The sequence below is a fragment of the Microbacterium sp. EF45047 genome (genome assembly GCF_028472845.1).
In the GTDB taxonomy this organism is placed as follows: domain Bacteria; phylum Actinomycetota; class Actinomycetes; order Actinomycetales; family Microbacteriaceae; genus Microbacterium; species Microbacterium neungamense.
In genome coordinates, this window is record NZ_CP069429.1 from 282,681 (window position 1) to 339,166 (window position 56,486).

General features: G+C 72.0%; 53 protein-coding genes, 3 tRNA genes and 1 pseudogene (2 of these 57 cut by a window edge). 39 read left to right on the top strand and 18 right to left on the bottom strand.

All coding sequences use genetic code 11. The features are described from left to right. The 9 genes in view from ftsH to JRG78_RS01410 are tightly spaced (at most 22 nt apart) and all read left to right on the top strand, a layout consistent with a single transcriptional unit that may run on beyond the window. A protein-coding gene (gene ftsH, locus JRG78_RS01370) for an ATP-dependent zinc metalloprotease FtsH (RefSeq protein WP_272653519.1) crosses the window boundary here: on the top strand, positions 1-1,525 show its 3' portion. It extends 491 nt beyond the left edge of the window; the window shows 1,525 of its 2,016 coding nt (coding positions 492-2,016); its start codon lies beyond the left edge, outside the window; the stop codon is at positions 1,523-1,525. Between the two features lies 1 nt (position 1,526). Further along, positions 1,527-2,168: a GTP cyclohydrolase I gene (gene folE / locus JRG78_RS01375; protein ID WP_259607237.1), complete on the top strand. Its 642-nt coding sequence runs from the start codon at positions 1,527-1,529 to the stop codon at positions 2,166-2,168. After that, positions 2,165-3,013 (top strand): dihydropteroate synthase, encoded by an 849-nt coding sequence (folP, locus tag JRG78_RS01380; protein WP_259607238.1) that lies wholly within the window; start codon positions 2,165-2,167, stop codon positions 3,011-3,013. Before folE ends, folP begins: the two co-directional genes overlap by 4 nt. After that, positions 3,013-3,381, top strand: a complete 369-nt coding sequence (gene folB, locus JRG78_RS01385; RefSeq protein WP_272653520.1) for a dihydroneopterin aldolase — start codon at positions 3,013-3,015, stop codon at positions 3,379-3,381. The genes folP and folB overlap by 1 nt, the downstream gene beginning before the upstream one ends. Beyond that, positions 3,381-3,959: a 2-amino-4-hydroxy-6-hydroxymethyldihydropteridine diphosphokinase gene (gene folK, locus JRG78_RS01390; protein ID WP_272653521.1), complete on the top strand. Its 579-nt coding sequence runs from the start codon at positions 3,381-3,383 to the stop codon at positions 3,957-3,959. The genes folB and folK overlap by 1 nt, the downstream gene beginning before the upstream one ends. Beyond that, positions 3,956-4,420, top strand: a complete 465-nt coding sequence (locus JRG78_RS01395; RefSeq protein WP_272653522.1) for a DUF3180 domain-containing protein — start codon at positions 3,956-3,958, stop codon at positions 4,418-4,420. The genes folK and JRG78_RS01395 overlap by 4 nt, the downstream gene beginning before the upstream one ends. Positions 4,421-4,442: 22 nt before the next feature. Next, positions 4,443-5,054 (top strand): PH domain-containing protein, encoded by a 612-nt coding sequence (locus JRG78_RS01400; RefSeq protein ID WP_442927381.1) that lies wholly within the window; start codon positions 4,443-4,445, stop codon positions 5,052-5,054. Next, positions 5,051-6,820, top strand: coding sequence for a PH domain-containing protein (locus JRG78_RS01405; protein WP_259607242.1), 1,770 nt, complete (start codon positions 5,051-5,053; stop codon positions 6,818-6,820). Before JRG78_RS01400 ends, JRG78_RS01405 begins: the two co-directional genes overlap by 4 nt. Before the next feature lies 1 nt (position 6,821). Beyond that, positions 6,822-7,523 carry a DUF2520 domain-containing protein gene (locus JRG78_RS01410; RefSeq protein ID WP_272653523.1) on the top strand — a complete coding sequence of 234 codons (702 nt, stop codon included), beginning with the start codon at positions 6,822-6,824 and terminating at the stop codon, positions 7,521-7,523. Positions 7,524-7,584: 61 nt separating this feature from the next. On the opposite strand, the gene JRG78_RS12650 is transcribed toward JRG78_RS01410, so the two are convergent. Beyond that, positions 7,585-7,698, bottom strand: coding sequence for a hypothetical protein (locus JRG78_RS12650; RefSeq protein ID WP_432806426.1), 114 nt, complete (start codon positions 7,696-7,698; stop codon positions 7,585-7,587). 210 nt (positions 7,699-7,908) lie between these two features. Here JRG78_RS12650 and lysS point away from each other — a divergent pair, with 210 nt between their 5' ends. Then, on the top strand, positions 7,909-9,453 hold the full coding sequence (lysS, locus tag JRG78_RS01420) for a lysine--tRNA ligase (protein WP_272653524.1): 1,545 nt from the start codon (positions 7,909-7,911) through the stop codon (positions 9,451-9,453). An 89-nt stretch (positions 9,454-9,542) separates the two neighbouring features. Here the strand turns inward: lysS and JRG78_RS01425 are convergent, their stop codons facing one another. Next, on the bottom strand, positions 9,543-10,658 hold the full coding sequence (locus JRG78_RS01425; RefSeq protein ID WP_272653525.1) for a DUF4192 family protein: 1,116 nt from the start codon (positions 10,656-10,658) through the stop codon (positions 9,543-9,545). Between the two features lie 141 nt (positions 10,659-10,799). On the opposite strand from JRG78_RS01425, the gene JRG78_RS01430 reads away from it, so the two are divergent. From JRG78_RS01430 to JRG78_RS01440, 3 genes are all read left to right on the top strand, one after another. After that, complete coding sequence (locus JRG78_RS01430) at positions 10,800-10,976, top strand: hypothetical protein (protein WP_259607246.1); 177 nt, start codon at positions 10,800-10,802, stop codon at positions 10,974-10,976. Between the two features lie 99 nt (positions 10,977-11,075). Then, positions 11,076-12,530, top strand: a complete 1,455-nt coding sequence (cls, locus tag JRG78_RS01435) for a cardiolipin synthase (RefSeq protein WP_272653816.1) — start codon at positions 11,076-11,078, stop codon at positions 12,528-12,530. A 119-nt stretch (positions 12,531-12,649) separates the two neighbouring features. Beyond that, complete coding sequence (locus JRG78_RS01440; protein WP_272653526.1) at positions 12,650-13,384, top strand: hypothetical protein; 735 nt, start codon at positions 12,650-12,652, stop codon at positions 13,382-13,384. Positions 13,385-13,596: 212 nt separating this feature from the next. On the opposite strand, the gene JRG78_RS01445 is transcribed toward JRG78_RS01440, so the two are convergent. Beyond that, entirely contained in the window at positions 13,597-14,595 is a 999-nt protein-coding gene (locus JRG78_RS01445; protein ID WP_272653527.1) for a diacylglycerol/lipid kinase family protein, read from the bottom strand. 64 nt (positions 14,596-14,659) lie between these two features. Between JRG78_RS01445 and serS the strand changes: the two genes are divergently transcribed. The 4 genes from serS (at position 14,660) to JRG78_RS01465 (ending at position 18,275) form a co-directional block, all read left to right on the top strand. Next, positions 14,660-15,967 (top strand): serine--tRNA ligase, encoded by a 1,308-nt coding sequence (gene serS, locus JRG78_RS01450; RefSeq protein WP_272653528.1) that lies wholly within the window; start codon positions 14,660-14,662, stop codon positions 15,965-15,967. Then, on the top strand, positions 15,964-16,770 hold the full coding sequence (locus tag JRG78_RS01455; RefSeq protein ID WP_272653529.1) for an HAD family hydrolase: 807 nt from the start codon (positions 15,964-15,966) through the stop codon (positions 16,768-16,770). Before serS ends, JRG78_RS01455 begins: the two co-directional genes overlap by 4 nt. Positions 16,771-16,893: 123 nt before the next feature. Beyond that, positions 16,894-16,978 (top strand) — tRNA-Ser (locus JRG78_RS01460). A gap of 19 nt (positions 16,979-16,997) precedes the next feature. After that, positions 16,998-18,275, top strand: a complete 1,278-nt coding sequence (locus JRG78_RS01465; protein WP_272653530.1) for an LCP family protein — start codon at positions 16,998-17,000, stop codon at positions 18,273-18,275. 101 nt (positions 18,276-18,376) lie between these two features. On the opposite strand, the gene JRG78_RS01470 is transcribed toward JRG78_RS01465, so the two are convergent. From JRG78_RS01470 to JRG78_RS01500, 7 genes are all read right to left on the bottom strand, one after another. Next, a complete protein-coding gene (locus tag JRG78_RS01470; protein WP_272653531.1) occupies positions 18,377-19,858 on the bottom strand; it encodes a mannitol dehydrogenase family protein in 1,482 nt (493 codons plus the stop codon). Beyond that, a complete protein-coding gene (locus JRG78_RS01475; protein WP_272653532.1) occupies positions 19,855-20,832 on the bottom strand; it encodes a 1-phosphofructokinase family hexose kinase in 978 nt (325 codons plus the stop codon). Before JRG78_RS01475 ends, JRG78_RS01470 begins: the two co-directional genes overlap by 4 nt. Next, the gene (locus JRG78_RS01480; RefSeq protein WP_272653533.1) at positions 20,829-21,614 is read right to left on the bottom strand and encodes a DeoR/GlpR family DNA-binding transcription regulator; all 786 of its coding nucleotides are present in this window, start codon (positions 21,612-21,614) and stop codon (positions 20,829-20,831) included. Before JRG78_RS01480 ends, JRG78_RS01475 begins: the two co-directional genes overlap by 4 nt. After that, positions 21,604-23,100 (bottom strand): FGGY-family carbohydrate kinase, encoded by a 1,497-nt coding sequence (locus JRG78_RS01485; RefSeq protein WP_272653534.1) that lies wholly within the window; start codon positions 23,098-23,100, stop codon positions 21,604-21,606. Before JRG78_RS01485 ends, JRG78_RS01480 begins: the two co-directional genes overlap by 11 nt. Beyond that, positions 23,100-23,948: a carbohydrate ABC transporter permease gene (locus tag JRG78_RS01490; protein ID WP_272653535.1), complete on the bottom strand. Its 849-nt coding sequence runs from the start codon at positions 23,946-23,948 to the stop codon at positions 23,100-23,102. The genes JRG78_RS01485 and JRG78_RS01490 overlap by 1 nt, the downstream gene beginning before the upstream one ends. Beyond that, a complete protein-coding gene (locus JRG78_RS01495) occupies positions 23,948-24,892 on the bottom strand; it encodes a carbohydrate ABC transporter permease (protein ID WP_272653536.1) in 945 nt (314 codons plus the stop codon). The genes JRG78_RS01490 and JRG78_RS01495 overlap by 1 nt, the downstream gene beginning before the upstream one ends. 61 nt (positions 24,893-24,953) lie before the next feature. Beyond that, positions 24,954-26,315 (bottom strand): ABC transporter substrate-binding protein, encoded by a 1,362-nt coding sequence (locus JRG78_RS01500; protein WP_272653537.1) that lies wholly within the window; start codon positions 26,313-26,315, stop codon positions 24,954-24,956. 221 nt (positions 26,316-26,536) lie between these two features. Here JRG78_RS01500 and JRG78_RS01505 point away from each other — a divergent pair, with 221 nt between their 5' ends. From JRG78_RS01505 to JRG78_RS01515, 3 genes are read left to right on the top strand one after another with little or no spacing between them, the layout of a single operon-like run. After that, complete coding sequence (locus JRG78_RS01505; protein WP_272653538.1) at positions 26,537-27,337, top strand: DeoR/GlpR family DNA-binding transcription regulator; 801 nt, start codon at positions 26,537-26,539, stop codon at positions 27,335-27,337. A gap of 16 nt (positions 27,338-27,353) precedes the next feature. Beyond that, positions 27,354-28,196 carry a class II fructose-bisphosphate aldolase gene (locus JRG78_RS01510; protein WP_272653539.1) on the top strand — a complete coding sequence of 281 codons (843 nt, stop codon included), beginning with the start codon at positions 27,354-27,356 and terminating at the stop codon, positions 28,194-28,196. A 37-nt stretch (positions 28,197-28,233) separates the two neighbouring features. Then, complete coding sequence (locus JRG78_RS01515; protein ID WP_272653540.1) at positions 28,234-29,259, top strand: zinc-dependent alcohol dehydrogenase; 1,026 nt, start codon at positions 28,234-28,236, stop codon at positions 29,257-29,259. 18 nt (positions 29,260-29,277) lie between these two features. Here JRG78_RS01515 and JRG78_RS01520 read toward each other — a convergent pair whose 3' ends face one another. Then, positions 29,278-30,024, bottom strand: coding sequence for an SDR family oxidoreductase (locus JRG78_RS01520; protein WP_272653541.1), 747 nt, complete (start codon positions 30,022-30,024; stop codon positions 29,278-29,280). Between the two features lie 129 nt (positions 30,025-30,153). Here JRG78_RS01520 and JRG78_RS01525 point away from each other — a divergent pair, with 129 nt between their 5' ends. The 11 genes from JRG78_RS01525 to JRG78_RS01575 all read left to right on the top strand — a co-directional run bounded on the left by JRG78_RS01525 (position 30,154) and on the right by JRG78_RS01575 (position 44,158). Next, the gene (locus JRG78_RS01525) at positions 30,154-30,927 is read left to right on the top strand and encodes an SDR family NAD(P)-dependent oxidoreductase (RefSeq protein ID WP_272653542.1); all 774 of its coding nucleotides are present in this window, start codon (positions 30,154-30,156) and stop codon (positions 30,925-30,927) included. 31 nt (positions 30,928-30,958) lie between these two features. Then, complete coding sequence (locus JRG78_RS01530; protein WP_272653543.1) at positions 30,959-32,371, top strand: FGGY family carbohydrate kinase; 1,413 nt, start codon at positions 30,959-30,961, stop codon at positions 32,369-32,371. A 78-nt stretch (positions 32,372-32,449) separates the two neighbouring features. After that, positions 32,450-32,539: transfer RNA gene (locus JRG78_RS01535), tRNA-Ser, on the top strand. 153 nt (positions 32,540-32,692) lie between these two features. Continuing rightward, positions 32,693-33,613: an alpha/beta hydrolase gene (locus JRG78_RS01540; protein WP_259607254.1), complete on the top strand. Its 921-nt coding sequence runs from the start codon at positions 32,693-32,695 to the stop codon at positions 33,611-33,613. Between the two features lie 217 nt (positions 33,614-33,830). Beyond that, complete coding sequence (locus JRG78_RS01545; protein ID WP_272653544.1) at positions 33,831-39,014, top strand: hypothetical protein; 5,184 nt, start codon at positions 33,831-33,833, stop codon at positions 39,012-39,014. Next, entirely contained in the window at positions 39,011-42,007 is a 2,997-nt protein-coding gene (locus JRG78_RS01550; protein ID WP_272653545.1) for a hypothetical protein, read from the top strand. Before JRG78_RS01545 ends, JRG78_RS01550 begins: the two co-directional genes overlap by 4 nt. A gap of 47 nt (positions 42,008-42,054) precedes the next feature. After that, positions 42,055-42,501, top strand: coding sequence for a hypothetical protein (locus JRG78_RS01555; RefSeq protein ID WP_272653546.1), 447 nt, complete (start codon positions 42,055-42,057; stop codon positions 42,499-42,501). Between the two features lie 135 nt (positions 42,502-42,636). Continuing rightward, on the top strand, positions 42,637-42,765 hold the full coding sequence (locus JRG78_RS01560; protein WP_272653825.1) for a hypothetical protein: 129 nt from the start codon (positions 42,637-42,639) through the stop codon (positions 42,763-42,765). Positions 42,766-42,776: 11 nt separating this feature from the next. Beyond that, complete coding sequence (locus JRG78_RS01565; protein ID WP_272653817.1) at positions 42,777-43,343, top strand: GntR family transcriptional regulator; 567 nt, start codon at positions 42,777-42,779, stop codon at positions 43,341-43,343. A gap of 71 nt (positions 43,344-43,414) precedes the next feature. Then, the gene (locus JRG78_RS01570) at positions 43,415-44,008 is read left to right on the top strand and encodes an asparagine synthase (protein WP_259607259.1); all 594 of its coding nucleotides are present in this window, start codon (positions 43,415-43,417) and stop codon (positions 44,006-44,008) included. A 77-nt stretch (positions 44,009-44,085) separates the two neighbouring features. After that, positions 44,086-44,158 (top strand) — tRNA-Arg (locus JRG78_RS01575). A gap of 172 nt (positions 44,159-44,330) precedes the next feature. Here the strand turns inward: JRG78_RS01575 and JRG78_RS01580 are convergent. Continuing rightward, positions 44,331-44,600 carry a RidA family protein gene (locus tag JRG78_RS01580; protein WP_259607260.1) on the bottom strand — a complete coding sequence of 90 codons (270 nt, stop codon included), beginning with the start codon at positions 44,598-44,600 and terminating at the stop codon, positions 44,331-44,333. On the opposite strand from JRG78_RS01580, the gene JRG78_RS01585 reads away from it, so the two are divergent. From JRG78_RS01585 to JRG78_RS01610, 6 genes and pseudogenes are all read left to right on the top strand, one after another. Next, complete coding sequence (locus JRG78_RS01585; RefSeq protein WP_259607261.1) at positions 44,594-44,971, top strand: bifunctional 4-hydroxy-2-oxoglutarate aldolase/2-dehydro-3-deoxy-phosphogluconate aldolase; 378 nt, start codon at positions 44,594-44,596, stop codon at positions 44,969-44,971. The genes JRG78_RS01580 and JRG78_RS01585 overlap by 7 nt on opposite strands. Beyond that, positions 44,968-45,375: a rhodanese-like domain-containing protein gene (locus JRG78_RS01590; RefSeq protein ID WP_259607262.1), complete on the top strand. Its 408-nt coding sequence runs from the start codon at positions 44,968-44,970 to the stop codon at positions 45,373-45,375. The genes JRG78_RS01585 and JRG78_RS01590 overlap by 4 nt, the downstream gene beginning before the upstream one ends. Before the next feature lie 52 nt (positions 45,376-45,427). Beyond that, positions 45,428-46,921 carry an L-serine ammonia-lyase, iron-sulfur-dependent, subunit alpha gene (locus JRG78_RS01595; RefSeq protein WP_259607263.1) on the top strand — a complete coding sequence of 498 codons (1,494 nt, stop codon included), beginning with the start codon at positions 45,428-45,430 and terminating at the stop codon, positions 46,919-46,921. A gap of 33 nt (positions 46,922-46,954) precedes the next feature. Next, positions 46,955-47,095, top strand: a pseudogene (locus JRG78_RS01600) (TetR family transcriptional regulator); the annotation flags it as partial. Positions 47,096-47,126: 31 nt separating this feature from the next. Beyond that, the gene (locus tag JRG78_RS01605) at positions 47,127-47,372 is read left to right on the top strand and encodes a hypothetical protein (protein WP_336297721.1); all 246 of its coding nucleotides are present in this window, start codon (positions 47,127-47,129) and stop codon (positions 47,370-47,372) included. Further along, positions 47,369-48,103 carry an ABC transporter permease gene (locus tag JRG78_RS01610; RefSeq protein ID WP_259607264.1) on the top strand — a complete coding sequence of 245 codons (735 nt, stop codon included), beginning with the start codon at positions 47,369-47,371 and terminating at the stop codon, positions 48,101-48,103. Before JRG78_RS01605 ends, JRG78_RS01610 begins: the two co-directional genes overlap by 4 nt. A 208-nt stretch (positions 48,104-48,311) precedes the next feature. Here the strand turns inward: JRG78_RS01610 and JRG78_RS01615 are convergent, their stop codons facing one another. Together JRG78_RS01615 and JRG78_RS01620 are read right to left on the bottom strand one after the other, a co-directional pair. Further along, entirely contained in the window at positions 48,312-48,746 is a 435-nt protein-coding gene (locus JRG78_RS01615; protein WP_259607265.1) for a MarR family winged helix-turn-helix transcriptional regulator, read from the bottom strand. Between the two features lie 357 nt (positions 48,747-49,103). After that, positions 49,104-50,500 (bottom strand): IS3 family transposase gene (locus tag JRG78_RS01620; RefSeq protein WP_370428832.1). Its coding sequence is split into 2 segments (ribosomal slippage): positions 49,104-50,164 and positions 50,164-50,500, totalling 1,398 coding nucleotides; the frame shifts between segments, so codons are not numbered across the junction. Between the two features lie 340 nt (positions 50,501-50,840). Between JRG78_RS01620 and JRG78_RS01625 the strand changes: the two genes are divergently transcribed. Beyond that, positions 50,841-51,908, top strand: coding sequence for an IS110 family transposase (locus JRG78_RS01625; RefSeq protein ID WP_061873125.1), 1,068 nt, complete (start codon positions 50,841-50,843; stop codon positions 51,906-51,908). Positions 51,909-52,368: 460 nt separating this feature from the next. Here the strand turns inward: JRG78_RS01625 and JRG78_RS01630 are convergent, their stop codons facing one another. The 3 genes from JRG78_RS01630 to JRG78_RS01640 form a co-directional block, all read right to left on the bottom strand. Next, entirely contained in the window at positions 52,369-52,992 is a 624-nt protein-coding gene (locus JRG78_RS01630) for a CueP family metal-binding protein (protein WP_259607266.1), read from the bottom strand. Positions 52,993-53,065: 73 nt separating this feature from the next. Next, positions 53,066-53,659, bottom strand: coding sequence for a DUF305 domain-containing protein (locus tag JRG78_RS01635; RefSeq protein ID WP_259607267.1), 594 nt, complete (start codon positions 53,657-53,659; stop codon positions 53,066-53,068). A gap of 112 nt (positions 53,660-53,771) precedes the next feature. Further along, on the bottom strand, positions 53,772-54,230 hold the full coding sequence (locus JRG78_RS01640) for a DUF6153 family protein (protein WP_259607268.1): 459 nt from the start codon (positions 54,228-54,230) through the stop codon (positions 53,772-53,774). Positions 54,231-54,415: 185 nt separating this feature from the next. Between JRG78_RS01640 and JRG78_RS01645 the strand changes: the two genes are divergently transcribed. Continuing rightward, positions 54,416-55,738 (top strand): MFS transporter, encoded by a 1,323-nt coding sequence (locus JRG78_RS01645; RefSeq protein WP_259607269.1) that lies wholly within the window; start codon positions 54,416-54,418, stop codon positions 55,736-55,738. An 85-nt stretch (positions 55,739-55,823) separates the two neighbouring features. Here the strand turns inward: JRG78_RS01645 and JRG78_RS01650 are convergent, their stop codons facing one another. Next, positions 55,824-56,486, bottom strand: the 3' portion of a protein-coding gene (locus JRG78_RS01650) for a hypothetical protein (protein WP_259607270.1). 102 nt of this gene lie beyond the right edge of the window; 663 of the gene's 765 nt are visible here — the last part of the coding sequence; its start codon lies off the right edge, out of view; it ends in the stop codon at positions 55,824-55,826.

Sequence of the window (56,486 nt, forward strand, 5' to 3'; positions counted from 1 at the left end):
CGACGTCGCCGGCGCGGACGAGGCGATCGAGGAGCTGCAGGAGATCAAGGAGTTCCTGCAGGATCCGGCGAAGTTCCAGGCCATCGGCGCCCGCATCCCCAAGGGTGTGCTGCTCTACGGCCCTCCCGGAACCGGCAAGACGCTGCTCGCCCGCGCCGTGGCCGGCGAGGCGGGCGCCCCGTTCTACTCGATCTCCGGATCCGACTTCGTCGAGATGTTCGTCGGCGTCGGCGCCTCCCGCGTGCGCGACCTGTTCACCCAGGCCAAGGAGCACGCCCCGGCGATCATCTTCATCGACGAGATCGACGCCGTCGGACGTCACCGCGGCGCCGGCCTCGGCGGCGGCAACGACGAGCGCGAGCAGACCCTGAACCAGATGCTCGTCGAGATGGACGGCTTCGACCCGAACGCGAACGTCATCGTGATCGCGGCGACCAACCGTCCCGACATCCTCGACCCCGCCCTGCTGCGCCCGGGCCGCTTCGACCGCCAGATCGGCGTCGACGCCCCCGACCTGAAGGGCCGCCAGCGCATCCTCGAGGTGCACGCCCGCGGCAAGCCGCTGTCGCAGTCGGTCGACCTCGAGGTCGTCGCCCGGAAGACGCCGGGCTTCACCGGCGCCGACCTGGCGAACGTGCTGAACGAGGCCGCGCTGCTCACCGCGCGCAGCAACGCCCAGCTGATCGACAACCGCGCCCTCGACGAGGCCATCGACCGGGTCATCGCCGGTCCGCAGCGCCGGACCCGCGTGATGAAGGACAAGGAGAAGCTGATCACCGCGTACCACGAGGGCGGTCACGCTCTCGCCGCCGCGGCGATGAACCACAGCGATCCGGTCACCAAGATCACGATCCTCCCCCGCGGCAAGGCCCTCGGCTACACCATGGTGCTGCCGCTGGAGGACAAGTACTCCGTCACTCGCAACGAGCTGCAGGATCAGCTCACCTACGCGATGGGCGGGCGCGTGGCCGAGGAGATCGTGTTCCACGACCCCACGACCGGCGCCTCGAACGACATCGAGAAGGCCACGAGCATCGCCCGGAAGATGGTCACCGAGTACGGCATGACCACCGAGGTCGGCCCGGTCAAGCTCGGCTCCGAGAGCGGGGAGATGTTCGTGCCCCGCGACATGCACCGAGGCCGCGACTACTCCGACAAGGTCGCCGAGACCGTCGACGAGCAGGTGCGCGCCCTCATCGAGCAGGCCCACAACGAGGCCTACCAGGTGCTCACCGAGAACCGGGACATCCTCGACCGCCTCGCCCTCGCCCTGCTCGAGCACGAGACCCTCGATCACCACCAGATCGCCGAGATCTTCACGGATGTCCGCAAGCTGCCCGAGCGGCCGCAGTGGCTCTCCAGCGAGGACCGTCCGGTCTCGCTGCGTCCTCCGGTGGAGATCCCGAAGCGGACGGATGCCGGCGTCGCCGCGCAGACCGCTGCGGATGCCACGACCAGCACCGGCACCGGCTCCCGGCCGACCGCGCAGCCCAGCGGCGGACGGGCCCGGCCGGCGACGGCCTGACGTGGCTGTCGACAGGGCGCGCGTCGAGCGGCTCACCCGTGAGCTCCTCGAGGCGATCGGCGAGGACCCGGAGCGTCCGGGCCTGAAGCAGACCCCGGCGCGGATGGCGGAGCTGTACGCGGAGTACTTCGCCGGCGTGCACGAGGACCCCGCCGCGCCGCTGGCGCGCACCATCAGCGTCGCCCGCGGCCCGGCGCCGGAGACGCTGCCGTCGGGGGCGGTGCTGATGCGCGACATCCGGTTCCGCTCGGTGTGCGAGCACCACCTGCTGCCGTTCGCCGGCCACGCGCACCTCGCCTACCTGCCCGGCGAGCAGGTCGTCGGCCTGGGCGCCCTGGTCAAGGTGGTCGAGATCCTGGCCGCGCGACCGCAGGTGCAGGAGCGCCTCGGCGAGCAGATCGCCGACACCATCGCCGAGAACCTCGACACCCGCGGCGTCCTCGTCGTGCTCGACGCCACGCACGGCTGCGTCACCATGCGCGGCGGTCGCCAGCCCGAGGCGTCCACGCTCACCATCGCCGCCCGCGGCGCGTTCGCCGAGCCGGCCGCCCGCGCCGAGCTCATCGCGCTCATCGGCGGGTCGCGGCCCGGCGGCGCCGGGCAAGGCGATGCCGCAGCGGGCCCCTCCGGAGGCGCGTGGTGACCGGCATCTGGGGCATCCTGAACATCACCCCCGACTCGTTCAGCGACGGCGGCCGCTACCTCGATCCCGGGATCGCGGTCGCGCACGCCCGGATGCTGCGCGCCCAGGGCGCGGCGGTCGTCGACGTCGGCGGCGAGTCCACGCGCCCCGGCGCGGAGCGGGTGCCGGAGGCGGAGGAGCAGCGTCGGGTGCTGCCGGTGATCGAGGCGCTGACGGATGCCGGCATCCCGGTCTCGATCGACACCCTGAACGCGTCCACGGCCGTCGCCGCCGTGCGCGCCGGGGCGCGGTACGTGAACGACGTGTCCGGCGGGCTCGCGGACGAGCGGATGCTGGCCGCCGTCGCGGACACCGATGCCGACGTGGTGCTCGGCCACTGGCGCGGACCGTCCAGCGACATGTACGCGCGGGCCCAGTACACCCGCGCCGCGCGGGAGGTCGCCGCGGAGCTGCACGACCGGATCGCGGCGGCCGCAGCTGCGGGCATCGCCCCGGCCCGCGTCATCCTGGATCCGGGGATCGGCTTCGCGAAGTCCGGGACGCAGAACTGGGAGGTGCTGCGCGGGCTGGACGAGATCGTCGGGCTCGGGCACCGAGTGCTCGTCGGAACGTCGCGCAAGCGGTTCCTCGGCGAGATCCTCGCCGCCGCCCCGTCGTCGAACGACGGCGCGGACGCTTCGACAGGCTCAGCGTCCGAGGCCGGCATCCCCCTCGCCCGCCGTGATCTCGCCACCGCCGTGACCAGCGTCCTGGCCGCGCGCGCCGGCGCGTGGGCGGTCCGGGTCCACGACGTCGCCTCCACCCGCGACGCCCTCGCGGTGCAGAGAGCCTGGGACGGAGCCTGATGGACTTCCTCGACGAGATCACCCTCACCGGACTGACCGTCCGCGGGCACCACGGCGTCTACGAGCACGAGCGCCGCGACGGCCAGGAGTTCCGCATCGACCTGACGCTCCGGCTGTCGCTCCGCGCCGCTGCGGCATCCGATGACGTCGCCGACACCGTGCACTACGGCGAACTGGCCGAGCGCGTCGCCGCGGTCGTCGCGGGGGAGCCGGTGAACCTCATCGAGACCCTCGCCGAGCGCATCGCCGACGTCGTGCTGCAGGACTCCCGGGTCGAGGGCGTGACGGTCACCGTGCACAAGCCGCACGCGCCGATCCCGCTGACCTTCTCGGACGTGTCGGTCACGATCCACCGGGGACGGTCGTGATGGACCGCCGGCTCACCCACCCACCGGCCTTCCCCGACCCGCGGCCGGGCCGAGACCCGGAGGTGGCGGTGATCGCCCTGGGCTCGAACGAGGGCGACCGCGGGGAGATGCTGCGCGCCGCCGCCGAGCGTCTGCGCCGGCTGCCCCTCGTGGACGAGCTGCGCATGTCCGAGCCCGTCGAGACGATCGCGGTGCGCGTGGACGGTCCCGATCCGGATGCCCCGCGCTATCTCAACGCCGTCGCGCTGATGACGACGCGGCTGGCACCCTCGGTGCTGCTCGGCATGCTGCACGCCGTCGAGGAGGAGCAGGGCCGGGTGCGCCGCGAGCGGTGGGGCGACCGGACCCTCGACCTCGACCTCATCGCCTACGGCGACTTCCGCAGCGATGCGGAGCATCTGCAGGTGCCGCATCCTCGAGCGGCCGAACGGCTGTTCGTGCTCGAGCCGTGGCTGAGCCTCGACCCCCACGCGGTGCTCCCGGGACACGGGCGGGTCGCCGACCTCGTGCGGTCGCTGCGGACGGGTTCGCCCGATGCGGATGCCGGGTCGGATGCCGACGGGGAGCGGCGCCGATGAAACGCACCGGCCCCGGCGTCCTGCTCGTGCTCGCGCTGCTGGGCGCCGTCGCGGGCTTCGGCTTCGACCACCTGCTCACCATCACCGGTCGGGCGACGTTCACGCCCTCGGTGTTCCTGCCGGTGCTGCTCCTGCTGCTCGCCGGAGTCGTGGTCGGCCTGGCCTGGCCGGTGCGGCGCAGCGTGCGCGACGGCATCCGCATCGACCCGTTCCGCGCCCTCCGGGCGGCCACCCTGGCGCGGGCGTCCAGCCTGCTCGGCGCGATCCTCGCCGGGTTCGCCGGCGGCCTGCTGGGCTTCCTCGTGACCCGGCCCGTCCCACCGCCGGTAGGGTCGACGGTGGCGATGCTCGCCCTCATCGTCAGCGCGCTGGTGCTGATCGGGGCCGCGCTCGTCGCCGAACAGTTCTGCACGCTGCCGAAGGATTCCGATGACCGAGAGCCCGACGACCCCTCCGAGTGATCCGAACGGCTTCGGCACCCCGGTGCCGCCTCCGCCGCCCGTCCGGGCCACATCCGTCCCCGAGGCGCCCGCCCCCGGAGCATCCGTCCCCGCCGCACCCGCGCCCGCAGGACTCGACGAGGGCACCTACACGCAGCTGCGCACGCCGCGCAGCCCCGGCGCCATCGCGCTGGACGGCACCTGGCACCAGATCTCCCCGCGCTACGTGGTGTCGCAGGTCGTGCAGAACATCCTGTTCCTCGTCGCGGTCGTGGCCGCCGCGGCGGTGCTGCACGTCTTCTTCGCGCAGACCTGGGCGTGGCTGCCCGGCGCCGCGCTGGTCGTGATCACGCTGGTCACCCTGGCGATCCTGCCGCGGCAGGCGAAGGCCATCGGGTACATGCTCCGCGAGGACGACATCGTCTTCCGCAAGGGCATCCTGTGGCAGCGGATGGTCGCGGTGCCGTACGGGCGGATGCAGCTGGTCGACATCACCCAGGGGCCGCTCGACCGCGCCTTCGGGATCTCGCAGCTGAAGATGGTGACCGCGGCCGCGACCACGGGCGTGCAGATCCCCGGGCTCACCCAGACCGCCGCGGAGGCGCTGCGCGACACCCTGATCGAGGTCGCCGAGACCCGCCGGACCGGACTGTGAGCGACCAGCGGCAGCCCGGAACCCTCGCGGCGCCGGCCGGCCTGCCCGAGGGCGGTTCGTCGTCGCTGGCGGACGGCGAATGGCACCGGATGCATCCGCTCACCCCGCTGTTCAAGGGCGGTCTGGTGCTCCTCATCGTCGGCGGCATCGCGATCGCGAACATGCGCGACCGCCTGATCGCCTGGTTCGTCAACCTCTTCGCGCCGGAGGAGGCGCAGTACGAGTACGGCGGCGACCCGTTCGACTGGGTCCTCGCGAACGACCTCATCCTGCTCGCCCTCGGCATCCTGCTCGCCGTCGTCGTCGTGCTGGTGATCGCGTTCTGGCTGGTCTGGCGCTTCCACCAGTTCCGCATCACCGGCGACCACGTCGAGGTGCGCAAGGGCATCGTGTTCCGCGCCCACCGGCGCGCACCGCTCGACCGGGTGCAGGGGGTGAACTTGACCAGGCCTTTCCCGGCCCGGCTGATCGGGCTGGGCAAGCTCGAGGTCGTCGGCGCCGGCACCGACGCCAACGTCGCCCTCGAGTACCTGTCCACCGGGACGGCCGAATCCGTGCGGGCCGACATCCTCCGTCTCGCCTCCGGAGCCCGGGCCGCGCGCAGCGAGGCTCAGGCGCGGGCCGAGGGGATGCGGCCGGGGGCGCCCGCCGGCACGACGCCGCTGCTGGAGACGGTGAACGCCGGGGTCGCCGGTCTGATCGAGGGCGTCGACCTCGCCGACGTCGCCCCGGAGAGCGTGGTCAAGATCCCGACCGGGCGCCTGATCGGCTCGCAGCTGATCGTCGGCGCGCTGTGGCTGCTGTTCTTCGCGGTGATCTTCGCGCTGGCGCTGGGCGGCATCGTGATCGGCGCCGTCAGTGACGGGGAGACCGCCATCGGGCTCATCGTGCTCACCGCCGGGCTCGGCATGGGCATCCCGCTGCTGCTGGCGAGCATCGCCATCGCCTGGGCGCAGATCTCGAAGTCGCTGCGGTACGCGATCGCGCCGACCCCCGACGGGGTGCGCATCACCTACGGCCTGCTCACCACCGTGACCGAGACGCTGCCGCCGGGCCGGATCTTCGCGGTCGAGGTGTCGCAGTCGCTGCTGTGGCGGCCGTTCGGCTGGTGGACGATCCGGATCAACCGGATGAGCGGCAAGAGCGCCGCGCAGCAGCAGTCCAGCAGCGCCCAGCAGTTCAACGTCGTGCTGCCGGTGGGCAACCGTGCGGACGTGGAGCGGGTGCTCGGGCTGATCCTGCCGGACGTGCCGGCCGCCGACATCCCGCTGATCTGGGAGCACGGGATCCTCGGCCCGGTGCCGGGCGACCCGTATCGGACCATCCCGCCGCGGGCCTGGTGGCGCCGGCCGGTGTCGTGGAAGCGGCACGGCTACGCGCTCACTCAGTACGGCCTGCTGCTGCGGCGCGGCACGGTGTGGCGCAAGCTCGCGATCTTCCCGCTCGCGCGCCTGCAGGGCGTCTCGATCTCGCAGGGACCGATCGACCGCGCGCAGCGAGTCGCCGAGGGGCAGGCGCACACCGTGCCAGGACCGGTGTCGGGCGTCGTCTCCGGGCTGGAGCGCGAGGACGCGATCGCGCTGCTGGACGGCGTGAGCCGGGCCGCCGTCGCCGCGGCATCCCGCGATCAGACCCACCGCTGGCGCGCGAACGGGGACGCGGTTGCCGCGTTCGGGTCGCAGAATGTGCCGGTATCCGGCGGGGAAAGCGGCACTTTTCGCGACCTGAGCGGGGAGTCGCCGGCCTCGAGTCCCGAGGGGTCCTGACGTGGCGGCGGGTGCGCGCCTCGGCGTCGGCATCATCGGCGCGGGTCGGGTGGGGCCGGTGATCGGTGCCGCGCTCGCCGGTGCCGGGCACGCGATCACCGGCATCACGAGCGGCTCCGACGACGAGCGCGCCTCCGCGATCCTGCCCGAGGTGCCCGTGCTCGACGCGCTCGAGGTGGTCCGCCGCAGCGAGCTCGTCGTGATCGCGGTGCCGCACGACGAGCTGCCGGGGCTGGTCAGGGGGATCGCGGATGCCGGAGGCTGGCAGATCGGGCAGCTCGTGCTGCACACCGACCCGGCGTTCGGCACGGACGTGCTCCGGGCGGCCGCGGAGAAAGGCGCGATCCCGCTCGCTGTGCACCCGGCGATCGCGTTCACCGGCACGTCGATCGACCTCCGGCAGCTGAGGGCGGCGTTCGCGGCGGTCACCGCGCCCGCCCCGGTGCTGCCGATCGCGCAGGCGCTCGCCGTGGAGCTCGGCTGCGAGCCGGTCGTGATCGCGGAGGCGGACCGCGCCGCCTATGCCGAGGCGATCACCACGGCGACGACGTTCTCCCGCTCCATCATCGGGCAGGCGACCGGGCTGCTCCGCGGCATCGGGATCGACAACCCCGGCGGTTACCTTTCGGCGCTCGTATCGTCCACCGTCGAGCAGGCGCTCCGGGACGCCTCCGACCCGCTGGGCCCTCCGACCGGGCTCTGAGGCCACGGGCAGCGGCGCCCAGCCGCGGAGGCGTGCAGATCCGGGGCCTCCGCGTTCGAGGCTAGCCGGCGCGGTCGTACCGTTCGCCGGGCAGGGTCACCGTCACGACGAGGCCGCCCTCGGGCCGGGACGCGAGCGCGACCTCGCCGCCGTGCGCCTGCACGATCGCGCGCACGATCGACAGCCCCAGCCCGACGCCCGGCGCGCCGGCCGTGCGCTCCCCGTCCTGGCCGCCACCGTGCTGGTGGGTATCGTCGCCGGCCTGTATCCGGCCGCGCGCGCCGCCCGCCTCTCGCCGACCGAGGCCCTGGCCGCCCCGTGACCAGCCGCAGGCGGGGGAGCGGCGGTCGGTAGACTGGACGGGACTTCCGAGGAGCCCCCACTCATGACTGACGCGCCTGCGCAGACCGCCGCCCCCGCCGACCCTTCGACGCCCTCCGCCTCCGCCGAGGAGGACGTCTTCGAGCAGAAGGCGGTGCGGTTGGCCAAGCGCGAGAAGCTCATCGCGAGCCGCACGGATGCCGGTGGCGGCGCCTTCCCGGTCGGGGTGCCCGTGACGCACGGCATCCCGCAGCTGCGCGAGAAGTACGGCGACCTCGAGGCCGGGGCCGAGACCGGCGAGATCGTCGGCGTCGCGGGCCGCGTCGTGTTCAGCCGGAACACCGGGAAGCTGTGCTTCGCCACCCTGCAGGCCGGCGACGGCTCTCGCATCCAGGCGATGATCTCGCTCGCGAACGTCGGCGAGGAGTCCCTGGCGGCGTGGAAGGAGCTGGTCGACCTCGGCGACCACGTCTTCGTCCACGGAGAGGTGATCTCCAGCCGGCGCGGCGAGCTGTCGATCATGGCCGACGACTGGCGGATCGCGTCGAAGGCGATCCTGCCGCTGCCGAACGTGTACGCCGAGCTGAACGAGGAGACGCGGGTGCGCAGCCGCTTCCTCGACCTCATCGTCCGCGAGCAGGCCCGCACCACGGTGCGCGCCCGTGCCGCGGTGAACGCCAGCCTCCGGTCGACGTTCGCGGCGCACGACTATCTCGAGGTGGAGACGCCGATGCTGCAGGTGCAGCCCGGCGGGGCATCCGCTCGTCCCTTCATCACGCACTCGAACGCGTTCGACACCGAGCTGTACCTGCGGATCGCGCCGGAGCTGTACCTGAAGCGCGCCGTCGTCGGCGGCATCGAGCGGGTGTTCGAGATCAACCGGAACTTCCGCAACGAGGGTGCCGACTCCACGCACAGCCCCGAGTTCGCGATGCTGGAGGCCTACCAGGCGTACGGCGACTACCACCAGATGGCGGAGCTGACGCAGGAGCTGGTGCAGAACGCCGCGATCGCGGTGGCGGGGTCCACCACGGTGACGTGGGCCGACGGCACCGAGTACGACCTGGGCGGCGAGTGGGACCGCATCTCGATGTACGACTCGCTGTCCGAGGCGTCCGGCCGCACCGTCACGCCGAAGGACTCGGTGGAGGACCTGATCGCCTTCGCCGAGGAGCACGGCGTGGAGATCCCGCAGCACGTCACCCACGGCAAGCTCGTCGAGGAGCTGTGGGAGCACTTCGTCAAGGGCGGCCTGGAGCGGCCGACCTTCGTGATGGACTTCCCGGTCGACACCTCGCCGCTGGTGCGCGAGCACCGCTCCATCGACGGGGTCGTCGAGAAGTGGGACCTGTACGTGCGCGGCTTCGAGCTCGCCACCGGATACTCCGAGCTGGTGGACCCGGTCATCCAGCGCGAGCGGTTCGTCGAGCAGGCCAAGCTGGCGGCGAAGGGCGATGTCGAGGCGATGCGCGTGGACGAGGAGTTCCTGCGCGCGCTCGAGCACGGCATGCCGCCGTCGGGCGGGATGGGCATGGGGATCGACCGGCTGCTGATGGCGATCACGGGCCTCGGCATCCGCGAGACGATCCTGTTCCCGCTGGTGAAGTAACCGCGGACCGGCCCGGCGACCGGGCGTGGGTCCCCTCACGCCCCGGCGTTGCCGTACCGGGCTCACGCCCGCGCGTTCCCGCACCGGGCTCACGCCCGCCTCAGCGTCCATTCCGGCAGCATCGCCGCGGCGAGCACGGTGCGCAGCAGCGAGGCCATGCTGTGCTGCGGGTCGATCTCCAGCGCCTGGCGCAGGTACTCGGCGGCGTGAGAGGAACGGCCCAGCGCCCACGCCAGCCAGGCGGCCGCCACGAGCGCGCCGGGCCGGGCCGCGCGCGGCGCGCAGGTAGCCGCCCGCCGCGCCACCGACAGCGCACACCCGAGGCGGTCGGGGTCGGGGCGCGCTCCGCGCCCGAGGAACACCTCGCCGACGTCGTCGGGCACCGTGGAGCCCGCGTCGGCGAAGGCCAGCTGCGCGGCGAGGGCGCGGGTGCCGAAGGCCGCGTCGGTCGCCCACTGCACGATGATGGCGTCCCGGAACACCGGCCGGTTCAGACACCACAGCAGGGCGGCGCACGCGAACGGCGGCAGATCGTCCGGACTCTCCAGCACCGCCTCGGCGAAGGCCGGCACGTCGTCGAGCATCACCGCGGCTGCCAGCGCCTGCGGATTCTCCTCCGGGCCGGGGACCCAGGCGCCGCGCCGTTCGCGCTGCAGCACCGTGCACAGGTCGGCGAGGGCCCGCCCGACGCGCTCCGTCTCGGCCAGGTCGCTCGGCGGGAGCGCGGCTCCGGCGAGCTGGTCGCCGGAGACGTCGCCGACGCCGGGTACGGCCGGGGCGGTCGGGATCCCGTCGAGCGGGTGGAGCTCGGGCTCGTCGTCGCGGTAGTCGCCCCAGCCGCCGGGTGTGACGCACAGGGCTTCGACGATCCGCAGCGCCGCGTCGTCGGCCGCATCCAGCAGCGACTCCGCCAGTGCGAGCTGCGGCAGCAGCGGTCCGTCCGGCGTGCTCAGCGGCTCCTCGTCGGTGTACACGACGAGCGCGAGGGCGTCCACGCCGCCGATGCGGTCGACGAGCTCGATCGCGGCATCCGCGAACTCGTCCGGGTCGACGTCGGGATCGGGAAGGTCGACGCGCAGGGCGCCGTGCGTCCGCCGGCCGCGGAACGGCAGCAGGACGAGGCTCTGCCGGGGCGTGAACCCGGCGAGGGAGGGGACGAGGCCGAGGAGCTCGGCGGCATCGGTGGCGTGCAGAATCGTGCTCATGCCCGGAGAGTGTGCCGGAGCCGCCCGGCCCGCGGGCCCGGAAAGGGCCGTTGTGGATGACTTCGGGGCAGATGCCGGTCGGTGCAGAACGATCGGGTCGGCGCAGGGCCGCCGCTCAGCCGGGCCGCGTACCATGGAGGCGTGGACAACTTCTGGGTCGCGGCGCTCTGGTCGATTCTGCCGACGCTCGTCGTCTCGGTCGTGTTCGTGTTCGTGCTCCGCGGCATCCTCCGGTTCGACCGCACCGAGCGCAAGGCGCACGCGCGGATCGAGGCCGAGGAGCGCGCGGCCCGCGGCCTGCCCCCGAAGTCCTCCTGACGGCATCCGCCCCGCCCGAACGGCGCTGTCCGGGCATCCGGCTACGCTGAACCCAGGTGAGGCAACCGCGACGCGGGGGAGGGGGCGACGGTGTTCGACATCTCGACCTGGCCCTGGTGGGTCGTCCTCGCCTACGCCGTGGTCGACATCACGGTCCGCATCGTCGCGATCGTCACCATCCCGCGCAACCGCCGCCCCACCGCCGCGATGGCCTGGCTGCTGGCGATCTTCTTCATCCCGGTGTTCGGGGTGCTGCTGTTCCTGCTCATCGGCAATCCGAAGCTGCCCCGCGCCCGCCGCCGCAAGCAGGAGCGGATCAACGATTACATCGCCGACACCGCCCGCCACCTGCACTTCGGCACCCTGCGCCCGGACGCCCCGGAGTGGTTCCCGCCGCTCGTGCACATGAACCAGTCGATGGGCGCCCTGCCGCTCTCCGGCGACAACGGCGCCCGCCTCATCTCCGACTACCAGGCGTCCATCGACGCGATGGCCGAGGAGATCCGCCGCGCCCGGGAGTACGTGCACGTCGAGTTCTACATCCTGCAGGCGGACGCCTCCACCGACGGCTTCTTCCAGGCGCTGGAGGACGCCGCGGCCCGCGGCATCCCGGTGCGGGTGCTGCTGGACTACTGGGCCAACCGCTGGAAGCCGAAGTACCGACAGACCGTCCGCCGCCTCGAGGCGATGGGTGCCGACTGGCATCTGATGCTTCCGGTGCAGCCGCTGCGCGGCCGCATCCAGCGCCCCGACCTGCGCAACCACCGCAAGCTCCTCGTCGTGGACGGGAGGGTCGGCTTCCTGGGTTCGCAGAACATCACCGACTCCTCCTACAACCTGCCGAAGAACATCCGCAGGGGCCTGCACTGGGTGGACCTGATGGTGCGCGTGGACGGGCCGGTCGTGTCCAGCATCAACGCGGTGTTCCTGTCGGACTACTACGCCGAGACCGACCGGGTGCCCGAGGGGATCGACATCACCCGCGTGGAGACCGGCAGCGGCGACCTGGACTGCCAGATCGTGCCGTCCGGCCCCGGATTCGAGGTGGAGAACAACCTGCGGCTGTTCCTCACCCTGCTGTATGCGGCGCGGTCGAAGATCATGATCGTGAGTCCGTACTTCGTGCCCGACGAGGCGCTGCTGCAGGCGGTCACGGCCGCCTGCGACCGGGGTGTGCAGGTGGAGCTGTTCGTCTCGGAGGAGGGCGACCAGGCGATGGTCTTCCACGCGCAGCGCAGCTACTACGAGGCGCTGCTGCGCGCCGGCGTGCGCATCTGGATGTACCGCAAGCCGTACATCCTGCACACCAAGAGCCTCACGATCGACGACCAGGTCGCGGTGATCGGCTCCAGCAACATGGACATGCGCTCCTTCGGCCTGAACATGGAGATCTCGATGCTCGTCCGCGGGGAGGAGTTCGTGCGGGAGGTGCGCGCCGTCGAGGACGAGTACCGCGCGCTCAGTCGCGAGCTCACCCTGGAGGAGTGGCTGAAGCAGCCGCTGCGCTCCACGGTGCTGGACAACCTTGCCCGGCTCACCTCCGCGCTGCAGTAGCAGCGCCGGCCTCCGGGCATCCGAGCCGGAGCGCCGGCCTCCGGGCATCGGGGCCGGCGTGCCGACTCCGGGGGTCCGGGCCGGCTGAGACGGACGGCGCCGCCGTGACACTATCGAGTATGCGATTCCGACCTCTTCGCTCTGCGTTCGCGCTCGCGGCGGTGGCGCTGCTCGCCGCCGGATGCTCGTCGGGCCCGGCATCCCCGTCGCCGACGAGCACGGCCGAACCGTCGGCAGCGCCGACGGACGGCGCCGGCTCCGCTGCTCCCGAGGACCGTGACGCCGGGGACGTCGAGGCCGCCTGGCTCGCCGGCGGCCGGCAGTTCGCGGTGGTGACGTGGGGATCGTCCGGATGCGTGCCGCACGCGGAGGATGTCCGGGCGGAGGGGCAGACCGTGCACGTCGTGCTGGCGGATGCCGGGGCCGACCAGGTCTGCACCGCCGACTTCGCGCCGCGCGCGACGCCGGCCGCCCTGCCCGAGGGCGTCGACCCGACGCAGGACGTCGAGCTGCGCGTGACCTACGGCGACGTCGCGGATGACGCCGACCTCGAGGCGCTCGCCGAGGCCCCGTCCGGCCCGGCGGGTCACGAGCCGTCCGCGGGCCGGTTCGACGACCGCGGCATCGTGCTGCTCACCTGGGGGTCCTCCTCGTGCACGCCCGTCGTCGAGAGCATCGAGCAGACGGATGCCGGGGCCGCGGTCGTCTTCGCCGAGATCGACGGCGTCTGCACGATGGACTACGCCCCGCGCACCACGATCCTCACCATCCCCTTCGAGACCGACGACGACCGTCCCTTCGCCCTCGCCCTGCGCGGCGGCGGCCTCGAGGGCCAGGTCCCCGTCCTCCCCTGACCCCACCCCCACCCCACCCTCTCCTCACCTCACCCTCCCCCTCCCCCTCCTCACCTCACTCGTTTGGGGCGGATTTCCACGTTCGGGGCGGCACAGCACCGCCCCGAACGGGAGAATCCGCCCCAAACCCGGGGAGGACGGGTCGGGGGAGGACGGGTCGGGGGGCGGGTCGGGACGGGTCGGGGAGGAGGACGGGGCGGGGTGCCTCGGGGTCAGAAGCGGGTGGTGTCGTGGCCGGGCGGCAGCACGATGGTCAGGCCGCCCTGCTGGATGCGGCACAGCATCCGCACCGCCTCGCCGAACTCGTCGCCGTCGAGCTCGATCGACGCCGGCGTGGGCATCGCCGCCTCGGCCGTCCGCCCGCGCAGGTAGTGGATCGAGGCGTCCCGGCCGCGCCGCTCCAGCACACGCCGGCCTGCCCGGGTGCGCAGCAGCACCGAGTTGTCCCACCAGATCTTGCGCCACAGGCCCAGCCAGCCCAGCGGTCCGGTCGGCTGGATCACCGCGATGTCGAGGGTGCCGTCGTCGAGCGAGGCGTCCGGCACGAGGGCGATGCCCGCCGGCAGCGACCCGCAGTTGGCGAACAGCACGCTGTGCACCTTGGTGGAGTGCAGCCGCCCGTCGTCCACCTGGTACAGGATGCGGAACGGGCGCGCACCGGGCAGCGACCGCGCCGCCCCGTCGATGTACGCCACCCAGCCCACCGAGCGCTTCAACTCGGCCTTCGTGTTCGCGATCATGTCGGCGTCCAGGCCGACCCCCGCGAGCACGACGAACGCGTGCTCGGAGGAGGAGCCGTCCGGGCGGACCAGGGTCACCCAGCCGATGTCGACGGGGTGGCGGAAGCCGCTGAAGACGGCCTCGATCATCGCCTCCGGGCCGGCGAGCGGGAGGCCGAGGTTGCGGGCGAAGAGATTGCCGGTGCCGCTCGGCACCACCGCGAGGGGGATCCCCGTTCCCGCCATCGCCTCCGACACCGCCCGCACCGTGCCGTCCCCGCCGGCGACCAGCACCGCGGCCGCGCCGTCGCGGAGCGCCGCGCGCGTCGCCTCCTGCCCGGGATCCTCCACGCTCGTCTCGTAGAACCGCGGCGGCGCCCAGCCGTGCTGCTTCGAGTGCGCGAGCAGGGCGGCCCGCAGGCGCATCTGCTCCACCTTGATCGGGTTGTACACGAGGGCCGCGTGCGACCCCTCGTGCCCGGTGCTCTCCATGCCCGCAACTCTACGGCGGCCGCCGCCGGCAGGGCGTGTCACGGGCCGTCGATAGACTTGACCAATGATCGATCTCGCCCTTCTCCGCGACGAGCCCGAGCTCGTCCGACGCTCACAGATCGCGCGCGGGAACGCGCCCGAGACCGTCGATGCGGCGATCGAGGCCGACCGATCGCGGCGCGCCGCGCTGACCCGCTACGAGGAGCTGCGGGCCGAGCAGAACGCGTTCGGCCGCGTCGTGGCGAAGGCGCCCAAGGAGGACAAGCCCGCCCTGGTCGCTCAGGCCAAGGAGCTCGCCGAGAAGGTGAAGCAGGCGCAGCACGCCGCGAACGAGGCGGCGGATGCCGCGGCATCCGCCCTCGCCCGGATCGAGAACGTGGTGATCGAGGGCGTACCCGCCGGCGGCGAGGAGGACTTCGTCGAGCTGCGCCGGGTGGGGGAGATCCCGGCCTTCCCGTTCGAGCCGCGCGACCACCTCGAGCTGGGCGAGCTGCTCGGGGCGATCGACATGGAGCGCGGGGCGAAGGTCTCCGGCTCCCGCTTCTACTTCCTGCGCGGCGTCGGCGCGCGCCTGGAGATCGCGTTGATGAACCTCGCGCTCGACACCGCGCTGCGCAACGGCTTCGAGCCGCTGATCACCCCCACCCTGGTGCGGCCGGAGATCATGCAGGGCACCGGCTTCCTCGGCGAGCACGCCGACGAGGTGTACCACCTCGACAAGGACGACGACCTGTACCTCGTCGGCACCAGCGAAGTGCCGCTGGCGGGGTACCACAAGGACGAGATCCTCGACCTGTCCGCGGGGCCCCTCCGCTACGCCGGCTGGTCGACCTGCTACCGCCGCGAGGCCGGCTCGTACGGCAAGGACACCCGGGGCATCATCCGGGTGCACCAGTTCAACAAGCTGGAGATGTTCGTCTACACCACGCAGGAGGACGCCGAGGTCGAGCACGAGCGCCTCGTCGCCCTGCAGGAGGAGATGCTGACGTCGCTCGGCCTCGCCTACCGCGTGATCGATGTGGCGGCCGGCGACCTCGGCTCGAGCGCCGCGCGCAAGTACGACATCGAGGCGTGGGTGCCGACGCAGAACGCGTTCCGCGAGCTCACCTCCACGTCGAACTGCACCACCTTCCAGGCCCGCCGGCTCGACATCCGGTACCGGCCGGAGGTGGCGGATGCCGGTGAGGAGGCATCCGCCGCGCCGGCGAAGACGCAGCACGTCGCCACGCTGAACGGCACGCTGGCGACCACGCGCTGGATCGTCGCCCTGCTCGAGACGCACCAGCGCGAGGACGGCTCGGTGACGGTGCCCGAGGTGCTGCGGCCCTACCTCGGCGGGCTCGAGGTCCTCCGGCCGGTGTCGGCGGCATGACGGCGCGCGGCCTGGTCGCCCTGGACATCGACGGCACGCTGATCCTGCCGGACGAGACGCTGAGCCCGGGCGCGGCCGACGCCGTGGCGCAGGTGCGGGACGCCGGCTACGAGGTGCTGCTCGCGACCGGGCGCAGCTGGGCGGCGACCGCGCAGTTCGTCGACCTGCTGGGCATCACCAGCGACTTCACGGTGTGCTCGAACGGCGCGGTCACGCTCCGCCGCCGCGGCGGCGAATGGGAGCGCTGGCACGTGGAGACCTTCGACCCGGGTCCGGTGCTGTCGATGCTGCGGGAGCGGCTGCCCGAGGCCCGGTACATGGTGGAGCTCGGCACCGGCCAGCGGCTGTACACCGCGATGCTGGACGACTGGACGCTCGACGGCGGCCGCCAGGTGCCGTTCGAGGAGCTCATCGCGCAGCAGGTGTCGCGTGTGGTGGTCGTGTCGCCGCAGCACGACGAGGAGGACTTCAAGCGCCTGGTGTCGGAGGTGGGCCTGAACGAGGTCACCTACGCGATCGGCTGGACGGCGTGGCTCGACATCGCCCCGGACGGCGTCGACAAGGGCACCGCGCTGGAGCGGGTGCGTGCGGAGCTCGGCATCGCTGCGGACCAGGTGCTCGTCGCCGGCGACGGACGCAACGACATCGGCATGTTCGGCTGGGCGCTGCGCAACGGCGGCCGCGCCATCGCGATGGGGCAGGCCCCGGACGAGGTGCGGGATGCCGCCGGCGAGATCACCGGCCACGTCGAGGAGGGCGGGCTGGCCACCGTGCTCACCGGACTCGTCGCCGCGGCCCGCTGACGGCGGTGCCGGCGCCGCCCTCCAGGGCTTGCCCAGGTGCATCCGGGAGAATGGCAGGGACATCGGGCGTCCGCAGGGGACCGGATAGACTCGACCACTGATCGTCCGGCGCATGCCGGCCGAGGAGGGTTGTCCGAGCGGCCGATGGAGCTGGTCTTGAAAACCAGTGGGCAGAGATGTCCCGTGGGTTCGAATCCCACACCCTCCGCAGATCCGAAAGGCACCGAGTGAGCGAGTCGACCAGGCATCCCGTCGCCCGTCACGGCCAGCAGCGCACTCCGAGCGCCGCATCCCAGCTGATGAAGCTCATCGGCATCGGCCTGGCCGTGCTGCTCGTGAGCGGTCTGGGCGTCGTCGGGTTCGTGGTGGCCGGATGGTCGAACACGGTCAACGCGAACGCGGTGGAGCTGGAGGGGCAGAAGGACCTGCCGCCGGACATCGGCGCGTACAAGGGCGGATTCGACATCCTTCTCAGCGGCGTCGACACCTGCGAGGCGGAGATCGCGCATCTCTTCGGCGATCGCTGCAGCGGCCCCGACGCCAACGGCACCCTCAACGACGTGAACCTGCTCGTGCACGTCTCCGAGGAGCCGCGCCGGGTGACGGCGGTGAGCTTCCCGCGCGACCTGATGCTGCCGATCCCGGAGTGCACCGACGAGGAGGGCAACACCAGCGGCCCGATGCGCAAGCAGCCGCTGAACACCGCGTACGGCTACGGCGGGCTGAACTGCGTCACCAAGACGATCTCCGAGCTCACCGGCGAGGACATCGAGTTCGCGGCATCCGTCACCTTCGGCGGCGTGATCCAGATCACGGACGCGATCGGCGGTGTCGAGGTGTGCCTCGCCTCGCCGATCAAGGACTACCACACCGGCCTCGACATGGCCGCCGGGACTCACACCATCCAGGGCTACCAGGCGCTGCAGTTCCTGCGGACCCGCCACGGCGTCGGCGACGGCAGCGACCTCGGCCGCATCGGCAACCAGCAGCAGTACATGACCCGCCTGGTGCGCAAGCTCATCAGCGGCGAGGTGCTCGGCAACGTGCCGACGATGCTCAAGCTCGCCGACACCGGCATCAAGAACGTCGAGCCGAGCACGTCGCTCGCCGACCCGATGAAGATCGTGCAGATCGCTCTCGCCGTCAAGGACGTGCCGTTCGAGGACATCGTCTTCGTGCAGTACCCGACCTACACCGACCCGGACGACCCGAACAAGGTGGTGCCGGACGAGGAGGCCGCGACCGCGCTGTGGGATGCGGTGAAGGCGAACAAGCAGCTGCAGATCACCCACGAGGCGACCGAGAACGACGGCGTCGTGCTCGAGGAGGGGACCGCCGACCCGGCCGTGCCCGCGCCGGACGGCGAAGCGCCCGATGCCGGCGCCCCCACCGAGACGCCCGCGCCCGACGCCAGCGCCACCCCGGACGACGCGGTCGCGCTGCCGTCGACGATCCGCGGCAACTCCGCGGCGCAGCTGACCTGCTCCAACGGCAACGTGCGCTGACGCCGTCCAACGGCAACGTGCGCTGACGCCGTCGGCGCGGCCCGGCCCGCGACGTCAGCGTTCTCGCGCTTCGGCGGGGCGGATGCTCACGGTGGCGACGGTCAGGAAGCGTCCCCGGCGAGCTGCGTCAGCAGTGCCCGCGCGCCGTCGCTGCGCAGCACGCGCAGGGCGTGCAGGTACGGCTCGGTGAAACCGGGACGGGTGGCGAGGTCGCCGAACAGGTCTGGATCGCGGACGAACGCGAGCGGATCGCTGTCGTCCCTCGCGGCGGCCATCACCTGCTCCCTGCGGTTGTCGACGACCTCGATCGGCTCACCCTGCTCGTCGACGCCGGTGGCGTAGCGCGCCCAGGATGCGACGACGGCGGCGGCCCGGCGCACGTCGCCGCCGGCGTCCAGCCGCTCCCGGATCACCGGCACCAGCCACTTCGGGATCCGGTCGCTGGACTCGGCGCACAGCCGTGCGATCGTGTCCCGCACCTCCGGGTTCGAGAAACGGCGGATCAGCTCGTCCCGGTAGGCGGCGAGGTCGATGCCCGGAACCGGTCGCAGCGTGGGGGTCGCCTCCTCCGCCATGTACCGGCGCAGCAGATCGGCGATCAGCGGATCGCGCGTCGCGTCGTGCACGAGCCGGTAGCCGAGGAGGTGCCCGAAGTAGCACAGCGCCTGGTGCGAGGCGTTCAGCAGACGCAGCTTCATCAGCTCGTACGGTTCGACGTCGTCCACGACCTGCACCCGCGTCCGCTCGTACGGCGGCCGGCCCGTGCTGAAGGTGTCCTCCAGCACCCACTGGAAGAACGGCTCGCACACGACCGGCCATTCGTCTGAGAGCCCCGTCAGCCGCGCCGTGTCGGCCACATCCTCGGCGGTGGTGGCCGGGGTGATCCGGTCCACCATCGAGTTCGGGAACCGCACCTGTGCGTCGATCCACCGCGCCAGCTCGGGATCCTTGGCCTCGGCGAAGGTGAGGATCGCGCGCCGGGCGATGCGGCCGTTGTCCTGAAGGTTGTCGCAGCTCATGACCGTGAAGGCCGGGGCGCCGGCATCGCGGCGCCGGCGCAGCGCCTCGACGATGAGCCCGAACACGGTGCGCGGCTCGGCGCCGTCCTCCAGGTCGGCGGCGACGTAGGGGGAGGTGAGCAGGAACTCCCCGGTCGCCTGGTTGATGTTGTAGCCGCCCTCGGTGACCGTCAGCGACACGATCCGCGTGGTCGGCGCGGTGAGGAGGTCGAGGACCGCCCCGGCACCGTCGTCGTGCACCGTGAGCATGCCCAGCACCGAGCCGATCACCCGGGCCGTGCGGGTTCCGTCGGCGTGCTTCTCGACGAGGGTGTACAGCCCGTCCTGTGCGCGAAGAATGGCACGCATCCGGGAATCCTCGGGGCGCACGCCGACCCCCATGATGGCCCAGTCCCGTGCCCGCCCGGTGCGGAGCAGCTCGTCGATCACGAGCGCCTGGTGGGCGCGGTGGAAGCCTCCGACGCCGAAGTGCGCGATCCCCGCGGTGAGGCCGGTGCGGTCGTACTCCGGGACGGCGACGGCGGATGCGGCGAGACGGAGTGCGGATGCGGTGAGAGCGGTCATGATGCCTCCCTGAGGGTGAGGGCGGGTTCGGAGAGGGGGGTGTCCTCGGCCGGGATGGAGACCCGAGCGGGGGGAGCGGATGCCGGGCCGGCGAGGATCGTCGTCACCTGGGAGACGGCGAGCGCACCCCAGGACGCCGCGGCCGCCGCGGCGTCGTCGAGGCCGCGGCCGCGCGCGGCCTGCGCCAGGAAGCCGGCGAGCGACGCGTCGCCCGCGCCGACGGTGTTGACCAGCGCGGGCGCCGCGGCGACGGCGACGCGGTAGCCGGAGGCGTCCAGCACGAGAGCGCCGTCCGCCCCCATGCTCACGTACACCGTGCGCACTCCGGCCTCGCGGATCTGCTGCGCCGCGGCCACCACGTCGCCGACGGTGCGCAGCACCTGCCCGGTGGCCTCGGCGAGCTCGTGCGTGTTCGGTTTGATCAGGTCGATGCGCGCGCCCACCTGGAGCGCGCGCTGCAGCGCCTCGCCGCTGGAGTCCAGGGCGATCCGGGCGCCGGCATCCGCTGCACGCTCGATCAGCTCCTCGAACGGCGCGAGGGCGCCGGTTCCGGCGATCCGCGGGATGCTGCCGCAGATCGCGATCCATCCGCTCCCCACGGCGTGCCAGGCGTCGACCGCCGCCGCGCTCAGCGCGTCCCACTCGGCCGGTTCCAGGGGCGTCGGCGGCGCGTTGACCTTCGTCGTGCGCCCGTCGGCCTCGATCACCGTGGTGTTCACCCGCACGTCGCGCGAGATGGGCACGGGCACCACGACCGGGTCCCCGGCAACCCCGGCCAGGTCCGCCGGACCGAGCGGGACGACCGCGCGAACGGGCACATCCGTCTGCGCGATGGCGCGGGCGACGTTCACGCCCTTGCCGCTGAGCTCGTGATGATCGTCCTCGGCACGGTTGACGATGCCGGGGACGAGAGCGGGGACGCGGTAGGTGCGGTCGACGGCCGCCGCCGGGGTCACCGTGACGACGCCGGTCATGCGGCACCCGCCACGATCAGCGTGCGGGCGGACTCCAGGGGCGTGGTGAGCCGTTGCGCGGTGCTCTCGCCGGCGATCACGACGTCGACCTCTCCGAGGCGCGCGTAGACCGCGTAGTGCGCGGCATCCGTCGCCCCTTCTTCGAGCACGAGCACCGAGCGCCGCGACCTGCGCAGGGCCAGGGCGCGCAGGGCGGCATCTGCCGGACGGGCGGTGAGCTCGCCGGCATCCGTGCATCCGCTGGCGAAGAAGATCGCGGTGTCGGGCCGCAGAGTCTCCAGGAGTGCGCGCGCCCACTCCCCGGACAGGATGCCGTCGGCGTCCGCCTGACCGCCGAGGGAGAGCACCGCCACCGCCGGGTGGGTGCTCGCCGCGATGGCGACGTCGAGCGATGGCGTGATCAGATCGAGGCTCCGGTCCTCCGGGAGCAGCGCCACCAGCTGTTCGGCGAGGCGCCCTCCGTCGAGGTACACGGCCCCTTCCCGGGGGATCTCGGCGAGCACGCGTTCGATCAGGGCCCGGTCGCCGCGCTCCGGGACAGGCAGATGGACCGGCTGCACCCGGACGGCGCCGCCGTGCGCGCGGATGAGCTTCGACTCCTGCTCGAGGGTTCGAAGATCGCGTCGGATGGTCTCCTCGGACGCCCCGAACCGCGCGGCCAGCTCTCCGACCTCGACCCGTCCGTCGAGGTCGAGGGCGGCGAGGATCTCGCGGTGCCGCGCCTCCGCGGAGAGCCGGCGCGAACCCGCGTTGTCCGGTCGTTCGTGTGCGTCAGGCGTCATTGGCCCGCTCCTTCCACCACGGCAGCAGGGATGCCGCGAGCGACGCGAAACGCTCACGTGCCCGCTCCCAGTACGCGGCCGAATCCGGGCACGGCTCGATCTCAGGCCCGAGCCGCGCCTGTGCCTGAGCATGGCCCAGGTCCTCGTACAGGCCGAGGTGCACGGCCGCCAGCGCCGCGGCGCCGAAGGCGCCGGGCTCCTGTTCGAGCGAGACGCGGACCGGGCGGCCGAGGGCCTGCGCGACCAGTTCGGCGTAGTAGCCCGAGCGTGCGATGCCGCCGCCGAGCGCCACGGGACCCTCGAACGCGAACGCCTCGGCGAGCGCGGACACATGCCAGTGGTGCATCAGGGCGATGCCCTCCAGGACACCGCGGATCAGATGGGCGGGGCCGTGCCAGCCGCGCAGCCCCGACAGCGATCCGGAGGCGTCCAGCCCGGGCGGCGAGCCGGCGAAGAACGGCAGCACGGTCGGCACGTCGTCGTCCAGCGGCAGCGCCGCAGCCTCGGCGAACAGCCGGTCGCGGCGCACGGGATCCTGGGCGCCGAGCAGCCGCAGCGCCCAGTCCAGGGTGGGGGACGCGGTCGACGAGGTCGACATCGCGATGCGCAGATCGGGGGTCACCGACAGGCGCGACTGCCAGCGCGGATCGACATCCGTGCGCCGCGTGGCGACGCCGTTCGTGTTGAAGGACCCCGCGACGCAGGCGAGGCGCCCCGGCAGCAGCGAGCCCATCCCGATCGCGCTGGCATGCACGTCGTGCAGGCCGGTGAGGACAGGGATGCCCTCGGGGAGGCCGGTCTGCGCGGCGGCGGCCCGTCCGACCCCGCCCGCGGTCGCCGCGCTCTCCTGCAGCGGAGGGAGCAGATCTGAGAGCCCTCCGACCCCGTACGCGTCGAGGACGGCCGGGCTCCAGTCGGCGCTGCCGGTGTCCAGGAACGACGCCGTCGCGTCGGAGTAGTCGGTGACGATCTCGCCGGTGAGCCGCAGCCGGACGGCGTCCTTGCAGAACACCATCGCGTGCGCGGCATCGATCCGATCGGGATGGTTCCGCGCCGTCCACAGCAGCAGCGCCCCGGGCGAGGATGCGCCGGCGGCCTGCCCGGAGACCTGCAGGATCGTCGCCGACCGGCCCGGGTCGGTCGCGATCTCCTCGGCCTCCCTCCAGGCGCGGCCGTCCATCGCCGTGATCGCGGGCCCCACTCCCCGCCCGGCCGCATCGACCAGGTGCAGGCCGTCGCCGTGTCCGCTGATCGCGACGGCGGCGATCCGATCGCGCTCCGTCTGCGCCAGGGCAGCGGCGATCGCCGACCGCACCGCACCCCACAGCGCGTCGTGGCTGCGCTCGGCGTGGTGCGGGGCCGGCCGGTCGACCGGGCTGACGCTGCGGCCGACCGCGATCGGCCGCAGATCGCCGTCGTGCACCACCGCCTTCACGGCGGTCTGCCCGACGTCGATGCCGAGGACCAGTGGGGCCGCGTCCGCCACTACTTGATCGCCCCCATCGCCAGTCCGCGGACCAGACGCTTCTGCGCCAGCCATCCCGCGATCACGACGGGGAGCACCGCGAGCGTGGCCGCCGCCGACAGCACGGCCAGGAACTGACCACGGCCGTCGACGAAGCTGCCGAGGAACGGAGGGGTGGTGCGGGCGACGGTCGAGGTGAGGAGGTTCGCGAGGAAGTACTCGTTCCAGGCGAAGATGAAGCAGATCAGCGCGGCGGCCGCGATGCCGGGGGCGACGATCGGCAGGACGACCCGCACCAGTTCCGTCCAGAAGCGCGCCCCGTCGATCTGTGCGGCCTCGATGATCTCCAGCGGCACCTCGGCGAAGAACGAGCGCATCATCCAGACCGCGAGGGGCAGGTTCATGCCCACGTAGAGGATCGAGAGCGCGGAGATGTTGTCCAGCGCGCCGAGGCCCTGCAGCACCAGGTAGATCGGGATGATGGCCGCGGCGACGGGCATGAACCGCGTCGAGATGAAGAAGAACAGGGCATCCGTCGACTTGATCAGAGGGCGCACGGACAGTCCGTATGCGGCGGGGATGGCCAGCAGCAGCACGATCACCGTCGACATCACGCTGGCGGTGAGCGAGTTGGTCAGGTACGCCGCGAACCCGCGGTCGAGCACCGCCTGGAACCGGTCGAGGCTGAGCTCGGTGAAGAACGTCGGGGTGCTCGTCGCGGCGGCCGACTCGGACTTGAAGGCGGTGAAGACCATCCAGGCCACCGGGAAGAAGAAGCCGAGCACGATCACCCAGGTGACGAGGGTGATCGCGGCGCCGACGGCGCGCTTGCGGACAGGGACCTTGCGGACGGGGCGGGGAGCGGACATCAGCGGGCTCCTTCGTTGCGGAAGATCTTGAACAGCAGTCGCAGCGCGATCGTCGCGACGATGATGGTGAGGATGACCGTCAGCACGCCGTACGCCGCGGCCTCTCCGATCTCGAGGCCGATGAACGCCCGCTCGTACAGCAGGTACGGCAGCGTCTTCGTGCCGCCGGTGCCGCGGGTCATGATCGCGATCGGGTCGAACACCTGCAGCAGCATGATGGTGCCGAGCAGCACCGCCAGCTCGATGTAGGTGCGCAGATGCGGCAGCGTCATGAACACGAACGAGCGCAGCGGCCCGGCGCCGTCCACGGCCGCCGCCTCGAGAGTGGACGGATCCTGGCTCTGCAGGCCGGCCAGGATGATCAGCATCATGAACGGGGTGAACTGCCAGGTGAGCACCATGATGATCGTCACCACGGGCAGGTCGGTGTTCCAGGCGACGGGCGGGATGCCGACCAGGGACAGGGCCCAGTTCACCATGCCGACGTTCGAGTCCAGCATCGACCACTTCCACACGAGCGCCGCCGCGGCGGGCATCATCAGGAACGGCGTGATCAGGAGCGTCCGGGCGATGCCCTGACCGATGAACTTCCGGTCCAGCAGGACCGCCAGGAGCAGACCCAGCAGCACCGAGAACAGCACCGAGCCGCCGGTGATGACGACCGTGGCGGTGAGCGATTCGAGGAACGCGGGGTTCCCCAGCACCCGGACGTAGTTGTCGAGACCCACGAACGCCTGGTCGCCGGGCCGCTGCAGGTTCCACCGCTGCAGGGAGTAGTAGATGGTGACCAGGAACGGCACCTGTGTGATCACGATCGAGACGATCAGCGCGGGCCAGACCAGGGCGCGCGCCAGTCGCAGCTCGCGGCGGTCGCGCGTCGTGAGGGCGGCGGCGCGCACGCGCCGGGTGCGGCTCTGCGGCCTCGTGATGAGTGCGGTTGTCATGGGATCCTCCTGGACCGGTGCGGGAGGCGGGCCGGTGAAGCCGGCCCGCCTCCCCGTGCGGCTACTTCTGGGCCTCGCCGACGGCCTCGGCCAGTTCCTGGCCCTTCGCGAGAGCCTGCTCGACGGTGGCACGCCCCGCGAACACCTCGGCGATCTCTTGGGAGACCTGGTTGCCGAGGTCCTGGAACTCCGGCACGGTCACGTACTGGATGCCGACCCACGGCTGGGGGGCGACGCCCGGCTGCTCGGGGTTGACCGAGGTCATGATGTCGCGGGTGAGCTCGGCGAAGGCGCCGGCCTCCTGCTGGTACTCGGGCAGTTCGTAGGTGGACTCACGGGACCCCGGGGGGACGCGGCTCCAGCCGAGCTTCTCGCCGACGAGCTTGATGTACTCCTTGCTGGTCGCCCAGCTGACGAACTCCCACGCGGCGTCCTGCTTCTTGGAGGTCTTCGGAATGGCGAGGTTCCACGACCACAGCCAGCCGGACTCCTCCGTCTCGACCACCGGCGCGTGGGCGTAGCCGACCTTGCCGGCGACCTGGCTGAGCTCGGGCGACTCGACCGAACCTGCGGCGGACGTGGCGTCGTACCAGATCGCGGCCTTGCCCTGGGTGAACAGGTTCAGGCACTCGGTGAAGCCGGTGGACACCGGGTCGCGCTGACCGGCCTCCTTCACCAGGTCGGTGTAGAACTGCACCGCCTCGGTGAAGCCCTCGCCGTCGACCTGGGCGTTCCAGTCCTCGTCGAACCAGTTGCCGCCGAAGGTCTGCACGACGGTCGTCAGCGGCGCGAACAGCTCGCCCCAGCCGGGCTTGCCGCGCAGGCAGATGCCGGCCACGTCGTCGGTCTTCACGGCCCGTGCCGCGTCGGCGACCTCCTGCCAGGTCGGGTGGTCGGAGAGCGTGACGCCGGCCGCGCCGAGCAGCTCCTTGTTGTACATCAGGAACGAGCTCTCGCCGTAGAACGGCACGGCGAAGAGCTTGTCGTCGACGGTCAGCGCCTCACGCACCGGCGGGAGGATGTCGCCGACGTCGTAGCCCTCGGTGTCCGCCGCTCGGTCGGTGAGATCGACGAGCCAGTCGTTCTGGCCCCAGATCGGCACCTCGTAGCTGCCCACCGTCACGATGTCGTACTGCCCGCCCTTCGTCGCCACGTCCTTGGTGACGGCGTCGCGCAGGTCGTTCTCCTCCATCTGGATGAACTTGACGGTGATGTCCGGATGCTCTTTCTCGAACTCGCCCTTGAGCTCCTCCATGTCCTTCATCTGGGGGTTGTTCACGGTGGCGAGCGTGAGGGTCGTCTTGCCCCCGTCTCCGCCGCCGGCCGGCGCTCCTGCCCCCGCGCAGCCGCTGACGGCGAGCGCGGAGGCGGAGAGGACGGCTGCGGACAGGACGAGTCTCTTGCTGCGGGAGAACGTCTCCATGGTGTGCCTTTCATCATCGACTCGTTCCGGGCGGGCTTCACGGCGTCGTGCGACCGTTGCGCTTCGGAACAGGCATCGGGTTGTTGGCAGACAGTCTTGCGCGAACTCGCATCCGATGCAACACTTTCGGGCATAATGTTCGAGAAACAGTCATGATTCGGGCATCAAGAACTGAGCAATCAGTCACTTCGGGCCGCGAATCCGGAAGAATGCAGGCTCCCATGTATCCCGCTGAACGCCGCAGGGCGATCCTCGCCGAAGCGCAGTCCGGCGACGGCAGGGTCTCCGTCGCCCGGTTGAGCGCCCATCTCGGGGTGACGTACGCCACCATCCGTCGCGATCTCGACGACCTCGAGCGAGAGGGGCTCCTGCGCCGGCAGCACGGCGGTGCCCGGCTCGTGCGCACCCTGCCCTTCGAACTGTCCCTCCCGGTGCGCACGGCGACGGAGCAGGAGGAGCGGGGCCGCATCGCGGACGCTGTGGTGCGGCTGCTCCCCGCAGACGGTGTCGTCCTGCTCGACTCGGGTGCGCTGATGCTGTCGGTCGCCGAGCGCTTCCCCGACGACCGCGAGCTGATGGTGGTCACGAACAATCTGCCTGCCGCCCGCCTGCTCGGGGCGAAGAAGAGACTCACGGTGCTCACGCTGCCCGGTCGGGTGCGCCGGCTCACCCAGGCGACCGTGGACGAGACGGCCCGCGCCCGACTCGACGGACTGCGGGTCGACCGGGCGCTCATCGGCGCCAACGGCGTCACCGTCGAGAGCGGCGCCACGACCACCATCCCGGCGGAGGCGGCGGTGAAGCGCGCGATGATCGACGCTGCCGATCGCAGCGTCCTCGCCGTCACCGCGTCGAAGTTCGGGCAGGTGTCGTTCTGCCGCTTCGCCGAGCTCGACGAGTTCGAGCACATCCTCACCGACGACCGCCTCGACGACGCGACGAGAAGAGAGTTCGCCGGCGCCGGAGCCGACCTGACAGTGGTCCCCGCCGCCTCCGCCCCCGCGCCGGAACCGGCGCCATGATCCGAGGAGCATCCCGATGACCGTCGTCTCACCCGGTCGCATCATCGCCGAGCACGGGCGGGTGGCGGCCGTGAACGTCATCCAGCTGGAGCACGCCGAGGCGATCGCCGCCGCCTCCGTGCGGACCGGACTCCCGGTGGTCCTGCAGATCTCCGAGAACACCGCCGCCTACCACGGCGGGCTGGCCCCGATAGCGCTCGCGGTGCTGCGCATCGCCGCGGACGCCCCGACGCCGATCGCCGTGCACCTCGATCATGCCGAGCGCGAGGATCTCGTGTATCAGGCCATCGACCTCGGCATCCCGTCGGTGATGTTCGACGCCTCGAAGAGCGAGGACGCCGAGAACCGTCGCCGCACGGCCGCCGTGGCCGAGCGCGCGCACGCCGGCGGGGTTTGGGTGGAGGCCGAGCTGGGCGAGATCGGCGGCAAGGACGGCGCGCATGCGCCCGGCGTCCGCACCGACCCGGGGGACGCGGCGCGGTTCGTCGCCGACACCGGCGTCGACGCGCTGGCCGTCGCCGTCGGCAGCTCGCACGCGATGGCCGAGCGCACGGCGCGGCTCGACTTCGGGCTGATCGCCGCTCTGGCGCGCGCCGTGCCGGTGCCCCTGGTGCTGCACGGGTCCAGCGGGGTCGCGGATGCCGACATCCAGCAGGCGATCGCGCACGGCATGCGCAAGATCAACATCGCCACGCACGTCAACGGAGTGTTCACCCGCGCGGTCCGCGAGGCGCTCCTGTCCGACGGTCGGATGACCGACCCGCGCGCCTACCTCGGCCCCGGGCGCGACGCGGCCGCCGGCGAGGTCGCCCGGCTGCTCACGGTGATCGGCGAAGCGCCGGCCGCCGACCTTTCGTGACCGGTCGATGGGCGACCGGAGGATCTGGAGAGATGCGATGACAGAGAACATGCGACGAGTGATCGTGCAGGACGTGGACACCTTCGTGCTCACCGAGGCACCCGTGCCTCAGCCGGGCCCCGGTGAGGTGCAGGTGCGCACGACCGTGTCGGGTGTGTGCGGCTCGGACACCCACGCCGCCCACGGCAGGCATCCGTTCGTTCCCCTCCCGTACGCGCCGGGCCATGAGGTCGTCGGTGTCGTGAGTGCCGTGGGCGAGGGCGTCGACGGATGGGCGGCGGGAGACCGGGTCACGGTGGAGCCCACCCTGCCGTGCGGCGGCTGCAAGATGTGCACCACCGGACGCAGCAACCTGTGCGAGAACCTCCGCTTCTTCGGATGCGGGTACGAACAAGGCGGCATGGCGGACTTCTTCACCATCCCGGCGACGCGGCTGCACCGCATCCCGGACGACCTCGACGATCTGCAGGCCGCGCTCATCGAGCCGCTGTCGACCCCCGTGCACGCCGTGCGCCTCGCCGGGGACGTGGCGGGCAAGGCCGTGGTGATCATCGGCGCCGGCACGATCGGCCTGCTCGTGCTCGCCGCCGCACGGCACGCGGGCGCCCGGACGATCGTGATGACGGACATGCTCGCCGACAAGCGCGAGCGCGCGCTGCGGCTCGGTGCGGACGCCGTGGTGGACGCCGCGTCCGCGGACGCCGTGGCGCAGATCCGCGACGCCCTCGGCGAGAGCGCCGACGTGGTGTTCGACTGCGTGGCGATCCAGCCCACGGTCGATCAGGCCATCGCCCTGGCGGACAAGGCGGGAACAGTGGTGATCGTGGGTGTGCCGGCCCGCGACGTCACCGTGCCGCTGCCGATCATCCAGGACCACCAGATCCGCATCCAGGGGAGTGCGACGTACCTGCCCGAGGACTACGCGACCGCGATCGAGATCCTGCGCGCCGGCGAGGTGCGCGCGGAGGATATGATCACGAGGCGCCTGCCGCTCGAGCAGGTGGCGGAGGCGTTCCGGCTCTCCGCCAGCGGCGCCGAGGTCAAGGTCGTCGTGGAGGTGTGATGGCCGCCCGTGATGCGGTCAGCCGTTCGCCTCGGCGAGGCTCCACATGCTCCACAGCGCCGTGCGCATGCGACGCGGCTGGCGCAGCGTGGTGAGGATGCCGAACGCGATGTCACCGGGGCGCAGGAAGTCGGCCTCTTCCGGCGTCCGGTCGCCGAAACGCCCGGTCGCCGCTGCGAAGCCGGTGTTGACCGCGGCGGGCGCGACGACGGAGACCCGGATGCCCTCGTGCCGCACCTCGCGGTCGAGCGAGGTGGCGAACTGGATCTGCGCCGCCTTCGTCGCGGCGTACACGGCCTCGCCGCCGCCCCCGGTCCCGAGCCCTGCGACGGAGCCGAGCACGATGACGTCCCCGCCGCCGCCCCGCTCGCGGAAGTGCGACAGCGCCGCCCGTGCCAGCCACACCGTGCCGAGGAAGTTCACGTCGGCCATGGTGCGGATCTGCGCATCGGTCGCGTCGAGCGCGCCGCCGAAGTATCCGATCCCGGCGTTCGCCACGACGCTGTCGACCCGACCCCAGGCATCCACGCCTGCCGCGACGAGCCGGGCGGACGCCGCCGGGTCGGCGACGTCGGCGACCACGGCCGCCAACGGCGCGCCTTCGTGCCGGGCGCGCAGGCGGTCGAGGTTCGCCTCGTCGATGTCGCCGGCGATCACCCGGGCGCCCGCCTCGAGGAGCTGGCCGACGGTCTCGGCCCCGATGCCCGACCCGGCACCGGTCACGACGACCACGTCGCCGGTCAGGTCCCTGAGCTCTGCCGTCATCCCGCACCTCCGCGCTTCCGCGGCGCCGTCGCGCCGTCCGCGTTCGAGCGTAGCGGGAGAGGCCGCGAGGCCCGCCGTATCCGGACCGGGCGCAGCCGCCCATCCGCCCTGCATATCAAGGAGGACACCATGACCGAATCGACGACGCTCTCCGGCCGGGTCGCCGTAGTCGTCGGCGGCGCTCGCGGGCTGGGCCTGGCGATGGCCGCGGCCCTGGCCGACTACGGCGCCGACGTGGCGCTTCTCGACATCCTGCCGGCCGTGTCGGATGCCGCCGCCGCGCTGGCCGCGGAGAAGGGCGTGCGGACGTTCGGGCATCGGATCGACGTCACGGAGCCGGCATCGGTGCAGGCGGCGTTCGAGGCTGCCCGGTCGGCGCTCGGCACCGCCACGGCGCTCGTGAACGCCGCGGGCATCGCGCACTGGGGGCCCGCCCTCGAGGTGACCCGCGAGCAGTGGCAGCGGGTGATCGACGTGAACCTCACGGGCACGTTCCTGTGCGCCCAGGAGTTCGCGCGCCGCGCGGTGGCGGCCGAGGCGCCGGCCACCATCGTGAACATCTCGTCGATGTCCGGCACCGTGGTGAACGTGCCGCAGCAGCAGGTGGCGTACAACGTGAGCAAGGCCGGTGTGTCCATGCTCACCAAGAGCCTCGCGATCGAGTGGCTGCCGCTCGGCGTGCGCGTCAACGCCATCGCGCCGGGGTACTTCGCGTCGGACATGACCAAGGACGCCGTCGCGAACGATCCCACCATGGCGGACGAATGGATGCGGCGGATCCCGGCCGGGCGCATGGGCGAGCCGCACGAGCTCGGGGAGCTCGTCGTGTACCTGTCGTCGGACGCGTCCCGTTACGTGGTGGGTCAGAGCATTCTCATCGACGGCGGCTACACGCTCGTCTGACGACACGACACGACGCGGGGAGGGGAGTGTCATGGAGTGCGTGCTCGGACTGGATCTCGGCACGAGCGGGCTCAAGGCCGTGCTCGTCGGGTGGGAGGGCGAGACGCTGGCATCCACCTCCGAGACCTACGGGTACGACGTGCCGCGGCCGGGATGGGCCGAGACGAATCCCGCGGTGTGGGAGGCGGCGGCTCGTGCGGCGGTGCGCCGTCTGCGGGCATCGCACCCGTCGGCCCGTGTCGCGGCCGTCGCCATCGACGGTCAGATGCACGGCATCGTGCTGGTGGACGGCGAGGGTGAAGCCGTCCATCCAGCGGTGCTGTGGCCGGACGGACGCGCCACCGGGATCGTCGAGGAGTGGCGACGGTCGCTCTCGCCCGCCGTGGCGTCGGCGTTGGGCAATCCGCTCGCCGCCGGGATGGCGGGGCCCGTTCTCGGATGGCTGCAGGTGCACCGGCCGGATGCTGTCGCGCGCGCGGCACGGGCGCTCTCGCCGAAGGACTGGCTGCGTTCGCGACTCGTTCCGGGATCGCTCGTGACGGATGCATCCGACGCCTCCGCCACGCTGATGTGGGACGTCTTCGCGAACGACTGGTGCACCGCTCTCCTCGAGGAGGCAGGGCTTCCGGTCGAGCTCCTTCCGGAGGTGTGGCCGTCTGACGCGGAGGCGGGGCGGATCCCCGGTGACGTGGCGCGCAGCTGGGGGCTGCCGGAGGGGATCCCCGTCGCGGTGGGATGCGCCGACGTGGCCGCGACGATGCTCGCCGTGGAGGACCCGGATGCCGTCGCGACGGTCGTCCTCGGCACCGGCGCTCAGGCAGTCGCGATGGGCGTGGTGCCGCAGCGATCGTCCGCGACCCGCCACCACACGTACCGCGGCACGGACGACCGTCGCTACGCGATGGTCGCGTCGACGAACGCGGGTCTCGCCCTCACCCGGGTCTGCACGCTCCTCGGCATCGAATGGCCGGAGCTCTACGCCTCGCCGTTCGATGCGCTCGGCCCCGACGACCCGGTGTTCCTGCCGTTCTTCGCGGCGGAGCGGCTTCCCGACCCGCTGCCCGGCGGACGTGCCTCGTGGCGACGGCTGTCCTCCCACGGCGGACGGGAACTGCTTGCGGCGTCGGCGGTCGAGGCTGTGCTGTTCGGTGTCCGGCGGGCGCTCGAGGCGCTGCCCGTCGGGCGGGGGCCGGTGCAGGTCGCGGGAGGCGGAACGGCCGACCCGCGCGTGCGGCAGTTCCTGGCGGATGCACTGGACAGGCCGCTCCTCGTCTCCGAGGCGCGGGACGCGACGGCGCTGGGGGCGGCGCACCTGGCGCTGCGGACGCTCGGACGGGCCCCGAAGCGCCGAGTCGGCTCGCTCGCGCTGCTGCGGCCTTCGCGCTCCGTGGACGAGCGCTACGACCTCTATCGACGCGAGCTCGAGCGCGCCCTGCTCGACTGAGCGCATCGACCGCGGTTAGGCGCGGCTGCCGGGGAAGGTTATGATGAGTGAACGCGTCCATGTCTCGGCTGGACGCCTGGAGACGTCGCATAGTCAGGCCTAGTGCACCACCCTGCTAAGGTGGAGTCCCCTTTAAGGGGACCGAGGGTTCGAATCCCTCCGTCTCCGCCCTGTGATGTCGCACGACATCGTGAACGGCTGAACCCCCGGTCTCCGGGGTTCAGCCGTTTTGCGTTGCTGGTGGCTCAGCGGGCGTGTGGGTAACGTCGGCACGGGGCTCATCGTCGGTACCGGGGCTCGCCAGCATCCGGGGAGGTGCCCGTGTTCGAAGGATTCGCCGAGGAGACGATCGACACCGGCGGCGCCCGCATCTTCGCGCGTCACGGCGGCGAGGGGCCGGCCGTGCTTCTGCTGCACGGGCATCCGCGGACCTCGGCCACCTGGCACCGGGCGGCACCCCTGCTGGTCGAGGCCGGCTTCACGGTCGTGTGCGCCGACCTCCGCGGCTACGGCCGATCCGTCGGCCCGGCACCGGCGGCGGATCACCGTCCGCATTCCAAACGCGCGGTCGCGCTCGACATGGTGCGGGTGATGTCGCACCTCGGCCACGAGTGCTTCGCCGTGATGGGGCACGACCGCGGCAGCTACGTCGCGTTCCGGCTGGCCCTCGACCACCCCGACCGGGTCATCGCGCTGGGCGTGTTCGACGGCGTTCCTCTCACCGAGCACCTGGACCGAGGCGGCACGCGCTTCGTGCTGCGCTGGTGGCACTGGTTCTTCTTCGCGCAGCCCGAGATCCCCGAGCGGGTGATCGGCCGGGACCCGGATGCCTGGTATCAGAGCAGGCATCACGGCGACCCGGCGATCATGGGCGAGGAGAACCATGCGGAATGGCGGGCCGCCACGCATCGCCCGGAGGTGATCCGGGCCATGCTCGAGGACTACCGCGCCGGGGTGACCGTGGACGCCGAACTCGAACGTGCCGATCGCGCCGCCGGCCGCCGGCTCACCATGCCCGTGCTGTCTCTGTGGTCGCAGCGGGACGATCTCGAGGAGCTCGTCGGCGACCCGCGGGAGATCTGGCGGGAATGGGCGGACGTCGTCGAAGGACGGGCCATCGACTCCGGTCATCACATGGCGGAGGAGGCCCCTGAGGAGGTCGCCGCTGCGGTGACCGGTTTCCTCGACCGGGCGATCGGCCGGGGCGCCGAACCGGGATCACTGCACGGCTCCGTCTCCTGACCGGAGCCGCCGTGCGCCGCAAGTCGGCCTTGCGCCACCGAGGAGCCGGGTCGATAATGAGTCCACGCGCATGGGCAAGGGGTGAGTGGGACCGCCCTCACAGCGGGCGGCCAGCGTGTTTCGGTGGATGGTTTCTCCGTGTGCGTGACGGTTTCAGGCCGGTCCGACGCGGGGGACGGGAGCGGCGGCATCGACCTCGACACGACCGGGGACTGCCATGTCAATGCTTCCGCTGCTGAACACGCTCGGGGTGCTGAACGGTGTCGTGCTGCTGGACGGCACCGCCGCCTTCCTCGCCGCCCTCGACCCGATCGGGCCGGCGCCCGCCGGTCCTCTCCCGGTGTCGGGGACCCTCACCACGAACACGGGCGTCCCGGTCGTGCTCGGTGCGGCACTGCCGTCGGGGACGACGGTCGGCTGGCGCCTGGAAGCTGCCCCGGACGGCGCCGTGCTGCGTCTCACGCTCCCCGCCGGGACGACGACCGCGCCCGTGCCGGATGCCGCCGCGGGGGCCGTCTCCGAGACCGGCGCCGGCGCGAACAGGCGGCTCCGCGTCACGCCGACCGGCGCCCCGGTGTCCCTCGGCGTCTCCGGCACCGTCGCCGTGCACCTCGGCGCGACCGGCGCCCGCGTGACCCTGGAGCAGCTCACCGTCGCCCCCGGCGCCTCCGACGTCGTCCTCGCCGGCGGGTTCGCCCTCGGACTCCCCGCCGGCTTCACCGTCGCGGACGACGTGGCCGAGCTCGGCACCGTGCGCTTCGTCCTGCCCGCGACCGTGCCGCTCCTGGGCGGACTGCCGCTGTCGGCCGCCGTGACGATCCGGCGCGAGGCGGCGGCCTTCCGCGTCACGCTGCCGCCCGCCGGAGCCGACCCGCGGGTCTCCGGGGCGCTCGCCTTCCAGCTCCCCGACGGCGCTGCCCTCGCCGACCTCGTCCCGGTCGCGGCGGATGTCGCGCTCGCCCTGCCGTCCGGCACCGCGCCGCTCGGCGCGGACGGGCCGGTGATCGACGAGGCGGTCACCATCCGTGCCGTGATCACCCGTCCACCCGGCGCACCGGGCGACCTCGCCGTCGCCGTCAGCGCGGAATCCGGCCATCCGGACGGGCTCCTCGGCGGCGGCGGGACGTCCCGCGGCGAGCGCGCGCTCGCCATGACCGTCGCAGTCGGTCCGGCACTCACCGCGCGGGCCGGGGACGGCGGCCCCGTCGCGCTCGGCGCGCTGTTCGGGGCGGCCTGGGCGTTCGCCGACCTCTTCGCGACTATGGGCGACTACACCGTGCACGGGGTGACGCTGCAGGCCTCGGGCGACGACGGCACGCTCCTGGCGCGGCTCGACGTGTCGGCCGCCGTCGGCATCGCCGACATCGACCTCGGGCTCGCCACCATCACGATGGACGACGACCGCCCGCTGCGGGTGCGCTGGCGCGACATCGCCGCGACCGTCGACCTCTCCCGCCTCGCCGCCGGCGATGACCCCGCGGATGCCCTCGACCTCGACTTCCGGTCGTCGCACGCCGAGGTCGTCGACCCCGGGGGGTGGCAGGTGGAGACCACCGGCATCCCGAAGGACGTGCTGCAGATCGTCGGCACCCGGTCGGGCGCCGGTTCCACCTGGATCGAGGTGGACCTGCGGTTCACGATGGACCTCGGACCGGTGAAGATCTCCGGCGCCACCGTCCGCGGCACCTGGGACGGCGGGGCGACGCCCACCTTCGGCATCCGAGGATTCGATGCGCGGATCGACCTGCCGGGCGTGGTCTCCGGCGGCGGGCGGTTCCAACTCGGCTCCACCGCGGGCGGCCAGGGCATCGACATCGCCCTGTGGGGCACGCTCATCCCGCTGAGCGTCGGCGGGTTCCTCCGCTTCGAACTGAAGACCGTGGGCGGCGTGACGATGCACTCCTTCGGCCTGGGGCTCGACCTGCCGGTCGCGGTGCCGCTCGGCCCGACCGGGCTCGGGCTCTACTCGGTCGCCGCCTCCTTCGGCTCGAACGCCGCGCTGAAGCCGCTGGACCCGGCCGATCCGCTCGGCTCGCTGCGCAGACAGGAGCCCTGGGAGGGGCTGGAGGTCAGCCGCGGCGACATCACGATCGGGGCCGGTGTGATCATCGGCACCGTCCCCGACGCCGGCCTCACCTTCAGCGCGCTCGGCGTGCTGGGGCTCACGGTCCCGGACTTCACGCTGCGGGTGGGGATCAACGCCTCCCTCTTCCGTACCCAGCGACTCCTGCTCGCCGACCTGGTCCGGGACGGCGCCGCGACCGAGAACACCCTGTCTCTCCTCGGCGGGCTGTCGGCGACCTCGGCGGCGATCGACCTGGGGATCGAGGGGCGGTACGAGATCCCGTCGGTGGTGACCGTGCGCATCCCCGTCAGCGGGCACTTCCCGTTCGCGGACCACTCCTGGTGGCTGAACGCCGGCAGCGACGGCGACCTGAGCCCGGTGAAGCGACCACCGGGTCCTCTGCAGGCGACCGTCTTCCCCGGCATCCCGGCGCTCGAGAGCGGCGGCTGGGCCTTCCTGATGATCGCCGGCAACGGCATCCCGGACGTCGCCGGTCTCGGCATCTCACCGACCGGGTTCTCGGTCGCCCTGGGCGTCGGGTTCACGAAGACGTTCGGGGTCGTCGGCGTGCTCTGGGCGCGCGCGACGACCAGCCTGGTCGCCGCGATCGGCACGTCCCCGTTCGTCGTCTGGGCGCAGGGCCGTCTCGCCGGGGAGGTCGGCATCGGCCCCTTCCGCCTCGGCCTCGACGCGCTGCTGAAGATCCAGTTCGTCCCCGAGCAGAGCCGGCTCGACTTCCACCTGAAGGTCTGCGCGTCCGTCGACCTGTGGTTCACCACGCTTGAGGGATGCATCGAGCTCGGCGCGATCGACCCCGCCGCCGCGCCGGCGATCGTGCCGCGGGACGAGGACTGGCCGTGGCCCACCGTCGTCCTCGCCGACGGGCTCGGGCGCATGCTGCCCGTGAACGACGACGCCACCTTCACACCGCCGCAGCGCACGAGCGGCGACGGGGAATCAGGCATCGCGGCGCCGGAATCCTGGGCGAAGACGCCCCGTGTCTGGGCCGATGCGATCCCCCTGCTCACCTTCCCGGTCGCGCCGGTGCAGAAGATCCCGCCCTCGCCCACCGGCGAGGACCTCACCCCCGAGAACGGCCAGAACAACGACGGCATGTCCGGCGCCGGGAAGACCCGGTTCCAGTGGGCCATGACCGCGCTGCAGTTGCACGAGGTGAAGCCGGACGGGACCGATGTGGCGGAGGTCGAACTCAGCCGAGCGGCCTGGCAGCCGCCCGCCGGCGTGTCCGCGACGGCCGGAGCCGTGTCCACATCGCGCCAGCTCGCCCTGCTCACCCGCAACCGCTGGCTGACCAAGGTGCACGCCGACGGCGGGGCATCCGCGCCCGACGAGCCGCTGCGCGATGTCGCGGGCCTCTGCGGCCTGAAGTTCACCGCCGGGCGGAGCTGGACCTACGGCATGGATGCCCAGCGCGTTCCCGGCACCGCCGACGACTGGCACGTCGCCCGCCGCTCCGACGCGCTCTCGTTTTCGCCGCTCCGCTCGTACGCCCGCGGGGTGGGCTTCCGCGTGCCGGCGCCCGTGCGCATCGAGCGGCAGCCGAGGGTGGCCGGCGTGGACTGGCCGAGCGGTCCGATCGCCTACGCCTCCTCGGTGCCGACGTCGTTTCCCGTCGACGGCGCCGCCGAGGAGGAGGAGTTCGCCGGTGCCCTGCGCCTGCGGTCGCCGCAGAGCGTCGTGTGGGATCACGAGGGCGCGTACCTGGGCTGCCGGGTCGAATTCGACGAACCGGTCGAGGCAGGGGATCTGCTGCTGCAGATGCGCCTGCAGGGGAAGATGGAGCACCACGGCATCGAGAACTTCGCGGTCACTGCGCGGCGGTCCTTCCGCGTCGAGTGGCCGGGCGGCAGCGAGCCGATCGACGCGGTCGAGGTGGGGCCGTCGCCCGCGCCGGATGCCGGGCCGGGTGATGCGCTCGTGCGCGTGACCGTGCCGGCCGGCAAGGGCGCGACCGCGATCGCGTGGGGCTTGCCCTGGCAGGCGACCGTCGACGTGCTCGGTCTCCACGCGATGGCGACGGCGGATGCCGCGGCGGCGGCGGCCGCGGAGGCCGGTCGTCAGGCCGCCGTCGCCGCGGATGAGGCCAGCACCAAGGCATCCGCCGACCCGGCCGCGCAGCGGACCATCCTCAAACCCGGGAGCTCGTATCGGATCACGGTGTCGCTGCAGTGGGAACGGTGGACCGACGAGGGCACGGGCACGATCACCAGGACGGCGGGCACCACCCGCACCGCGACGTGGTTCTTCCGCGTCGCGCCGCGACCGCCTGCCGCCACGGGCGGGGCGCCGTGGAAGGAGGCGTCCCTGCTGGGTGTGCCCGAGATGACGCTGACCGTCGACACCTTCCGACCCGAGTACCTCGAGCGCTACTTCCTGGACTATTCGATCGATGACCACGAATCCTTCGTCTTCACCGGCGACCGGCCGTGGGCTCGATTCACGGCGCCGCACCTGGCCGCGCTCGCCGCCGCCTACAGACGCGACCTCGGCCTGCTGCTCGGCCGCACCGACATCGTGGAGGACCCGATCTGGCGCCACCTCCGCCTCGTCGCGCTGTCCGGCCCGCTCGGGATCCCGGATGCCATCGCCACCGCGGCCGAGGAGTACGGATGCCCGATGCCGCCGCGCAGCGTCGGCATCCGCTGGCCCCTGCGGCTGCGCCCGCGCACCCCGTACGAGCTCGCGGTGGCGCTGCCACGGAAGGGCACCAAGGCCACCCGCTCCTCGCCGCAGCTGCACGGCATCACGTTCAGCACGAGCGCGTTCCCGGATCCCGAAGCGCTCGTGGCCTCGCTGGGCTTCACCCGCTCGGTGTTCGCCGGGAACATCGCCGCCGCCGTACCGACCGGGCACCTGCGGGTCACCGCCGCACCCGGTCTGGCATCCGGTCTGCTCGCGGTCGACGACGCGCTCGAAGCGGCGCTGGCCGCGCTCGGCCTGCCGCCCCTGCCGCCGCTGCCGGTCCCGCCCACCGGCGGCGCCGGCCGCAGCAGCGCCCTGTGGACGCGGGCCGCCGACGGAGGCTGGTCCGTCCTCGGCATCCTGCTCGAGGCGAGCGAGCCGCTGGTGCGCGACGGCGGACGCCGGATGGACATCGGCGACGGGCGGGTCGCCGGCCGCGACCTGAGCATCCGCCGGCGCGACCGCAGCGGCACGCGCGCGCTCTGGCTGCTGCCGCAGCCGCTGAGACCGACGGCGCCGATGCGCCTGCGCATCCGCGTCACCGACCGCGGCGCGCCGTTCTGGATGCGGATGACCCTCCCCGTCGAGCCTGCCTTTGCGCGCTCCGCGATCGTGGGAAGGAGCACGACATGAGCGTCCTCGCCGACCACACCCGCGGCTACGCGGAAGCCGCGCACCTGGTCGCCGGCCTGCCGTCGCACGGTGACGACCGGGTGCCCGAAGGCGTGCACTGGCGGGTTATCCCGGCATCCGGCACGGTGCCGGCCGGGCCGATCGTCGTCTGCGACGCCGCCGCGGACCCGAGCATGACCGGCATCCGCACCGACCGGCCGGGCGACGCCCTCGGCGACGTCGCCCCCGGCCGCGCCCTGCTCCTCCTGATCGACGTCCCGCCGGATCGGATGGCGGGCTGGGTGCGCATCCGCGGCGAGGGGCGGCTGCGGGTCGCCGTGATCGCCGATCGCCTCGCACCGAACGGCGCCGACATCGAGATCACCGCGCGCGACGAGGAGCCCTGGATCGTGGCCTCCTCCGACATCGCCCGGGTGCGGGTGACGGGGGAGGGGCGCGTGCACGAGGCGGAGGCGCTGCACATCCCGCGCGACACCGGCCGGCCGCTCGAGGTCCTGCAGATCGCCTCGCTCGACACCGCGGTGATCGACCGGCTGGACGGATGCTACGCCTACCCGCAGGCGGGTGCGGACACCAGTACCGAGCGGGTTCTCGCCGGTGCTCCGCTGGTCCCGCTGCCGTACGCCCCGCGGCATCCGTGGCCCGAGTACACCGCCGACGACGAGCTCCGCCGGGTCGCCGAGCTCGTCGAACGCGAGGGTATCGTGCTCGACTGGCTGCACAAGGCGCTGGCCGCCGCCCTCGGCGACGAGAGCTCGCGGTACCTGGCCGAGGCGGTGGGGGCGGACCAGGAGCTGCGCTACTCGCCCGCTGCGGCGCTGGGCGTCGCGGCAGCGGACCCCGGCGTCGCACGCTGGCTCGCACGGCAGGGGATGCTCCCGGCCCCGCCGGCACGATGGCAGGAGGATCGGCCGTCGCTGGCGATGGCGCTGATGCCGGTCATCGTGCCGGGGCAGGCGCCGGAGCGCACGGAGCTCGCGGAGGTGTACGACGAGGTGCTCGGCGGCGGATTGTCGAGCCTTCGCGACGAGCTCGCCCGACGAGCGAGCCCGGAGGCACCGCTGAGCGTCGAGGTCCTCGCGCTGCCGATGCCGCTCGTCCTCGGTGCGCCGCCGGCGCTGCCGCTCACGCCGCAGCTGCGCGTGTTCGGACGCGCGGAATGGACGGTCGAGCGCGCCGCCGGTGCGGAACTGGCGCGCACCACCGGATGGGAGCAGTCCATCGCCCTCGGCGGCACGGCTCCCTTCGGCCCGGTCTCGCTCGTTCGACTCCGCCGCGCCCTCGCCGACCCCGAGCGCACCACGATGCATGACGCCGAGGGCCCCGTCGCCAGCCCGCTGCTTCCCGCGTGGCCGCAGCCGGCCGCACCCGGCGTGCCGCCGGCCGGCGACGCCACCGTGCGGGGACGGCAGGCCGTGGCATCCCCCGGCGAGGCGGTTCCGGCGCGCTGGGAGGTGCGCCTGGAGGACTGGATGGGACGGTGGGGCGACCCCGCCGAGATCGAGGTGGCCCCGCCGTCGCCCGCGCTCCCGGCGAAGCCGGTCCTGCGCGCGACGTTCGTCCGGACGCCGGTGACCGGTGAGGCGGCCGCGTCGCCCGGCGTCGTGCGGGTGGAACTCGTGATCGCCCCGCCCTCGGCTCCCGGCGCGCTGCCCGTCACGGCCGCATCCGTACGCATCGACGGGGCACCGGTCGCGCTGACCCTGCCCGACCTGTCCGCGGGCACGGGCATCGCGGTGCACGAGCACGTCGTACCGGCGACGCTGCCGGGTCGATCGCGCACGATCCGGGTCGAGGGGTGGATCACGGATGCCTCCTCCGCTGACTCGCCGCACGCGGACCCCGTCGTGATCACCGCTTCGGATGCCCGGCCGGTGCCGGTGCCGACCGTCTCGCCGCGTCTGCTGCCGGCCGGCCGCCCGGGTCCGGCACCCGAGGTGGCCGTCACGCTCAGCATCCGGGCCGTCGAGGGTGCCGCGCTGTACCGGTTCTACACGGCATCGGAGGGAACCGTCCGGGCACAGTTCCCCGGCCTCGACAGCACGGCGTTCCGGAATCGACCGCGGGCCGTGCGCGCCCAGGAGCTGCTCGCGCGGGGGCTCCCGCCGCGCGAGGGGTTCACGCTCGCCCAGGCGGTGCCGGTGGTCGCGGGCACGGCGACCGCGACTCTGCTGCTGCCGAGCGCGAACAGCGACCTCGTGCTCGTGCGCGCGGTGCCGGTCACCGGTGCGCTGGACGCCTACGGGAAGATCGCGGAGGGCGTCGAAGCTCCGCCGCATACGGTCGCACCGGCCTACATCGTGGTGCCTTCGGTCGAGGTGCCGCCCGTGCCGCGCGTCGCGGCCGAGGTGGACGACGGCGGCACGGTCACGGTGCGGGTCGAGGTGAGCGGCGTGCCCGCGAACACGCTCGCGCGGCTGCCCGGGGCGCTGGAGGCGCGGCTGGTCGAGGCGATCCCGGGCACGGAGCCGTTCTACTGGCCCGAGGTGAAGACGCTCACGCTCGTCGACGCCGGGAGCGGCGTGTTCTCGGGTTCCGCACCGCTGCCGGCTCCGCGGTGGGCGCGCATCCGCCTCGCCGCGTCCGCCCGGTACGCCGCCGAGGACATGGTCGTGCCGGATGCCGACATCGTGCTCACGCCCGACCTCACCGCGTCCGGCGGCGCGCCCGATGACGTCGTCTCGCCGTGGGGACCGCTGTCCGCGCCGGTGACCCTGGACGTGCCGGGCGCCGAGCCGAGCATCCGCTCGGAGGCATCCGCCGCGGGCATCCGCGTCAGCGTCGACGGGCTGCCGCTCATCGCGCAGGGATCGAGCGCGTTCACCGCCGTCGTGTACCGCGAGGGGGCGGATGCCGCGCTCATCGAGTACGAGCAGCGGGAGGTCAGCGGCGAGACGGCCGAATTCGACGTGCCGGGCGGGGCGGCGGCCGCGGTCGCGCTGCGCGATCCGTTCGGCGCGGCCCGTCCCCCCGTGCGGGTCGGGCCGACGTGACCTGGCCGCGGGGGCGGCCGGCGGACCATAGGGAAGGAGCGGGGAGCATGCAACACGAATGGACGTTCGCGGTCGTGGACGGCTACGCCACGGGCGAGGTGGACTTCGCGCGCCGGCTCGCGGAGTCGGACCAGTCGGTGCGCGACGAGGTGGATGAGAAGATCATGAGCCCGCTCGTCAACGGCACCGATGGCGCGGTGCTGGTGATCCAGGGCCATGCCGATCGCATCGACTCGGGCGAGAGCCACGCCGTCGCGCTCGAGCAGGAGAGCGACATCAGCAAGGCCCGGGCCAACAGCGCGTTCGATGAGATCCTGGCGATGATCCGCCGCGACTGGCTCGACCCGGGGCCGGCGAGCTGGGAGGAGCTCCCGCACATCGCCGTCGTGGTGTCGCCGCACGGCGCGTCGATGCGTGTCGACGAGAGCGGCACGGAGGCCGGGCGCCTGCGCAACCGCCGGGTGTACCTGGCGGTGTGCCGCTTCATCCCCTGACCTCCGCAGGCCCGTACGCGGCATGCGTCCACGGCCCCGCGCGCGGCATCCGTCCGCGCCCTGCGCGCGGCATCCGCGGACGGCGGCCCGGCGCGGGGCCTGGTCAACGTCCGCGGCACGTGCGTGAATCCCGTCATGACGGGGGTGAAACCCGCCGAGCTCGAATCGGCGCGGGTGGCGCGCATTCTGCGCGACGACATCCTGCTCGGCCGCCGTCAGCCCGGCTCTCCCGCCTGGTCGAGCGCGACATCGCCGCGGCGCTGAACGTATCCCGGCTGCCGGTGCGGGAGGCCATCAAGATCCTCGTCGCAGAGGGCATCGTCGTCGCCCGCCCGCGCACCTGGGCGGTCGTGCGCGAGTTCACCGTGCGCGACATCCAGGACTTCGCCGAGGTGAGAGAGGTCGTCGAGACGCTCACCTTCGTGTTCGCCGCGCAGCGGCATGACGAGGCCGGGGCGGCGCGGATGCGGGCGATCGTGGCGCGGGAGCAGGAGGCCGCCGCCGGCGACGTCGAGGCCGCGCGGCGGGCGTCCGCCGAGTTCCACCTCTACGCCGTCGTGCTCGCGGACAACCAGATGCTCACCGAGATCGCCCGGGTGTTCGCGCCGCGGTTGCGCTGGCTGTTCGGCCAGCACGATGACGTGCCGGGCATGATCGACGACCACATGCGCATCCTGGACGCCCTGATCGCGCGGGACGTGGACGCCCTTCGGGATCTCCTCCCGCGGCATCTGCGGGCGGGGCGGGTCGCCGCCGAGCGCCGTCTGCGCTCCGGTCCCCGCGGGGCGGTTCCGGATGCCGATCACGGGCCTCCCGGCGCCGCCTCGGGAACAGCCGGATGACCGCGCTGCACACGCGGGTACGCCGTGCGCTCGGCCGCACCCTCCCGGTACTCTCGATGAGGGAGGTCAGCGTGGGACGGACAGCGGACGCCATCGCGGAAGGCGTGGCCATCGCGACGTCCGCGGCGCGCCTCGCCGTCAAGAACCACATCCTCGTGGGCACCATCGCCCAGGGCGGCGTCTTCGACATGGAGAAGTACGCCGAGGACGCCCGGCAGGCGCTCCTCGCGATGGCGAAGGAATCCGACGAGGCCGCCCAGCACCTGGAGCAGCTGCGGAAGCGAGCCCGAGGCCGGCACTCCGACCCCTCCGGCACGCACGACTACCGCGACCGCGACGTGCGCAATCTGAAGAAGCGGGCCAAGCAGTCGCAGGGCGTCGCCAGCCGCCTGCGCGAGATGACGGAGGATCCCGAGGCCCTGCGCGAGCTGGTCGAGTCGGCGCGCCAGGCGGCCTGGGAGGACGTCCGCTCCAACCTCGATCGCCGCCTGCGGGTCGAGGGCATGCGCCCCGACCAGGATCCGGACTACGAGACGATGCGCGAGGCGCGGATGCAGGCCCTCAAGCTCGTCGATCTGCAGGCCCTGGCCTCCGACCGCCGCGCCCGCCGCAAGCGCCAGAAGGCGGCCGAGAAGGCCGCCGCGAAAGCGGCCGGGAAGGGCTGATCGCGGTCGCCGTCCGCTCGATTCGCGTCCTCGCCGATCGTGTTGTAGGCTGGTCGTCGGCCCGCTGAGCGGGTCGTGCGCCCCTAGCTCAATGGATAGAGCATCTGACTACGGATCAGAAGGTTGGGGGTTCGAGTCCCTCGGGGCGCGCAGATGAAACCCCCGTCGCGGAAGCGGCGGGGGTTTCGTCGTGTGCGGCGGGCGTCGTCGTGTTGGCCGTCGTGTGTGGCGCGCGTGGCCGTGCGCGGTCGTGACCAGCGGACCACGAGGGCCCGTGGCCCCGGGCGGTGCCGGGATCACGGGCCCTGCGACGGCCGGCGGATCAGCGCTGCGGCAGCGCGGCGACCACGTCGATCTCGACGAGGATGTCCGCCAGCTGCGAGCCGACCGTGGTACGGACCGGGTACGGCGGCGTGAAGAACTCCTGGTACGCCTCGTTGAACTCGGCGAAGTGGGACCTCGGTATCGACGTCGTCGAGCTGCCGATCCAGACCGCCGAGGACGTGGAGGCGCTGCGCGTCGTGGCCGCCGCCGGCCGCGCGCGGCAAGGTCGTCGGGGCGGGCACCGTCGTCTCCGCGGAGCACGTGGCACAGGCCGCCGCCGCGGGAGCGGGCTTCACGGTCAGCCCCGGCCTCGACCTCGAGGTCGTCCGCGCCTCGCACGACGCCGGGCTGTCCGGTCTCCCGGGCGTGGGCACCGCATCCGAGGTGCAGCTCGCACGGAAGGCCGGCCTGACGTGGCTGAAGGCTTTCCCGGCATCCGTGCTCGGCTCGTCGTGGCTGCACGCGATGCGCGGCCCGTTCCCTGAGGTGCGCTTCGTCGCGACCGGCGGCATGAGCGCCGCCAATGCCACCGAGTACCTCGACGCGGGTGCCCGCGTCGTCGCCGTGGGATCGGCGCTGGAGGATCCCGCGCAGCTGCCCCGGCTCGCCGCGCTCCTGCGCCGGGCGGACGCCCGATGAGCACGATCGCCGCGCGGCTCGCTCACGTCGATGCGCGCCTGGCCTACGAGATCGACGTGGTCGCCGCGGCCGAGGCGGTCGCCGCCGGCGCCGCGGTGCTCGTGGACACCCGCCGGCGCGAGTCGTGGGACCACGGCCACATCGCCGGGGCCCTGCATCTGCCCCAGAGCGCGCTCGAGGAGCGCATCCCGACGCTGCCGCGCGACCGCACCCTGATCGTGTACGGGTGGGGGCCCGGCTGCAACGGGGGGACGGCGACGGCGCGGGTGCTGCTGGCGGCGGGACTCGACGTGCGGGAGCTGCTCGGAGGCTACGAGTACTGGGTCCGCAACGGGTTCCCGTTCGAGACCGGAGACGGCGTCGTCCGGCAGGCGCCCGACCCGCTGGTCACCGCGGAGGGCTGACGGGTTGCTCCTCGGCGCGCCCGCCGCGCGGACGCGGCCGTAGGCTGGTGAGGTGACAGTGTACGTCTCGGCTTTCGACCTGTTCTCCATCGGGGTAGGACCGTCGAGTTCCCACACCGTCGGCCCGATGCGGGCCGGCCTGGACTTCGCCGCGCGCCTCGGCGCGAGCGGCGTCCTCGACCGGGTCGCCCGTGTCACGTGCGACCTGTACGGCTCGCTCGGTGCGACCGGGATCGGCCACGGCACCCCGGATGCCGTCGTCGCCGGCCTGCAGGGGCTCGCGCCCGAGACCTGCGACCCCGCCGACGTGCGCGCCGCCTGGACGGACTGGCCGGAGGGGCAGCCGCTGCGGCTCGCCGGCATCCGCCCCATCGCCTTCGCGAAGGACGACATCGTGTTCGCGCCGCGCACGCGGCTCCCCGGGCATCCGAACGCGATGACGCTGCGCGCGACGGATGCCGACGGCGCGACCCTGGCCGAGGAGACGTACTACTCCATCGGCGGCGGGTTCATCCGGCGCGAGGGCGAGGAGCCGCAGCTGGCCCGCGCCGAGCTGCCCTACCCCTACGACGACGCGGCGTCGCTGCTGGCCCTCTGCGACGAGCACGGGCTGTCCATCGCCGAGCTCGCGCGGAAGAACGAGACCGCCTTCCGCAGCGAGGAGGAGGTCGCCGCCGGGCTGGACGCGATCTGGGACGCGATGGCGGCCTGCGTCGAGGCGGGCCTGCACACCGAGGGCACGCTGCCCGGCATCCTGAAGGTCAAGCGGCGGGCATCCGACATCCGCGCGCAGCTGGAGGCGTCCGAGTCGGAGGGGCACCGCGAGCTGCCGGGCGAGTGGCTGGGCGCGTTCGCGCTCGCCGTGAACGAGGAGAACGCGGCGGGCGGGCGGGTGGTCACCGCCCCGACCAATGGCGCGGCCGGAATCCTGCCCGCGGTGGCGATGTACTGGTGGCGGTTCCTCGCCGATTCCGGCCTCGGGGCCGGCAACGCGGTGACCCCCTACGGCGAGCTGGTCGGCAGCGCCCTGCTCGGGTTCCGCGGCAGCGCGGCCGAGGTCGCCGACGCCGCGCTCTCGGCGCAGGAGCGGGCCGAGGCGAATCGCCGGCGGGGCATCCGCCGCTTCCTGCTCACCGCGACCGCGCTCGGCTCGCTGTTCAAGGCGAACGCCTCGATCTCGGGGGCGGAGGGCGGATGCCAGGCCGAGGTCGGCTCCGCCTGCGCGATGGCGGCGGGCGGGCTGACCGCGGTGATGGGCGGCACGAACCGGCAGATCGAGAACGCGGCCGAGATCGCGATGGAGCATCATCTCGGCCTCACCTGCGACCCGATCGGCGGACTGGTCCAGATCCCGTGCATCGAGCGCAACGCGATCGCGGCGTCCACGGCGGTGACCGCTGCCCGGCTCGCGCTGCGCGGCGACGGCCATCACTACGTCTCGCTGGACGCCGTCGTGGAGACGATGCGCCAGACCGGCCTGGACATGTCGACCAAGTACAAGGAGACGAGCGAGGGCGGCCTCGCCGTCAACGTCATCGAGTGCTGACCCGCCCGGCCGGCCGCGCCGTAGGCTGACGTCATGACCACCAGGCGCGGACGAGGGCGGCCCCGCGGGGAGTCCGACGCGCGCCAGCGGATCGCCGCGGCGGCCGTGCACGAGTTCGGCGAGCACGGCTACGAGCCCGCCACCATCCGCGCGATCGCCGCCCGCGCCGGCGTCGACCCGGCGCTGGTGCGACCGGCTGCTGCTCATGCGCGAGGGCCGGATCATCGCGGACATCACCCCGCAGGCGATGCTCGAGGAGACGGGGGAGCGGGACGCGGAGGCGGCGTGCCTCGCCCTGATCGCCCGGGACACGGCCGCGCAACGCAGCGCCCCCACCGGCCGCAGCGCCCTCACCGGCCGCGACGCCCTCACCGGCCGCGACGCGCCCCGGCCTCGCGATGCACAGCCCCGGCGTGAACGCGCCGCTCGCGCAGGGAGGGAGGAGCGATGAACCCGCGACGCACGCTCGCCACGGCGGGACGCGTGCTGCACCAGCTGCGCCACGACCCGCGCTCGATCGCCCTGATGCTCGTCGCACCGAGCCTGCTGGTGGGCCTGTTCGCCTGGCTGTTCGCGGATCAGGAGGGCGTGTTCGACCGGTTCGGCGGGCCGATCCTGGCACTGTTCCCCTTCATCGTGATGTTCCTGCTCACCTCGATCACGACCCTGCGCGAGCGCCGCTCCGGCACGCTGGAGCGGCTGATGACCACGCCGCTGGGCAAGGCGGACTTCATCCTCGGCTACGCCCTCGCGTTCGGGATGATGGCGATCCTGCAGGCCGTGGTCACGGTGGCGTTCGCCGTCGGCGTGTGCGGCCTCGAGGTGGACGGCCCGATCTGGCAGCTCGGGCTCGTCGCCGTCGTCGACGCCCTGCTCGGCACGGCACTCGGCCTGCTGGCGAGCGCCTTCGCGCAGACCGAGTTCCAGGCGGTGCAGTTCATGCCGCTGCTCGTGTTCCCGCAGATCATCCTCGGCGGACTCTCCGTGCCGCGCGAGGACATGCCCGACGTGCTGCACGCCGTCTCGGACTGGCTGCCGCTCAGCCACGCGATCGACGCCATCCAGGCGGTCGCCGCGGGCGACGAGGGGTGGGAGGTCGGTGAACCGCTCCTCATCGTCGGCGCATTCGCCGTCGTCTTCCTCGTGCTCGCGCCGCTCACGCTGCGGCGGCGGACGCCGTAGCCGGATGCCGCGACCGGATGCCGCGACCGGATGCCGCGACCGGATGCCGCGACCGGACGCTGAGAACGGATGCCGTGACCGGATGCCGTGACCGGATGCCGTGACCGGATGCCGTGACCGGATGCCGTGACCGGATGCCGCCGGCCGTGGCACCGACCGCACCTCTCAGACGGATGCCACGGACGGTGCGCTCCGCGGCGTCCGATCGTCAGTGCCCCGGACTGCGGAGCTTCTCGGCGAGGTCGCGCAGCGCCCGCAGCTCGTCGTCGGTGAGCCGCGACATCCGCTTGGCGATCGAGCGGCCGTGCACGGTGGCGACCGCGCGGAAGGCGCGCGCTCCGGCATCCGTCGCCCTGACGAGCGCGCCGCGCCCGTCCTGCGGATCCGGGCACTTCGTGAGCAGGCCGCGCGCCACCATCCGGTCCACCAGACGCGACACGCTGGGCTGGCTGATCAGGGCTCTGGCCGTGATGTCGCGGAGCCGGGCGGTCATCTCGGGCGCGCGCGTGACGGTGAGCAGCACGTCGTACTCCGCCTGGCTGACCTCGGCGCCGTCGAAGTCGCTCATCATCGCGGTGAACAGCTCGTGCTGAGCGCGGAAGAGGCTCTCCCACGCCTGCAGCGCGAGCTCGCGGTCGGTCATGGATCCCAGCGTAACGGCGGGGGAGCGCCGGCGGTCCGACGCACCGTCAGTGGTCGGCGCACAGTAAGGGCCGGTCGGAGAGGCTCCCGACCGGCCCTTGTCCCTTGCACCAAGAGTGTCCTGCAATCACATGCGGTGGATGCCACAGCAAACATTCACCGTGCGATCACTGTATAACGACGAGGTAACGAATGCAACGGTTTGGTCACGGAATCCGTCTGAATCGGCTGTAAGTCTCTGAAGTGGCTGGCCTGGGGTCGGCTGGCAGGGTGGGTGCTGGTGCTCCGTCTGGTCGTGACTCTTGAATCGCCTGGCCTCCCGCTTCGGAAAGTGTCAAGGCGGGTGAGACAGATTCCGTCAGGCGGTCTGTATGAGGGCCTCCTGTGAGGGCTGGTTGATCCAGGCGGCCTCGGGCAGCTTGGGCGCCTGGGGTCGGCGGTGGCCGAAGCGCTCGGGACGGGCGGCGTAGGCCGCGTCCAGGGTGGCCTGGCGCTGGGCGCGGACCTGCCCGGCGGTGCCGAAGTGGACGCTGGCGGGGGTGTGCAGCCCGATCCCGCAGTGGCGGTGCTCGTGGTTGTAGTAGGCGAAGAACTGCTCGGCGAACGCGCCGGCGTCGGCCAGGGACCCGAAGCGCTCGGGGAAGACCGGGGCGTACTTCAGCGTCTTGAACGCCGCCTCGCTGTAAGGGTTGTCGTTCGACACGTGCGGGCGGGAGTGCGACCTGGCCACCCCGAGGTCGACGAGCAGCTGAGCGACCGGTTTGGAGGTCATCGAGGTCCCGCGGTCGGCGTGGATCGCCTCCGGCACGCCATGGATGCCCATGGCGTGCTCGAGCAGGTTCTTGGCGATCTCGGCGTCCTCGCGGGCCGCGATGGTCCAGCCCACGACGAACCTGGAGAAGATGTCGAGCACGACGTACAGGTCGTAGTACACGCCCCGCTCCGGCCCCTTGAGCTTTGTGATGTCCCAACTCCACACCTGCCCCGGCGCCGTCGCGACGAGCTCGGGCCGGGTCCGGGGCGGGTGGCTCGCCTGCCGGCGCCGTTCCCCGGCCATGTCGTGCTCGCGCAGGATCCGGTGCATCGTGGACATCGAGCACAGGTAGGTGCCCTCGTCCAGCAGCGTGGCCCAGACCTGGGCGACCGACTTGTCCGCGAACCGCTGGCTGGTCAACACGGCCAGCACGTGGGCCCGCTCGGCGGCGGACAGCTTGTTCGCCGGTGCCGGCCGCGGTGTCCGTGGACGTGGCGGTGGCGGGTTCTTGGCCCGGTAGTGACTGGCGCGGGAGCGACCCAGCAGCGCGCACGCAGCCGCGGTGCCGACGTGCTCGGCCAGCCCGTCGACGGCCGGGTTGATCACCGCGGCGACCGCGGCGGCTTGTCCGCGCTCTCGGAGAGCGTCTCCAAGAGCGCGTGTGCTTTTCCCATCAGGTCCAGCGCCGCCCTGGTCTTGGCCAGCTCGGCCTCGGCCTTCTCCGCCCGGGCCCGTAGCGCCTGCAGCTCCCGCTCGCGCCGGTCCCGCGGCTTGCTGCCCAGCCCGGACAGCGAGCCGGCGGCCGCGGCCTTGCGCCACTCGATGATGTGGGAGGTGTACAGGCCCTCCCGGCGCAGGATCTCCCCACGCCCAGAGCGGTCCGCGGCGTCGTACTCGGCCAGGATCGCCGCTTTGAACTCGGCGGTGAACGTCCGCCTCTTGGGCCGGTCAGCACGAGGAGCCATAGCCCCATCATCGGTGCCGACGTCAGCAACCGTCATCGTCATCTCAGTATTGGTCCGTTCTCGCCCCGTGCAGTGCGAAGGTCAGCAGTGCTGGTGTCTCACCCCATCCTGACGCACGGGGGGCAGGGTGGGTGCTGGTGCTCCGTCTGGTCGTGACTCTTGAATCGCCTGGCCTCCCGCTTCGGCGGGGTGCCTTTCCCAGGATCTGTCCGGCCGGGTGGGTGCCGGCGCCGACCCTGCCCACTCCGATGGCTTGATCAGAAGCTTGCCCGACCGTTCACGGCGGTCGTGGCCCATTACAGGCCTGCCTCGAAGTGACCATTCCCGGGTCGACGCCAGCAGTGACGTCAACCCAGTGGAGAGGATCACGGTCACCATGACCATCGTCGCAAACACGTTCGCGTATGTCATCGGCGCGGACACCCATTCCAGAACACACACTCTCGCCGTGCTCGACGCGCGCACTGGCGCCAGAGTGGACACTCGGACCTTCCCGACGACGCCGGCGGGATTATCACGCGCGGTCGCGTGGATCGCTCGGCGCACCAGCGGGCTGGCCGATGTGCTCGTAACGATCGAGGGCGTCGGCTCGTATGGCGCCCGGCTCGCGAGAGCATGCCAGGACGCCGGCTACCGGGTCGTGGAGTCGTTCCCGACAGCGGCACGTGAACGTCGCGGACGAGGCAAGAGCGACGAGATCGACGCGGAACTGATCGCCCGCTCCGTGCTCGGCGTCGATGCCGACAACCTCCGTGATCCGCGTCAGGACGCGGGAGTCCGCGCGGCGCTGCGGGTGCTGATCGGCGCCCGCGACCTCATCAACCTCGAACGCACCAGGTCGATCAACGCCTTGACCGCGCTGCTTCGAACGGTCGACCTCGGCATCGACGCCCGCGCCTCGCTCACCAAGAAGCAGCTCGCGGCGATCGAGTCCTGGCGCACGCGACAGGAGGACCTCGCGACCGCGACAGCCCGCCGGGAAGCGATCCGGCTGGCCCGACGGGTTGCCGTCTGCGATGAGGACCTCGCTGCTAACCGTGACGAGATCACCGCGCTGGTCGCCGCCAGCGACGCCGCAATCCTGCTCGACGAGCCCGGGATCGGCGCGATCAACGCGGCCGTGATCATCGCCGCCTGGTCACACCCCGGCCGGGTCCGCTCCGAAGCAGCGTTCGCCGTGCTCGCCGGCGTCAGTCCCGTGCCCGCCTCGAGCGGAAACACCACCCGTCATCGCCTCAACCGAGGAGGCGACAGGCGTCTGAACAGAGCCTTATCGTCGATCGCGCTGACCCGAATGTCGCACCACCCGCCGACCCGCGCCTACGTCGAACGCCGACGAGCCGAAGGACGCACCACCAAGGAAATCCGCCGCTCACTCAAGCGATACATAGCCCGCCAGCTCTACCGCCGCCTCAGCGAGCAGAGCGGACTTGACAACACATAGAAGCATCCTGGGTTTCGTTTGACTCGCCCCGGCGTGTCCGGTATTCGTAGCCTTGCCGGACGACATGACCCGGATGGTCATTACCACGATGGCCCCTCCCCGAGATCGTCACGGGAGGGGCGATCTCGGGGGTCAGGTGCGCGCGCAGCGCGCGGCTCGCACTCTTAGTGCCAACCGTGTGGAGAAGCAGCGGTCTGGGAACAGCGGTCTCGATCGAGTTGTCATAACGGCAGAGCCGGAACGGGCAGCGACGCAGCACTCAGTGGTGGGTGTCAGTCTCTATGCGAGGGACCACCGCGTAGGGACCACATCGCAGCGACGTTGGCAGCGTTCTACTGTCGGTGCAGCTCCGAGAATGCCCACTGCGCTCTAGCCTCTAACTACGGCTCCGTGGGGGACGTTCACCTTCTGAAACATTACGAAGGACTGGGTGTCTCCGGACATTCGGGCCGTCGAGCTGTCAGGTCAGCTGCAGCGTGGTGATGCAGGTCGCATCATCCTCGTTCATCGTTGAAATGGTCACGGTGCCCGTCCGACCCTCATGTTCGATCGTGAGCGTTGCCTTGATGCCGCGGGGCACCCAGATGCCAACGAACCCGTTGTCGTAGGTTTGCCGAACCTCGTCGAGGAGCACGTCTCCGTCTTCGCCGGTGAGGGTGACCTGGACTGCTGTGTTGGCGAGTTCGCCGAGGCAGGTGGTGAGGCTGTGGAAGTAGCAGTCGTGGGTCTGTTCCCGGTAGGGGGCGACCGAGATGTACACCTCGTCTTCGGGCATCGGCAGACGTGTCTCGCGCTTGTGGTCGTCGGTGAGCACGAGCGCATCCGGCTGCACGGATGCGATCAGATCAGTGGGTCGGTCGGCGACGGGCATCGTGTCGAGCCGTTCGATGACCTGTGCGGCGTCCAGGCCGTCAAGGTCGTGGTCCGCCAGGAAGCCGGTGTCGACGGCCTGACTGTTGGTCGAGGGCGACGCGGGTTCGTGCGAGGGTGCAGTGGCGCATCCGGTGAGGACGAGGGCGGCGGCGAGCGTCGCGGCGGCGGCGACGATCGGTTTTCGCCGGTGAGGCGCGGCGGGGTGGGGCATGGTGCGATCCTTCAAGAGTGTCGGAAGGGTCGGTGCCGGGCGCTTTCGCCGCGGCACCGACCCTGATGGTCGATCAGAGGGTGGCCAGGAGGTCCTGCATCTGCTGGATCTCGGTGGTCTGCGCGTCGATGATGGTCTGCGCGAGCTCGATGGCGTCGGGGTTGCTGCCGTCATCGACTTGCGTCTGGGCCATCTCGACCGCTCCCTCGTGATGGGCGATCATCTGTTCCAGGAACAGGCGCGATGCTTCGGGTCCGTCGGCCGATTCGAGGGCGGCCAGGTCGTCCTCGGTCATCATGCCGTCGCCGTGGTCCATGCCGTCCATCTGCTGCTCCTCGGAATCGACGCCCCAGTCGTCCAGCCACCCCTGGAGCTGTTCGATCTCGGGCGCCTGGGCGGCCTTGATCGCTTCGGCCAGTTCGATCACCTCGGGGTTGACATCCTCCTTGGCGAGGACGATGTCGCTCATCTCGATGGCCTGTTCGTGGTGCACGATCATCATCGAGGCGAACATCACGTCCGCGTCGTTGGCGTCGGCTGTCTGTTCGGACGAGCCGTGGTCCATGCCCGGCATCGAGCCCTCGTTGTCGCTTCCGGCCGAGCAGCCGGCCAGGACCAGGGCAGCAGTGAGGGCGAGTGCGGCGGTCGCCGCGGTACGAAACTTCATGAGTGTTCTCCAATATCAACAGTCGCTTCAGTGGCGCGGCACCCCGAGAGGGCACCGCGTGAATGGGAGAGGGGAACCGTCGACGCTGATGTGCGCCTGGTTCACCGATCCATCACGTGCGACTGATGCAGAGAACGTGCAGCGACGGCGCCCGAGATCGGAGCTGGTCGATGAACCGCGCCACGAGGAGCGGCCGGGGCGCGGTGTGCATCCATCCCGGCAGAAGTTGAGGCGGCGCCAGGATGAGAAGGACGAGCAGCAGTGCGAGCACACATGCCATCGCCATGCCCAGATGGTCACTACCCCCGCAGTCCGCACACGTACCACCGAGGTCACTGGCCGTGCCACCGGACTCATGGGCGCCCGCCGCGCTGTGATGGGCGCCCACGGCGTCGCTGGCGGCGACCGAGACTGTGGCGGGCGCGTGGGCGGCCGGGGTGCCGTGCAGGTTCAGCGTATGCATGGCCAGTAGCCCGAGGACGATCGCTGCCACCAGCAACCCTCCGAGCATCACACGCCGGAGGAAGCCCTGAAGACCCCTCCCGGGTTGCGCTGCCGCCGTCACCGCCATACACCGCAGTTTACCGGCCCCCGATGTGCATCTGCCGACGGCGGGAGCGATCGGCGCGGCCGAGGTCGACTGGCTCCGCGTCCGGCCGAGCAGCTTCCCACTCGGCCGTGCCCAGACTGACGGGAATACCCCTATGGGGTATTAGATTGATGGTGGAGAGTTTCCACGAAGGTCAGGAGAGCCCTATGCGTGTGTTCGCGATCCGCGACTTCCGTCACCTGTTCAGTGCGCAGATCATCGCCCTGTTCGGGACGGGGTTGGCGACCGTCGCCCTCGGTCTGCTCGCTTACGAGCTCGCCGGTCCGAGCGCGGGGGCGGTGCTTGCGACGGCGCTGACGATCAAGATGGTCATGTACGTCTTGATCGCGCCGTTGGCTGCGGCCTATGCCGACCGGCTCCCGAGGCGGATGTTCCTGACCCTGCTCGACGTGGCGCGCGCGGCCGTGGTGCTCGCTCTGCCGTTCGTCACGGAGATCTGGCAGATCTACGTTCTCATCGGGGTACTGCAGGCGGCTTCTGCTGCGTTCACGCCGACGTTCCAGGCGGTCATCCCCGATATCGTGGTCGAGGAGTCCGACTACACGCGGGCGCTGTCCGCGTCGCAGGTGGCCTACACGATGGAGAGCCTGCTCAGCCCGGTGCTCGCGGCGGTCGCTCTGACGTTCATGACGTTCAACTGGTTGTTCGTCGGCACGTCGGTAGGTTTCGTGCTCTCCGCCGTCCTGGTGCTCTCGACTCGCATCCCCAATGCGGCACCAAGCGGGCACGCGGATGCGTGGAACCGGGTCACCTCGGGCGTGAAGGTCTTCTTCGCGACTCCTCGTCTGCGCGGCGTCATGGCCCTGAACGTGGTGGTCGCCGCAGCCGGATCGATCGTGGTGGTCAATACGGTCAACTATGTCCGAGATCAACTGGGCGGCACGCAGGCCGACGTCGCCTGGATGCTTGCAGCCTCCGGCGGCGGCACACTGCTGGTCGCTTTGTTCCTGCCACGCGTGCTCGATCGGATCGCCGAGCGGGTCGTGATGATGACCGGTGCCGCAGTTCTGCTTGCTGGCGTGCTGGCGGCCGTCGCGATGACCGCCATCCAGGCGGCTTCCTGGATGATCACGGCACCGATCTGGGTGGTCATCGGCGGCGGCATGGCCTTGATCGTCACGCCCACCGGACGCGTCATCCGAGGTTCGGTCGCGAAGCGCGAGCTCCCGGCGGCCTTCGCGGCACAATTCTCACTGTCTCACTTGGCCTGGCTTGTCACCTACCCGATCGCGGGATGGGTAGGCACAGCGTCCGGCTTCACTCTCGCCTGGTCGATCCTTGCCGCTCTCGCCATCGGCGGTGCCGTCACAGCGCAGATGCTCTGGCCCCGCGAGAAGGAAACTGAGACTATCGAGGCCGCCGATGCCACCGGAGAAGGCGCGGTCGGTGACCTGGTGCTCCGTGAGGAGACCGAAGCCGCCGAAGGCACCCTCGCGGCGTCCCAGTGCGCCTGTGTGCGCACCGCATAAGCGCGCAGGTGGCGGGCGGAACGAATGCTTCCGCCCGCCACCGGCGCGTCGTGCTTGCCGAGGCGCCCGCGATCCGGCTTGTCGATCAGGGGCGAGTCGGTGCTCGCCGGTGCAGCCGAGGTATCCAGTCGCGGACGAGGCCGGTGGCGTCAATCCCTGTGAGAGCGACGAGGGTATCTCCGAGGTAGTGCGCCGTGAGCAAGGGGTCGGCGGAGACGATTTGCGTACTGGACCCCAAAGCGGGATACCCCGCTCCGACCAGGGTGTGTCCGTGGACGCGTGCGGAGAACGGCGAAGACGGCAGGTAGATGCCGGGATCGTCCTCCAGGCCGAGGTCGTGCAACAGAGTCTTGGCCGCATGGGCTCCCTGGGCGACCGAGTCGTCGCAGTGATCGATCCGGTACGGGGTCTGATCGGTGAAGGCCCCGACGACGAGGTCGAGCTCGCCGTGCTCGAGCATCCCGACCAGGGTCTCCTCGCTGCCCGGCGTCCACTCGACCTCGGCATCGATCGACTCCGCGAAGCCGGTCACGAGCTCGGCGAGGCTGCCGGTCGGCGTGCCGTCGTCGATCTCGAGGAGCCCCTTCTCGGGGGAGGCGCCCACGCGCAGCTCGCCGCCGCGCACGCGGTCCAGGGTGCCGTCGGGGTCGGTGGGGATCGAGAGGCCGCAGCCGGCCAGTGCCGCGCTGAGGACCAGGCCGACGAGCCCCGCGAGCAGGTGGCGGGGCCCGCGGCGTCTGCCGGCTCC

Bases quoted from the DNA above. Each gene is read 5' to 3' on its own strand.
- JRG78_RS01510 (WP_272653539.1), top strand. From the start codon at position 27,354: ATGACCGTCGTCTCACCCGGTCGCATCATCGCCGAGCACGGGCGGGTG.
- JRG78_RS01560 (WP_272653825.1), top strand. From the start codon at position 42,637: ATGACGGGGGTGAAACCCGCCGAGCTCGAATCGGCGCGGGTGGCGCGC.
- JRG78_RS01635 (WP_259607267.1), bottom strand. From the start codon at position 53,659: ATGAAGTTTCGTACCGCGGCGACCGCCGCACTCGCCCTCACTGCTGCC.
- serS (WP_272653528.1), top strand. From the start codon at position 14,660: ATGATCGATCTCGCCCTTCTCCGCGACGAGCCCGAGCTCGTCCGACGC.
- JRG78_RS01425 (WP_272653525.1), bottom strand. From the start codon at position 10,658: ATGAGCACGATTCTGCACGCCACCGATGCCGCCGAGCTCCTCGGCCTC.
- JRG78_RS01590 (WP_259607262.1), top strand. From the start codon at position 44,968: ATGAGCACGATCGCCGCGCGGCTCGCTCACGTCGATGCGCGCCTGGCC.
- folK (WP_272653521.1), top strand. From the start codon at position 3,381: ATGGACCGCCGGCTCACCCACCCACCGGCCTTCCCCGACCCGCGGCCG.
- JRG78_RS01550 (WP_272653545.1), top strand. From the start codon at position 39,011: ATGAGCGTCCTCGCCGACCACACCCGCGGCTACGCGGAAGCCGCGCAC.
- JRG78_RS01445 (WP_272653527.1), bottom strand. From the start codon at position 14,595: ATGGAGAGCACCGGGCACGAGGGGTCGCACGCGGCCCTCGTGTACAAC.
- folB (WP_272653520.1), top strand. From the start codon at position 3,013: ATGGACTTCCTCGACGAGATCACCCTCACCGGACTGACCGTCCGCGGG.
- JRG78_RS01520 (WP_272653541.1), bottom strand. From the start codon at position 30,024: ATGACGGCAGAGCTCAGGGACCTGACCGGCGACGTGGTCGTCGTGACC.
- JRG78_RS01555 (WP_272653546.1), top strand. From the start codon at position 42,055: ATGCAACACGAATGGACGTTCGCGGTCGTGGACGGCTACGCCACGGGC.
- JRG78_RS01610 (WP_259607264.1), top strand. From the start codon at position 47,369: ATGAACCCGCGACGCACGCTCGCCACGGCGGGACGCGTGCTGCACCAG.
- JRG78_RS01505 (WP_272653538.1), top strand. From the start codon at position 26,537: ATGTATCCCGCTGAACGCCGCAGGGCGATCCTCGCCGAAGCGCAGTCC.
- JRG78_RS01395 (WP_272653522.1), top strand. From the start codon at position 3,956: ATGAAACGCACCGGCCCCGGCGTCCTGCTCGTGCTCGCGCTGCTGGGC.
- JRG78_RS01440 (WP_272653526.1), top strand. From the start codon at position 12,650: ATGCGATTCCGACCTCTTCGCTCTGCGTTCGCGCTCGCGGCGGTGGCG.
- JRG78_RS01455 (WP_272653529.1), top strand. From the start codon at position 15,964: ATGACGGCGCGCGGCCTGGTCGCCCTGGACATCGACGGCACGCTGATC.
- JRG78_RS01645 (WP_259607269.1), top strand. From the start codon at position 54,416: ATGCGTGTGTTCGCGATCCGCGACTTCCGTCACCTGTTCAGTGCGCAG.
- JRG78_RS01640 (WP_259607268.1), bottom strand. From the start codon at position 54,230: ATGGCGGTGACGGCGGCAGCGCAACCCGGGAGGGGTCTTCAGGGCTTC.
- JRG78_RS01490 (WP_272653535.1), bottom strand. From the start codon at position 23,948: ATGTCCGCTCCCCGCCCCGTCCGCAAGGTCCCTGTCCGCAAGCGCGCC.
- JRG78_RS01495 (WP_272653536.1), bottom strand. From the start codon at position 24,892: ATGACAACCGCACTCATCACGAGGCCGCAGAGCCGCACCCGGCGCGTG.
- JRG78_RS01525 (WP_272653542.1), top strand. From the start codon at position 30,154: ATGACCGAATCGACGACGCTCTCCGGCCGGGTCGCCGTAGTCGTCGGC.
- JRG78_RS01605 (WP_336297721.1), top strand. From the start codon at position 47,127: ATGCGCGAGGGCCGGATCATCGCGGACATCACCCCGCAGGCGATGCTC.
- JRG78_RS01480 (WP_272653533.1), bottom strand. From the start codon at position 21,614: ATGACGCCTGACGCACACGAACGACCGGACAACGCGGGTTCGCGCCGG.
- JRG78_RS01470 (WP_272653531.1), bottom strand. From the start codon at position 19,858: ATGACCGCTCTCACCGCATCCGCACTCCGTCTCGCCGCATCCGCCGTC.
- JRG78_RS01475 (WP_272653532.1), bottom strand. From the start codon at position 20,832: ATGACCGGCGTCGTCACGGTGACCCCGGCGGCGGCCGTCGACCGCACC.
- JRG78_RS01530 (WP_272653543.1), top strand. From the start codon at position 30,959: ATGGAGTGCGTGCTCGGACTGGATCTCGGCACGAGCGGGCTCAAGGCC.
- JRG78_RS01515 (WP_272653540.1), top strand. From the start codon at position 28,234: ATGACAGAGAACATGCGACGAGTGATCGTGCAGGACGTGGACACCTTC.
- JRG78_RS01625 (WP_061873125.1), top strand. From the start codon at position 50,841: ATGACCATCGTCGCAAACACGTTCGCGTATGTCATCGGCGCGGACACC.
- JRG78_RS01630 (WP_259607266.1), bottom strand. From the start codon at position 52,992: ATGCCCCACCCCGCCGCGCCTCACCGGCGAAAACCGATCGTCGCCGCC.
- JRG78_RS01500 (WP_272653537.1), bottom strand. From the start codon at position 26,315: ATGGAGACGTTCTCCCGCAGCAAGAGACTCGTCCTGTCCGCAGCCGTC.
- JRG78_RS01545 (WP_272653544.1), top strand. From the start codon at position 33,831: ATGTCAATGCTTCCGCTGCTGAACACGCTCGGGGTGCTGAACGGTGTC.
- JRG78_RS01615 (WP_259607265.1), bottom strand. From the start codon at position 48,746: ATGACCGACCGCGAGCTCGCGCTGCAGGCGTGGGAGAGCCTCTTCCGC.
- lysS (WP_272653524.1), top strand. From the start codon at position 7,909: ATGACTGACGCGCCTGCGCAGACCGCCGCCCCCGCCGACCCTTCGACG.